General features: G+C 69.6%; 65 protein-coding genes and 2 pseudogenes (1 of these 67 running past the window's edge). 34 read left to right on the top strand and 33 right to left on the bottom strand.

Translation table 11 applies throughout. The features are described 5' to 3' along the window. The 4 genes from uvrC to R6V09_RS01265 all read right to left on the bottom strand — a co-directional run. Nucleotides 1–1271, bottom strand: partial view of an excinuclease ABC subunit UvrC gene (uvrC, locus tag R6V09_RS01280; protein ID WP_317879435.1) — the 5' portion only. 772 nt of this gene lie to the left of the window's left edge; only the first 1271 of its 2043 coding nucleotides appear in the window; it begins with the start codon at nt 1269–1271; the stop codon falls past the left edge of the window. 109 nt (nt 1272–1380) lie between these two features. After that, nucleotides 1381–2052 carry a response regulator transcription factor gene (locus tag R6V09_RS01275; protein ID WP_317879434.1) on the bottom strand — a complete coding sequence of 224 codons (672 nt, stop codon included), beginning with the start codon at nt 2050–2052 and terminating at the stop codon, nt 1381–1383. 466 nt (nt 2053–2518) lie between these two features. Then, on the bottom strand, nt 2519–5224 hold the full coding sequence (locus R6V09_RS01270; protein ID WP_317879433.1) for a PAS domain S-box protein: 2706 nt from the start codon (nt 5222–5224) through the stop codon (nt 2519–2521). A gap of 171 nt (nt 5225–5395) precedes the next feature. Next, nucleotides 5396–6796 (bottom strand): ABC transporter substrate-binding protein, encoded by a 1401-nt coding sequence (locus tag R6V09_RS01265; RefSeq protein ID WP_317879432.1) that lies wholly within the window; start codon nt 6794–6796, stop codon nt 5396–5398. Nucleotides 6797–6969: 173 nt separating this feature from the next. Here R6V09_RS01265 and R6V09_RS01260 point away from each other — a divergent pair, with 173 nt between their 5' ends. The 4 genes from R6V09_RS01260 (at nt 6970) to R6V09_RS01245 (ending at nt 10635) form a co-directional block, all read left to right on the top strand. Beyond that, a complete protein-coding gene (locus R6V09_RS01260; protein WP_317879431.1) occupies nt 6970–7341 on the top strand; it encodes a response regulator in 372 nt (123 codons plus the stop codon). A gap of 213 nt (nt 7342–7554) precedes the next feature. Beyond that, nucleotides 7555–8499, top strand: a complete 945-nt coding sequence (locus R6V09_RS01255; protein ID WP_317879430.1) for a hypothetical protein — start codon at nt 7555–7557, stop codon at nt 8497–8499. A gap of 160 nt (nt 8500–8659) precedes the next feature. Next, on the top strand, nt 8660–9727 hold the full coding sequence (locus R6V09_RS01250; RefSeq protein ID WP_317879429.1) for a LacI family DNA-binding transcriptional regulator: 1068 nt from the start codon (nt 8660–8662) through the stop codon (nt 9725–9727). Further along, on the top strand, nt 9724–10635 hold the full coding sequence (locus tag R6V09_RS01245) for a carbohydrate kinase family protein (protein WP_317879428.1): 912 nt from the start codon (nt 9724–9726) through the stop codon (nt 10633–10635). The genes R6V09_RS01250 and R6V09_RS01245 overlap by 4 nt, the downstream gene beginning before the upstream one ends. 71 nt (nt 10636–10706) lie before the next feature. Here R6V09_RS01245 and uvrA read toward each other — a convergent pair whose 3' ends face one another. Further along, nucleotides 10707–13685, bottom strand: a complete 2979-nt coding sequence (gene uvrA, locus R6V09_RS01240) for an excinuclease ABC subunit UvrA (protein WP_317879427.1) — start codon at nt 13683–13685, stop codon at nt 10707–10709. Between the two features lie 225 nt (nt 13686–13910). Between uvrA and R6V09_RS01235 the strand changes: the two genes are divergently transcribed. After that, entirely contained in the window at nt 13911–14597 is a 687-nt protein-coding gene (locus R6V09_RS01235) for a maleylpyruvate isomerase family mycothiol-dependent enzyme (RefSeq protein WP_317879426.1), read from the top strand. Here R6V09_RS01235 and R6V09_RS01230 read toward each other — a convergent pair. Continuing rightward, the gene (locus tag R6V09_RS01230; RefSeq protein ID WP_317879425.1) at nt 14592–14882 is read right to left on the bottom strand and encodes a hypothetical protein; all 291 of its coding nucleotides are present in this window, start codon (nt 14880–14882) and stop codon (nt 14592–14594) included. The two genes, R6V09_RS01235 and R6V09_RS01230, sit on opposite strands and share 6 nt — an antisense overlap. Nucleotides 14883–15000: 118 nt before the next feature. Here R6V09_RS01230 and R6V09_RS01225 point away from each other — a divergent pair, with 118 nt between their 5' ends. Beyond that, nucleotides 15001–15651, top strand: coding sequence for an MBL fold metallo-hydrolase (locus R6V09_RS01225; RefSeq protein ID WP_317879424.1), 651 nt, complete (start codon nt 15001–15003; stop codon nt 15649–15651). Nucleotides 15652–15818: 167 nt separating this feature from the next. On the opposite strand, the gene R6V09_RS01220 is transcribed toward R6V09_RS01225, so the two are convergent. Next, the gene (locus tag R6V09_RS01220; RefSeq protein WP_317879423.1) at nt 15819–16040 is read right to left on the bottom strand and encodes a hypothetical protein; all 222 of its coding nucleotides are present in this window, start codon (nt 16038–16040) and stop codon (nt 15819–15821) included. Nucleotides 16041–16252: 212 nt separating this feature from the next. Here R6V09_RS01220 and R6V09_RS01215 point away from each other — a divergent pair, with 212 nt between their 5' ends. From R6V09_RS01215 to cutA, 15 genes are all read left to right on the top strand, one after another. After that, the gene (locus R6V09_RS01215) at nt 16253–16732 is read left to right on the top strand and encodes a hypothetical protein (RefSeq protein WP_317879422.1); all 480 of its coding nucleotides are present in this window, start codon (nt 16253–16255) and stop codon (nt 16730–16732) included. After that, nucleotides 16732–17193 carry a DUF6907 domain-containing protein gene (locus R6V09_RS01210; protein ID WP_317879421.1) on the top strand — a complete coding sequence of 154 codons (462 nt, stop codon included), beginning with the start codon at nt 16732–16734 and terminating at the stop codon, nt 17191–17193. Before R6V09_RS01215 ends, R6V09_RS01210 begins: the two co-directional genes overlap by 1 nt. Beyond that, on the top strand, nt 17190–17573 hold the full coding sequence (locus tag R6V09_RS01205) for a hypothetical protein (RefSeq protein ID WP_317879420.1): 384 nt from the start codon (nt 17190–17192) through the stop codon (nt 17571–17573). The genes R6V09_RS01210 and R6V09_RS01205 overlap by 4 nt, the downstream gene beginning before the upstream one ends. Further along, nucleotides 17570–17935, top strand: a complete 366-nt coding sequence (locus tag R6V09_RS01200; RefSeq protein WP_317879419.1) for a hypothetical protein — start codon at nt 17570–17572, stop codon at nt 17933–17935. The genes R6V09_RS01205 and R6V09_RS01200 overlap by 4 nt, the downstream gene beginning before the upstream one ends. Continuing rightward, nucleotides 17932–18258 (top strand): hypothetical protein, encoded by a 327-nt coding sequence (locus R6V09_RS01195; protein ID WP_317879418.1) that lies wholly within the window; start codon nt 17932–17934, stop codon nt 18256–18258. Before R6V09_RS01200 ends, R6V09_RS01195 begins: the two co-directional genes overlap by 4 nt. After that, nucleotides 18251–18622 (top strand): DUF6907 domain-containing protein, encoded by a 372-nt coding sequence (locus R6V09_RS01190; protein WP_317879417.1) that lies wholly within the window; start codon nt 18251–18253, stop codon nt 18620–18622. Before R6V09_RS01195 ends, R6V09_RS01190 begins: the two co-directional genes overlap by 8 nt. Then, entirely contained in the window at nt 18619–18978 is a 360-nt protein-coding gene (locus R6V09_RS01185) for a hypothetical protein (protein WP_317879416.1), read from the top strand. Before R6V09_RS01190 ends, R6V09_RS01185 begins: the two co-directional genes overlap by 4 nt. Then, nucleotides 18975–19148, top strand: coding sequence for a hypothetical protein (locus tag R6V09_RS01180; protein WP_317879415.1), 174 nt, complete (start codon nt 18975–18977; stop codon nt 19146–19148). The genes R6V09_RS01185 and R6V09_RS01180 overlap by 4 nt, the downstream gene beginning before the upstream one ends. Then, a complete protein-coding gene (locus tag R6V09_RS01175) occupies nt 19145–19549 on the top strand; it encodes a hypothetical protein (protein ID WP_317879414.1) in 405 nt (134 codons plus the stop codon). Before R6V09_RS01180 ends, R6V09_RS01175 begins: the two co-directional genes overlap by 4 nt. A 94-nt stretch (nt 19550–19643) precedes the next feature. Continuing rightward, complete coding sequence (locus tag R6V09_RS01170; protein WP_317879413.1) at nt 19644–19877, top strand: hypothetical protein; 234 nt, start codon at nt 19644–19646, stop codon at nt 19875–19877. Nucleotides 19878–19880: 3 nt separating this feature from the next. After that, nucleotides 19881–20060 (top strand): DUF6257 family protein, encoded by a 180-nt coding sequence (locus tag R6V09_RS01165; protein WP_317879412.1) that lies wholly within the window; start codon nt 19881–19883, stop codon nt 20058–20060. Between the two features lie 84 nt (nt 20061–20144). Continuing rightward, nucleotides 20145–22271, top strand: a complete 2127-nt coding sequence (locus tag R6V09_RS01160) for a zonular occludens toxin domain-containing protein (protein WP_317879411.1) — start codon at nt 20145–20147, stop codon at nt 22269–22271. Between the two features lie 188 nt (nt 22272–22459). Further along, complete coding sequence (locus R6V09_RS01155; protein WP_317879410.1) at nt 22460–22660, top strand: hypothetical protein; 201 nt, start codon at nt 22460–22462, stop codon at nt 22658–22660. Nucleotides 22661–22765: 105 nt separating this feature from the next. Then, nucleotides 22766–22933 carry a hypothetical protein gene (locus R6V09_RS01150; protein ID WP_317879409.1) on the top strand — a complete coding sequence of 56 codons (168 nt, stop codon included), beginning with the start codon at nt 22766–22768 and terminating at the stop codon, nt 22931–22933. An 81-nt stretch (nt 22934–23014) separates the two neighbouring features. Next, nucleotides 23015–23335, top strand: a complete 321-nt coding sequence (gene cutA, locus R6V09_RS01145) for a divalent-cation tolerance protein CutA (RefSeq protein WP_317879408.1) — start codon at nt 23015–23017, stop codon at nt 23333–23335. On the opposite strand, the gene R6V09_RS01140 is transcribed toward cutA, so the two are convergent. Further along, nucleotides 23332–24609, bottom strand: a complete 1278-nt coding sequence (locus R6V09_RS01140; protein ID WP_317879407.1) for a helix-turn-helix transcriptional regulator — start codon at nt 24607–24609, stop codon at nt 23332–23334. The genes cutA and R6V09_RS01140 overlap by 4 nt on opposite strands. A gap of 166 nt (nt 24610–24775) precedes the next feature. On the opposite strand from R6V09_RS01140, the gene R6V09_RS01135 reads away from it, so the two are divergent. The 3 genes from R6V09_RS01135 to R6V09_RS01125 are packed head-to-tail and all read left to right on the top strand — an operon-like array spanning nt 24776 to nt 25343. Then, nucleotides 24776–24997 carry a hypothetical protein gene (locus tag R6V09_RS01135; protein WP_317879406.1) on the top strand — a complete coding sequence of 74 codons (222 nt, stop codon included), beginning with the start codon at nt 24776–24778 and terminating at the stop codon, nt 24995–24997. Beyond that, nucleotides 24994–25185: a hypothetical protein gene (locus R6V09_RS01130; protein WP_317879405.1), complete on the top strand. Its 192-nt coding sequence runs from the start codon at nt 24994–24996 to the stop codon at nt 25183–25185. Before R6V09_RS01135 ends, R6V09_RS01130 begins: the two co-directional genes overlap by 4 nt. Then, entirely contained in the window at nt 25182–25343 is a 162-nt protein-coding gene (locus R6V09_RS01125; RefSeq protein WP_317879404.1) for a hypothetical protein, read from the top strand. The genes R6V09_RS01130 and R6V09_RS01125 overlap by 4 nt, the downstream gene beginning before the upstream one ends. 105 nt (nt 25344–25448) lie before the next feature. Here the strand turns inward: R6V09_RS01125 and R6V09_RS01120 are convergent, their stop codons facing one another. From R6V09_RS01120 to R6V09_RS01110, 3 genes are read right to left on the bottom strand one after another with little or no spacing between them, the layout of a single operon-like run. Beyond that, nucleotides 25449–25769 carry a hypothetical protein gene (locus tag R6V09_RS01120; protein WP_317879403.1) on the bottom strand — a complete coding sequence of 107 codons (321 nt, stop codon included), beginning with the start codon at nt 25767–25769 and terminating at the stop codon, nt 25449–25451. Further along, nucleotides 25769–30130, bottom strand: a complete 4362-nt coding sequence (locus R6V09_RS01115; protein ID WP_317879402.1) for a hypothetical protein — start codon at nt 30128–30130, stop codon at nt 25769–25771. Before R6V09_RS01115 ends, R6V09_RS01120 begins: the two co-directional genes overlap by 1 nt. Next, nucleotides 30130–30354, bottom strand: coding sequence for a helix-turn-helix domain-containing protein (locus tag R6V09_RS01110; RefSeq protein ID WP_317879401.1), 225 nt, complete (start codon nt 30352–30354; stop codon nt 30130–30132). Before R6V09_RS01110 ends, R6V09_RS01115 begins: the two co-directional genes overlap by 1 nt. Nucleotides 30355–30586: 232 nt before the next feature. On the opposite strand from R6V09_RS01110, the gene R6V09_RS01105 reads away from it, so the two are divergent. Together R6V09_RS01105 and R6V09_RS01100 are read left to right on the top strand one after the other, a co-directional pair. Next, a complete protein-coding gene (locus tag R6V09_RS01105; protein WP_317879400.1) occupies nt 30587–30907 on the top strand; it encodes a helix-turn-helix domain-containing protein in 321 nt (106 codons plus the stop codon). A 44-nt stretch (nt 30908–30951) separates the two neighbouring features. After that, nucleotides 30952–31989: a tyrosine-type recombinase/integrase gene (locus R6V09_RS01100; RefSeq protein ID WP_317879399.1), complete on the top strand. Its 1038-nt coding sequence runs from the start codon at nt 30952–30954 to the stop codon at nt 31987–31989. A gap of 538 nt (nt 31990–32527) precedes the next feature. Here the strand turns inward: R6V09_RS01100 and R6V09_RS01095 are convergent. From R6V09_RS01095 to R6V09_RS01020, 16 genes are all read right to left on the bottom strand, one after another. Next, a complete protein-coding gene (locus R6V09_RS01095) occupies nt 32528–33175 on the bottom strand; it encodes a hypothetical protein (protein ID WP_317879398.1) in 648 nt (215 codons plus the stop codon). Between the two features lie 274 nt (nt 33176–33449). Further along, nucleotides 33450–33803: a hypothetical protein gene (locus R6V09_RS01090; protein ID WP_317879397.1), complete on the bottom strand. Its 354-nt coding sequence runs from the start codon at nt 33801–33803 to the stop codon at nt 33450–33452. Nucleotides 33804–33858: 55 nt separating this feature from the next. Beyond that, a complete protein-coding gene (locus R6V09_RS01085) occupies nt 33859–34179 on the bottom strand; it encodes a hypothetical protein (protein ID WP_317879396.1) in 321 nt (106 codons plus the stop codon). A gap of 59 nt (nt 34180–34238) precedes the next feature. Next, on the bottom strand, nt 34239–34760 hold the full coding sequence (locus R6V09_RS01080; protein ID WP_317879395.1) for a hypothetical protein: 522 nt from the start codon (nt 34758–34760) through the stop codon (nt 34239–34241). A 16-nt stretch (nt 34761–34776) separates the two neighbouring features. Beyond that, nucleotides 34777–34989: a hypothetical protein gene (locus tag R6V09_RS01075; protein WP_317879394.1), complete on the bottom strand. Its 213-nt coding sequence runs from the start codon at nt 34987–34989 to the stop codon at nt 34777–34779. Further along, nucleotides 34986–35351, bottom strand: a complete 366-nt coding sequence (locus tag R6V09_RS01070) for a hypothetical protein (RefSeq protein ID WP_317879393.1) — start codon at nt 35349–35351, stop codon at nt 34986–34988. Before R6V09_RS01070 ends, R6V09_RS01075 begins: the two co-directional genes overlap by 4 nt. After that, complete coding sequence (locus tag R6V09_RS01065; RefSeq protein WP_317879392.1) at nt 35348–35662, bottom strand: hypothetical protein; 315 nt, start codon at nt 35660–35662, stop codon at nt 35348–35350. Before R6V09_RS01065 ends, R6V09_RS01070 begins: the two co-directional genes overlap by 4 nt. Nucleotides 35663–35788: 126 nt before the next feature. Beyond that, nucleotides 35789–36574 (bottom strand): DUF5131 family protein, encoded by a 786-nt coding sequence (locus R6V09_RS01060; RefSeq protein WP_317879391.1) that lies wholly within the window; start codon nt 36572–36574, stop codon nt 35789–35791. A gap of 306 nt (nt 36575–36880) precedes the next feature. Continuing rightward, entirely contained in the window at nt 36881–37975 is a 1095-nt protein-coding gene (locus tag R6V09_RS01055) for an AAA family ATPase (RefSeq protein WP_317879390.1), read from the bottom strand. A 197-nt stretch (nt 37976–38172) separates the two neighbouring features. Then, nucleotides 38173–38589: a DUF2742 domain-containing protein gene (locus tag R6V09_RS01050; RefSeq protein WP_317879389.1), complete on the bottom strand. Its 417-nt coding sequence runs from the start codon at nt 38587–38589 to the stop codon at nt 38173–38175. Further along, nucleotides 38586–38813: a hypothetical protein gene (locus tag R6V09_RS01045; protein ID WP_317879388.1), complete on the bottom strand. Its 228-nt coding sequence runs from the start codon at nt 38811–38813 to the stop codon at nt 38586–38588. Before R6V09_RS01045 ends, R6V09_RS01050 begins: the two co-directional genes overlap by 4 nt. A gap of 154 nt (nt 38814–38967) precedes the next feature. Next, entirely contained in the window at nt 38968–39519 is a 552-nt protein-coding gene (locus tag R6V09_RS01040) for a hypothetical protein (protein ID WP_317879387.1), read from the bottom strand. Then, a complete protein-coding gene (locus tag R6V09_RS01035) occupies nt 39516–40154 on the bottom strand; it encodes a hypothetical protein (protein ID WP_317879386.1) in 639 nt (212 codons plus the stop codon). The genes R6V09_RS01040 and R6V09_RS01035 overlap by 4 nt, the downstream gene beginning before the upstream one ends. A 2-nt stretch (nt 40155–40156) precedes the next feature. After that, complete coding sequence (locus R6V09_RS01030; RefSeq protein ID WP_317879385.1) at nt 40157–40396, bottom strand: hypothetical protein; 240 nt, start codon at nt 40394–40396, stop codon at nt 40157–40159. A 127-nt stretch (nt 40397–40523) separates the two neighbouring features. Beyond that, nucleotides 40524–40691 (bottom strand): hypothetical protein, encoded by a 168-nt coding sequence (locus tag R6V09_RS01025; protein ID WP_317879384.1) that lies wholly within the window; start codon nt 40689–40691, stop codon nt 40524–40526. Further along, nucleotides 40688–40924 carry a helix-turn-helix domain-containing protein gene (locus tag R6V09_RS01020; RefSeq protein ID WP_317879383.1) on the bottom strand — a complete coding sequence of 79 codons (237 nt, stop codon included), beginning with the start codon at nt 40922–40924 and terminating at the stop codon, nt 40688–40690. The genes R6V09_RS01025 and R6V09_RS01020 overlap by 4 nt, the downstream gene beginning before the upstream one ends. Nucleotides 40925–41063: 139 nt before the next feature. Between R6V09_RS01020 and R6V09_RS01015 the strand changes: the two genes are divergently transcribed. Then, entirely contained in the window at nt 41064–41690 is a 627-nt protein-coding gene (locus R6V09_RS01015; RefSeq protein WP_317879382.1) for a hypothetical protein, read from the top strand. A gap of 7 nt (nt 41691–41697) precedes the next feature. On the opposite strand, the gene R6V09_RS01010 is transcribed toward R6V09_RS01015, so the two are convergent. Continuing rightward, a complete protein-coding gene (locus R6V09_RS01010) occupies nt 41698–43218 on the bottom strand; it encodes a recombinase family protein (RefSeq protein WP_317879437.1) in 1521 nt (506 codons plus the stop codon). Between the two features lie 18 nt (nt 43219–43236). On the opposite strand from R6V09_RS01010, the pseudogene R6V09_RS01005 reads away from it, so the two are divergent. From R6V09_RS01005 to R6V09_RS00980, 6 genes and pseudogenes are all read left to right on the top strand, one after another. Next, nucleotides 43237–43422 (top strand): annotated as a pseudogene (locus tag R6V09_RS01005) (MBL fold metallo-hydrolase); the annotation flags it as partial. Nucleotides 43423–43623: 201 nt separating this feature from the next. After that, on the top strand, nt 43624–44184 hold the full coding sequence (locus R6V09_RS01000; RefSeq protein ID WP_317879381.1) for a hypothetical protein: 561 nt from the start codon (nt 43624–43626) through the stop codon (nt 44182–44184). A gap of 128 nt (nt 44185–44312) precedes the next feature. Further along, a complete protein-coding gene (locus R6V09_RS00995) occupies nt 44313–44840 on the top strand; it encodes a hypothetical protein (protein WP_317879380.1) in 528 nt (175 codons plus the stop codon). Between the two features lie 350 nt (nt 44841–45190). After that, complete coding sequence (locus R6V09_RS00990; protein ID WP_317879379.1) at nt 45191–46075, top strand: ABC transporter substrate-binding protein; 885 nt, start codon at nt 45191–45193, stop codon at nt 46073–46075. Beyond that, on the top strand, nt 46072–46989 hold the full coding sequence (locus R6V09_RS00985) for an amino acid ABC transporter permease (RefSeq protein ID WP_317879378.1): 918 nt from the start codon (nt 46072–46074) through the stop codon (nt 46987–46989). The genes R6V09_RS00990 and R6V09_RS00985 overlap by 4 nt, the downstream gene beginning before the upstream one ends. Next, nucleotides 46986–47756, top strand: a complete 771-nt coding sequence (locus R6V09_RS00980; RefSeq protein ID WP_317879377.1) for an amino acid ABC transporter ATP-binding protein — start codon at nt 46986–46988, stop codon at nt 47754–47756. The genes R6V09_RS00985 and R6V09_RS00980 overlap by 4 nt, the downstream gene beginning before the upstream one ends. Before the next feature lie 68 nt (nt 47757–47824). On the opposite strand, the gene aroQ is transcribed toward R6V09_RS00980, so the two are convergent. Beyond that, complete coding sequence (gene aroQ, locus R6V09_RS00975; protein ID WP_317879376.1) at nt 47825–48298, bottom strand: type II 3-dehydroquinate dehydratase; 474 nt, start codon at nt 48296–48298, stop codon at nt 47825–47827. 172 nt (nt 48299–48470) lie between these two features. Between aroQ and R6V09_RS00970 the strand changes: the two genes are divergently transcribed. Further along, nucleotides 48471–49742 carry an MFS transporter gene (locus R6V09_RS00970; RefSeq protein WP_317879375.1) on the top strand — a complete coding sequence of 424 codons (1272 nt, stop codon included), beginning with the start codon at nt 48471–48473 and terminating at the stop codon, nt 49740–49742. A 4-nt stretch (nt 49743–49746) separates the two neighbouring features. Here the strand turns inward: R6V09_RS00970 and R6V09_RS00965 are convergent, their stop codons facing one another. From R6V09_RS00965 to R6V09_RS00950, 4 genes and pseudogenes are all read right to left on the bottom strand, one after another. Continuing rightward, entirely contained in the window at nt 49747–50850 is a 1104-nt protein-coding gene (locus R6V09_RS00965; RefSeq protein WP_317879374.1) for a calcium:proton antiporter, read from the bottom strand. A gap of 61 nt (nt 50851–50911) precedes the next feature. Beyond that, nucleotides 50912–51226 carry a hypothetical protein gene (locus tag R6V09_RS00960; protein ID WP_317879373.1) on the bottom strand — a complete coding sequence of 105 codons (315 nt, stop codon included), beginning with the start codon at nt 51224–51226 and terminating at the stop codon, nt 50912–50914. A gap of 128 nt (nt 51227–51354) precedes the next feature. Next, nucleotides 51355–52356 carry a TerC family protein gene (locus tag R6V09_RS00955; RefSeq protein WP_317879372.1) on the bottom strand — a complete coding sequence of 334 codons (1002 nt, stop codon included), beginning with the start codon at nt 52354–52356 and terminating at the stop codon, nt 51355–51357. A 234-nt stretch (nt 52357–52590) separates the two neighbouring features. Continuing rightward, nucleotides 52591–53864 (bottom strand): annotated as a pseudogene (locus R6V09_RS00950) (TerD family protein); the annotation flags it as partial.

The raw sequence follows: 53864 nt of genomic DNA, 5'->3' as shown, positions 1-53864 counted from the left end.
AAGACGACCATGGAGGCCACGACGTCGTCGCCCTGGAGGTGCGAGATGTCGTAGCACTCGATCCTGAGGGGGGCGCTGTCCAGGTCGAGGGCCTCGGAGATCTCCTCCAGGGCGCGCGAGCGGGTGGTGAGGTCGGAGGCGCGCTTGGTCTTGTGGAGGATCAGCGACTGCTGGGCGTTGCGTGCGACGGTCTCCATGAGGGACTTCTTGTCGCCGCGCTGCGGGATGCGCAGTGACACGTTCGACCCGCGCCGGTCCGTCAGCCACTGCTGGACCGGTTCCACCGGGTCGGGCAGGGCCGGGACGAGGACCTCCTTGGGGACGGAGTCCCCGGTCTCCTCGCCGTAGAGCTGCTGGAGGGCGTGCTCGACGAGGGCCGCGGTGGTGACGTCCTCGACCTTGTCGGTGACCCAGCCGCGCTGGCCGCGCACGCGTCCGCCGCGGACGTGGAAGATCTGGACGGCCGCCTCCAGCTCGTCCTCGGCGACCGCGATCAGGTCGGCGTCGGTCGCGTCGGCGAGGACGACCGCGCTCTTCTCCATGGCCTTGCGCAGGGCCTCGATGTCGTCGCGCAGGCGGGCCGCCCGCTCGTACTCCATCTCCTCGGCCGCCTCCGTCATCCGCTGCTCCAGGCGGCGGATGTAGGTGCCGGTGCGGCCGGCCATGAAGTCGCTGAACTCCTCGGCCAGTTCGCGGTGTTCTTCCTCGGAGACGCGGCCGACGCAGGGCGCGGAGCACTTGCCGATGTAGCCGAGCAGGCAGGGGCGGCCGGTGCGGGTGGCGTTCTTGAAGACGCCGGCAGAGCAGGTGCGGACGGGGAACACGCGTAGCAGCAGGTCCACGGTGTCGCGGATCGCCCACGCGTGTCCGTACGGCCCGAAGTAGCGGACGCCCTTCTTCTTGTGACCGCGCATCACCTGCACGCGCGGGTACTCCTCGTTCATCGTCACCGCGAGGTACGGGTAGCTCTTGTCGTCGCGGTACTTGACGTTGAACCGGGGGTCGTACTCCTTGATCCAGGAGTACTCCAGCTGAAGTGCCTCGACCTCCGTGGACACCACCGTCCACTCCACCGACGCGGCCGTGGTGACCATCGTGCGCGTGCGCGGGTGGAGTCCGGCCAGGTCCTGGAAGTAGTTCGCCAGACGCTGGCGCAGGCTCTTCGCCTTTCCGACGTAGATCACCCGGCGGTGCTCGTCGCGGAACTTGTAGACCCCGGGCGAGTCCGGGATCTCTCCCGGCCTGGGGCGGTAGCTGGAGGGATCGGCCATGTTTCACACCCTACTGGCGCGGAGTGACAGCGCGGCGGGGCTGTGGACAACGCCGGGCATGCCCGGCGGGACTCCTGCCGGAACGCCTGTCGGAGTCCTGTAGGCACTTCTACCGGGACTCCAGGAAGGTGAGGACCGCCAGGACCCGGCGGTGGTCGTCGGCGGCCTCCGGAAGGCGGAGTTTGCCCAGGATGCTGCGGACGTGCTTCTCGACGGTGCCCTCGGTGACCCACAGTCTGCGGCCGATGCCGGCGTTGGAGCGGCCCTCCGCCATCAGTGCCAGGACCTCGCGCTCGCGGTTGCTGAGCACGGACAGCGGATCGTCGCGGCGCTGCGCCGAGAACAACTCGTGCACCAGGGAGGGGTCGACGACCGAACCGCCCTTGTGGATGCGGTCGAGGGCCTCGATGAAGTCGTCGACGACCGTGACCCGGCTCTTGAGGAGATACCCGACCTTGTGCCCGCCGGCCAGCAGCTCCAGGGCCTCTTCGACCTCGACGTACGCCGAGAGGACGAGGATTCCGGTGTCGGGGTGGCGCTCCCGGATCGTACGGGCCGCCTTGAGGCCCTCGGTGGAGTGGTCCGGGGGCATCCTGATGTCGACGATCGCGAGGTCGGGCCGCTCGGTGTCGACCAGTTCCAGGAGCCGTACGGCGTCGCCCGCCTGGCCCGCCACCTCGTAGCCCAGGCGTTCGCACAGGCTAGCCAGACCCTCCCTGAGCAGGACGTCGTCGTCCGCGAGTACGACCCGTCCCCGCGCGGTCCGCTGCAATGCGTCCATCGTCTCGGCTCCCCCTGCCCGACCGGTGCCGTGCGCCAGGCACAGCCTGCCGGACCCGGTGGGGTACGGCTAGCGGGTAGGGGGATTGGGGGGTGACCGTGACGACAAGGGGACGTGTTCGGGCGATTCTCGTAGCAGTGCAGAGGCAAGCGGACCGGTCGCCCCCGGCGAGGAGTGAGGGGCCGCGGGTCGGAAGGGCTGCGGGAGATGCGGCGGACACGGGCGGACGGACGACGGCGGTCGGTCCGTGTTCGCCGGTACGAGGACGACACCCGGTCCCCGAAGGACTTCCTGGACCCCCGGGACCCGGACATAGTGCGCGCCAAGCAGCTGCGCGCCGGCCCCGCGGCACCCCTAGAGCCGGACGGTCGCCTCTCCGTCCGAGAAGACCGCCCGACGCGTACGCAACGTCACCGAGTCCACGGCTCCCCCCGGCCTGGACCCCCATCGCGTACGCCTCGGGCGGTCACGACTCCGTCCGGGGCAGCGGCAGCCTTACGGTGAGCGTCGTGCCCTCCCCCGGTGGGCTCTCGACGCGCAGCTTGCCGCCGATCGCCTCGACCCTGTCGACGAGTCCGATGAGCCCGGAGCCGTGCCCGAGGTCGGCGCCGCCCACTCCGTCGTCGGCGATCGTCACCTCCAGGACGTCGTCCCCGGCCCGCGCCGTCACCTGCACGAAGCTCGCGCGCGCGTGCTTGGCGGCGTTGGTGAAGGACTCGGAGGTCACGTAGTAGACGGCGACCTCCGTCTGTTCCGGGAGCCGGCCCGGGGGCAGGCGCAGGTCGAGTTCCACCGGGACGGCCGAGCGGCGGGCGAGCGCGCGCAGGGCGGGGCCCAGGCCGCCCTTGGAGAGGATCGCGGGATGGATGCCGCGCGCGACCTGCAGCAGGTCGGTGAAGGCGTCGTCCAGGCCCTTGGCGATGTGGTCCAGTTGCTCGGCGAGTTCCTCCGGCTGTTCGTCCAGCATCGACTGGGCCGTTCTGAGGTCGAGTTGGAGCGAGACGATCCGCTGTTGGACACCGTCGTGCAGATCGTGTTCGATACGGCGCCTGGAAGCGTCCCCGGCCGCCACCACGCGCGCGCGTGACGCCGAGAGCTGGTCGCGGCTGTCTGCGTTGGCGAGGGCGGTGGCGACGAGTTCGGTGAAGTCGGCGAGCCGGGACTCGGTGCCCGGGGGCAGCGGTTCGGGTCCGGCGGCGGTCGCGACGACGGCACCCCACAGCCGGTCGTCCACGACGATGGGGGCGCCCACCGAGCGGCCCACGCGCGCGGGGCGGGTGGTGAGAGCCACCTCCTGTGCCGTCGCGGCCGTGTCGGTCTCGGCGGTGGGCCCACGGGCGGAACCGAGGACGGTGGCCGTTCCGTCGGCGCCGTAGCGCAGGACCGCGGCCGAGCCGCTGCTCAGGACCTTTCCCACCTGGTCGGCGACTTCGGAGAACACCTCGCGCGGCGGCACCCCGCGCGCGACGAGGGTGGCGACCCGGCGCAGGGCGGTCTGTTCCCGGGCGGCGCGGCGGCTCTCGGTGACATCGCGCGCGGCGGCGTAGATCAGGCCTTCTCCGGCGACCGGGCGGGCGCTCCACTGGAGCCAGCGTTCGGTGCCGTCGTCCCGGAGGAGGCGGTTCTCGAACTCGCCCAGTTCGACCCCGCTCGCCAGCCGGTCGAGGACGGCACGCGTGCGTGCCCGGTCCTCCGGGTGCACGAACTCCAGCCACGGTCTGCCGAGCAGCGTCTCGGCGGAGTGGCCGAGGGTCCGCTCGAAGGCGGGGTTCACCCGCTTGAAGTAGCCGTCGAGTCCCGCGATGCACAACAGGTCGAGGGAGAGGTGGAAGATGCTCGCCAGTTCCTGCTCGGCCTTGTCGCGTCGCCCGTGGGCCGCGGCGAAGGACGCCATGGTGCCGTTCATGCCGCCCAGCAGCTGTGCCCACGTCCCCTGGAAAGCGACGACGTCCGCGCGGTGGCCGAGCCGGTTGTCGTCGATCGCCGCGTTCATGGTGCTGATCTCGGCGGCGAGCCGTTCGGTGGTGATCCGCAGCTCGCGGAACGTGTCGGCGACGGCGCCGAGTTCGTCCCGGCCGGCGTACCGGATGTCGTACGACAGATCGCCCTCGGAGAGCGCCCGGGCGCCCGCGGAGACCTCGCTGAGCGGCCGGGTGATCGACAGGCGCAGGGCCAGCGCGAGAACGGTGACGGCGGCCAGGACGGCCAGCGACACGCTGAGGTCGCGGGTCTCACGCGAGCGTGCGGTGTCCAGGTCGCGCGTGGCGTCACGGCCCAGCTCCGCGGCGGCGCGGTGCTGGATGACGCGCAGCGCGTCGATGCGCCGGGAGGAGGCGGTCAGCCAACCGGCGTACGTGGGCCAGGCGTTCCGCTCGGCGTGCGGGTCGGCAAGGGTCTCGCGGGTCTTGCGGACGACGAGGCCGGGGTGCTGGAGGAGGACGACGTACAGCCTGCCCCTGAGGCCGGCGGGCGCGGTCTGGCCGAAGTCGTCCAGGAGCGCCTTCTCCAGGGCTGACCAGCGGTCCGTGGCGGTGGGGTGCGGGGCTCCCGGGGCGGCGAACAGGACGGCCAGCTCGGTGCGTTCGCGTTCGGCGGCCTCGATGGCGTTCAGGAGCGCGATGTGGGCGTCTGCGGCCTGGCCCGACGTGCGGGTCGGGCGGCCGGACTCCAGGGTGGCGGCCAGCTCCAGGAGGTCGTGCTCGATCGTGTCGTACTGGGCGGCGAGTTGGGGCGCGGTGAGGGATCCGGTCCCGGTCTGCAGCCGCAGGGCACGCAGTTGACGGCTGCGGGCGTCGAACCTGCCCTGCACGTCGGGCGGTCCGGTCCAGCCGGCGGTGTCGAGGAGGGCCGCGTGCAGGGCTCCGTCGGTGGCGTGCTGCGCCCCGGTGCGTTCCCCCAGTGTCGCCGGTCCGGGACGCAGCCGGGCCTTCACGGCGGCGATGCGTTCCCTGGCGAGCGCGTCGGTCAGCGCGGTGGTCCGGAACGACAGCTCGGTCGCCGTTCGGAAGTCCCGCAGGGTCTGCGCGTCGTGCCACTGCGAGACGGCGCCGAACGCGGTGAACGCCATCATGCCGGTCACCGGGAGCAGCACCAGGAGCATCAGCTTGCGCCCGACGCGCAGCCGCGCGAGGAAGGGGACGCGGAGGGCGGCGGGGGGCCGGGGGCGGCACATGGCAGGCTCTCAGCAGCGGCCGGTGGGTGGGGAGTGAGGATGGTGGTCGGTCACGTGCTCAGCCTGCCCCGAACCGGCCTCGATCGTCAGGGTCTTGGAGAGGACGGGTACCGCGAAGTCGGGCACACGCGCGTGTCGCTCGGGGCGGGCACACACGCGTGGCACCCGTTTTCACGATGTGTTCGTCGGATACCCGTCGTGCGCCGCGAGGTCCTTGTCGATCTTCTTGGCGGCCTCGTCCAGGGTGGCCCTGACCGGCGCGCGATCGAAGATGATCTTCGCGAAGGCCCGGGAGAAGGCGTCGGTGATCGCCGGGTAGGCCGGAGTCTGCGGCCGGGGGCGGGCCACGCCGTCCCGGAGCTGCTCGATGAACAGGTGCTCGGGGCCGCCGGGGGCGTACTGCGGCGAGATCCTGACCGCGCTCTCGGTGGCCGGGATCGCCCCGTTGGCCACGGTCATCCGGTGCACCTGGGCGGGCTGGAGCAGGAAGGACAGAAAGCGCCATGCGGCGTCCCCGTCGGCGTTGCCCGCCGGGACGCCCCACTGGTAGGAGCCCATGCCGGTGACGGTGCCCCGGCCGAAGTCGGGCAGCGGGACGATCGTGACGTCCCCGGGGAACGCCTTGTTGAATTCCGGATAGGTCCAGTGGCCGCACCAGGAGATCGCGCTGCGGCCGCTGACGAACGCCTTGTCGTCCTTGACCATGTCGATGAGCCCCGCCTTGGCCCAGTTCTGCAGGGTGGTGAGCGCCTTGACCGAACCGGGGCCGTTCACATAGCCGTCGGCGGTGCGGTGGTTCCCGGGCTCGATGAGGTCGCCGCCCGCCGACCACACGGCGGGCGCGAAGCCGTAGGTGTTCCACTCCTGGCCCGCCTGCGAGTAGACGAGCCGCAGGTCGAGCGGCGCCTGATAGCCCTGCGCGCGGAGCCTGCGCAGGATGCCGGTCAGTTCGGTGGCCGTCCAGGCGTCCTTCGGGCCGGTCGGGACACGTATTCCGGCCTTCTTCATGGCGGACCTGCGCACATACAGACCCATGCCCGAGTCGAAGGTGCCGACGCCCCACAACCTGCCCGCGTAGGTGCCCTGTTGGCGGATCGTCGGCAGCAGGTCGGCGCGGACGCCCGCGGGCACGCAGGAGTCGATCGGCCGGAGCTTGCCCGACCAGGCGTAGCTGTAGAGGTTGGGCCCGTCGAAGTCGAGGAGGTCGGGCAGGTCCCCGCTGGCCGCGGCGGAGAGCACGAGGTCGGTGTAGGTGCGGTCCTTCGGGAGGGTGACCAGCTCGACCCGCACCTGCTTCTGCCGCTTGTTGAACTCCTTCACCTGGCTCTGCAGCGTGGTGAACTCGCCGCTCGGGCCCGCGTGGAACCACACGGTGATGTGCGCGGTGCCGTTGATCTTCCCGTCGCAGGTGGTGTCCTTCGGGGACGCGCTCGCTCCCTTGGCGTCGCTCCCGCCGCCGTCGCACGCGGCCAGCAGCAGGGCCGCGCACAGCACCCAGGGGACCAGGGTGCCCCGGATCCGGCGAACCCGACGGACCGCGGGCCACGCGCGCGTGGCGCTCGTACCGCTCATGGCACACCCCCACTCGACCAGACGACTCGGCCTCCCCCAGGGTCCCGACATGCTACCGCCCGTCGCGTCGCCATCGCCCTGTGTGCACGAGAACCTCCGTTCATGGCACGGGACTTCAGCACTTTCCGGCTAGCTGGAAGGCGCGACCGACCACTGGTTGGCAAGCTGTGGACATGTCGCTGCGCTGTCTCCTCGTCGATGACAGCGCCCGGTTCCTGGAGGCGGCTCGCGCCGTGCTGGAACGTGGCGGAGTCGAGGTCGTCGGCTTCGCCTCGACGGGCGCGGACGCCGTCTCCCGGGCCCGGGAGACGGCCCCCGACGTCGTCCTGGTCGATCTCGACCTCGACGGCGAGAACGGCTTCGACGTCGCGCGCCGCCTGGTGGGCGACGTACCGGCGGTGATCCTCATCTCGACCCACTCCCGGGAGGACTTCCAGGAACTGATCGCCGCCAGCCCCGCGCACGGATTCCTGCACAAGTCGTCCCTGTCCGCGCGGGCCATCAGGGACGTCCTGAGCGACGACGGGCCGACCGCACCGCCCTGAACCCACCCACCACGACTCGGCCAGGTCACACCGGGCTGTTGGGCGACAGGTGTTGTCGGGACTTGGTCAACACGCTTCAATGCGGGGGAACTCTGGGCGTGAACGACGGCGTACGGATGTGAAGACCCTTCTCCGATGCCGACGGGGGCCCCGAAGCAAGCCGCGTGAACGGCCTGACCAGCCGTTGTGAACATTCACAGAAAGGGCCCCTGCATGCCGCACGCCACACAGCAGGCGGATGTCGCCACCGCGGAACTCGACTCGGCCCTGCGCGGCGGCCCCTTCCATGTCGCACTGCGCGCCGCCATCGCCGCCCGCGGACTGCCACTGCAGCGCGTCCAGCACCATCTGACGCGCTACGGGGTCAAGGTCGGCGTCACCAGCCTGAGTTACTGGCAGCAGGGCGCCCGCCGCCCGCAGCGCCCCGAGTCGCTGCGGGCCGTACGGGCGCTGGAGGAGATCCTCCAGCTCCCGGAGGAGTCGCTGATCCGGCTGCTCGCCGAGGCCGAGGAACGCGCGGTCGCCGCCCGCCCCGCGGCCCGTTCCTACCGCTCCTTCGTCGAGGCCTCGGGCGTACTGGAACAGCTGCTGGCCGAGCTGGAGTGCACGCCCGACAGCGGGCTGCACACCTTCGGGCACCACGAGCGGGTGCGCGTCGGCCCGCGCCGCGAGCTGGCGAGCCGCGAGTCGCACCACATCGTCCGCGCCCACCGGGACGGCATCGACCGCTTCATCGCCGTCCACTACGGCGACCCCGGCTGCACCCCGGAGCACATGACCGTGCACGCCCTGGAGAACTGCCGGACGGGCCGCGTCCGCCGCCACCACGAGACCGGCGTGCTGGTCGCCGAGCTCCTCTTCGGCACCCGGTTGCGCTCCGGAGATACGTTCCTCTTCCGCTACGGCGTCGAGGACGGCACCGCCGGCGTCTCCCGCGAGTACGTCCGTGACTTCGGTTCCGCGGGCGGCCAGTACGCGCTTCAGGTGAGCTTCGACGAGAACGCGCTGCCGACGCGCTGCCACCGCTTCACCCAGCACTCGGCGGCGGCCCCGCGCAGCGGCCGTCAGGAGCTGCGCCTGACCGGACACCACTCGGTGCACCTCGTGGAGCCGCGGATGCGGTCGGGGATCGTGGGGATCGGCTGGGACTGGGACTGAGCCGCCTCGGCCGTCACCTTCAGTTTTTGCAGCGGCTCGACGTTGTGATCCCGGAGGAGCTCACGGTACGTAAACGTTTGCGCAAGCGTTTACGTCGGACACCGGATGGGATAAGTTCCCGGCCGGAAGACCTGCCGTGCTTCAGAGAGGGGGACTCACGGTGGCCACCATGGTGGACGTCGCCCGCAGCGCCGGTGTGTCCGTCGCGACCGTCTCGCACGTCCTGAACGACACCCGCCCGGTGCTGCCCAGCACCCGGCAGGCCGTGCTGAGCGCGATCGAGGAACTGGGCTACATCCCCAACACCCTCGCCCGCTCCCTGGTGACATCCCGCACCCGCTCCATCGGCCTCGCGGTGTCGGCGATCAGCAACCCGTACTTCACGGAGATCCTCCAGGGCGTCGAGGCCGGTGCCCTGGAGCACGGCTACAGCCTGCTCATCGCCGACCCGCACGACGACCCGGAGCACGAGCTCAAGGTCGTCCAACTCCTGCACGAGCGCCGGGTGGACGGCATGATCGTCGCGCCGTCGGCGGACCCGGGCGCCCTCGTCGCCCACCTCGGGCGGCACTCCGTACCGACGGTTTTCCTGGACCGGGTGGTCGAGGCGCCCCCGGACGACCCGTCCCCCTCCGACCAGGCGTGCGCCTTCGACCAGGTGTGCGCCGAGAACATCGAACCGACGGCACAGCTGGTCACCCACCTCGCCGGACTCGGCCACCGCCGTATCGGCCTCGTCGCGGGCCTGCCCGGGCTCAGCACCACCGGCGAGCGGATCGCCGGATACCGGTACGGCCTCGCCGCCGCCGGACTCCCTTACGACGAGCGGCTGTTGGCGCACGGCGACTCCGAGTCGGCCGGCGGGGAGCGGGCCACCTCGACCCTGCTGTCCCTCGCCGCCCCGCCCACGGCCCTGGTCACCGCCAACAACGCGATGACCATCGGCGCCCTGCGCGCCCTGCGCGAACACGGGCTGTCCGTCCCCGGCGACCTCGCGCTGTGCTGCTTCGACGACTTCGCCTGGGCGGACCTGTTCGAGCCCCGGCTCACCGCGATCGCCCAGCCCAGCAAGGAGATCGGCGCCGAAGCCGTACGGCTGCTGCTGGACCGGCTCGCCGCGCCGGACCGGCCCGCCCGTGTCCTGCGGCTCCCCTGCGCGTTCGTCCACCGCACGTCGTGCGGCTGCCCCGAGCAGCCCGAGAAGTCCACGAAGGGAAACGTCTCGTGATCGTCGTCGCCGGTGAGGCCCTGATCGATCTGGTACCGCAGGGCCCGGGCGCCCTCGCGGTCCTCAAGCCGGCGCTCGGCGGCGGCCCCTACAACACCGCCGTCGCCCTCGGCCGCCTCGGCTCCGCCACCGCCTTCTGCTCGCGCGTCTCCCACGACGCGTTCGGCGAGGCCCTGCTCGCCGGGCTGCTCCAGGCCGACGTGGACGTACTGGACGTACAGCGCGGCCCGGAGCCGACCACGCTCGCGGCGGCCACGCTCGACGCGAACGGCTCGGCCACCTACTCCTTCTACGTCGACGGCACCGCCGACCGGCTCTTCGCGATGCCCTACGCGCTTCCCGCCGAGACCCGGGCGGTGTCCTTCGGCACCTGTTCGCTCGTCCTGGAGCCGGGCGCGAGCGCCTACGAGGAGCTGATGCGGACCGCTGCCGCACAGGGCGTCTTCACCGCGCTCGACCCGAACATCCGGGCCGGTCTGATCCCCGACGCGGACGCCTACCGGGCACGCTTCAAGAGCTGGCTGCCGCACGTGTCGCTGCTGAAGCTCTCCGAGGAGGACGCGCTGTGGCTGGGGGGCAATCCCCGTGAGTGGCTGGACGCCGGTCCCTCGGCCGTCGTGATCACCCAGGGCGGGGAGGGCCTCACCGCGTTCACCCGGGACGGCACGGTGTATCCGGTGCCGGGCGAGAAGGTCGACGTCGTGGACACGATCGGGGCCGGCGACACCGTCAACGCGGCGCTGCTGCACGGCCTGTCCGCCCAGGACGCGTTGTCTCCGGAGGGGCTGGCCCGCCTCGGCCGCGACGGCTGGACCCGGTTGCTGCGGTTCGCGGCGCGGGCGGCGGCGATCACATGTTCACGGGCGGGGGCGGAGCCGCCGTACGCCTCCGAACTGGGCGATCTGTAGGGGACGTTGAGTGAATGCGGCGCCTCTCGGGGAGTCCCCCGCGAGGCGCCGCATCGGTGTCCTTGCTCCGGTCAGGCCTTGCGGGCTCGCGTCGTCTTCTTCGCGGGCGCGGCCTTCTTGGCAGGCGCCGCGGTCTTCTTCGCGACCGCCGCGGTCTTCTTGGCAGCCACCTTGCGCGGGGCCTTCACCGGCGCCCCGTCGCTGATCCGGTCGGAGTCGAGGATCTCGCGCAGGAACTTGCCGGTGTGGCTGGCCCCCACCGCGGCGACCTGCTCGGGCGTGCCCTCGGCGATGACGAGACCGCCGCCCGCGCCACCCTCCGGACCCATGTCGACGACCCAGTCGGCCACCTTGATCACGTCGAGGTTGTGCTCGATGACGATGACCGTGTTGCCCTTGTCGACCAGGCCGCCCAGCACCGTGAGGAGCTTGCTGATGTCCTCGAAGTGCAGGCCGGTGGTCGGCTCGTCCAGGACGTAGACCGTACGGCCGGTGGAGCGCCGTTGCAGCTCGCTGGCGAGCTTGACGCGCTGGGCCTCACCGCCGGACAGGGTGGTCGCGGACTGGCCGAGCCGGACGTAGCCGAGGCCGACGTCCTTGAGGGTGTTGAGGTGCCGGGCGATCCCGGGGACCGCCTCGAAGAACTCCGTGGCCTCCTCGATCGGCATGTTCAGGACGTCGGCGATGGACTTGCCCTTGTAGTGGACGTCCAGGGTCTCCCGGTTGTACCGGGCGCCGTGGCACACCTCGCACGGGACGTACACGTCCGGCAGGAAGTTCATCTCGATCTTGATGGTGCCGTCGCCCGCGCAGTTCTCGCAGCGACCGCCCTTGACGTTGAAGGAGAAGCGGCCGGGCAGATAGCCCCGCACCTTCGCCTCGGTCGTCTCCGCGAACAGCTTGCGGACGTGGTCGAAGACACCGGTGTACGTCGCCGGGTTGGACCGGGGGGTGCGGCCGATGGGCGACTGGTCGACGTGCACGACCTTGTCGACGAGGTCGTCGCCGTCCACGCGCGTGTGCCGCCCCGGCACACTCCTCGCGCCGTTCAGTTCGCGGGCCAGGTGCGTGTACAGGATGTCGTTGACCAGGGTCGACTTGCCGGATCCGGAGACTCCGGTGACCGCGGTGAACACACCCAGGGGGAACGAGACGTCAATGTCCTGGAGGTTGTTCTCCCGGGCGCCGTGCACCGTGAGCTGCCGGGACAGGTCGCGCGGGCGCCGGATCTCGGGCAGCGGGATGGCCTTCTTGCCGGACAGGTACTGACCGGTCATCGATTCGTCGTTGGCCAGCAGCTCCTTCAGGGAGCCGCTGTGCACGACCCTGCCGCCGTGCTCGCCCGCCCCGGGGCCGATGTCGACGATCCAGTCGGCGACCTTGATGGTGTCCTCGTCGTGCTCGACGACGATGAGCGTGTTGCCCATGTCGCGCAGCCGGACCAGGGTCTCGATCAGCCGGTGGTTGTCGCGCTGGTGCAGACCGATGGACGGCTCGTCCAGGACGTACAGGACGCCGACGAGTCCGGAGCCGATCTGGGTGGCCAGGCGGATGCGCTGGGCCTCGCCGCCGGAGAGGGTGCCGGCCGCGCGGTTCAGCGAGAGGTAGTCGAGGCCTACGTCGACCAGGAACCGCAGCCTCTCGTTGCACTCCTTCAGCACCCGCTCGGCGATCTTCTTGTCGCGGGCGTCCAGCTTCATCCCGCCCAGGAACTCCGCGCAGTCGCTGATGGACATCCCGGAGATCTCGGCGATCGACTTGTCCATGATCGTGACCGCGAGGACGACGGGCTTCAGCCGCGTGCCGTGACAGGTGGGACAGGGCACCTCGCGCATATAGCCCTCGAAGCGCTCCCGGCTGGCGTCGCTCTCCGCCTCGCCGTGCCTGCGCTTCACGAACGGGACGGCGCCTTCGAAGGGCGTCGTGTAGACCCGCTCGCGTCCGTACCTGTTCCGGTACCGCACCTCGATCTGCGTCTTGTGGCCGTACAGCAGGGCCTTCTTGGCGCGCTGCGGGAGGCCCGCGAAGGGGATGTCCGTGCGGAAGCCCAGCGCGTCCGCGAGGGCGCCGATGAGGCGGCTGAAGTAGTCCTTGGTGTGGCCGTGCGACCAGGGGTGGATGGCGCCCTCGTCCAGGGACTTGTCCTCGTCCGGGACGATCAGCTCGGCGTCGACCTCCATGCGCGTGCCGATGCCGGAGCACTCGGGGCAGGCGCCGAAGGGCGAGTTGAAGGAGAAGGAGCGGGGCTCCAGCTCCTCGAAGGACAGGTCGTCGTACGGGCAGTACAGGTGCTCCGAGAACATGCGCTCGCGCTCGGGGTCGTCCTCGGGGAGGTCGACGAAGTCGAGCACGACCATGCCGCCGGAGAGGCCGAGGGCGGTCTCCACGGAGTCGGTGAGGCGGCGCTTGGCGGAGTCCTTCACCGTGAGACGGTCGATGACCACCTCGATGGTGTGCTTCTCCTGCTTCTTCAGGACGGGCGGCTCGGAGAGCTGGATGGTCTCGCCGTCCACGCGCGCGCGGCTGTAGCCCTTGGTCTGGAGGTCCGCGAAGAGGTCGACGAACTCGCCCTTGCGCTCACGCACCAGCGGCGACAGGACCTGGAAGCGGCTCCCCTCCGGCAGCGCGAGGACCTTGTCGACGACGGCCTGCGGCGACTGGCGCGTGATCGGGCGGCCGCACTCCGGGCAGTGCGGCTTGCCGATGCGCGCGAAGAGCAGACGCAGATAGTCGTAGACCTCGGTGATGGTGCCGACCGTCGAGCGCGGGTTGCGCGAGGTCGACTTCTGGTCGATGGAGACCGCCGGGGAGAGACCTTCGATGAAGTCGACGTCCGGCTTGTCCATCTGGCCGAGGAACTGGCGGGCGTACGAGGAGAGCGATTCCACGTAGCGCCGCTGGCCCTCGGCGAAGATCGTGTCGAAGGCCAGGGAGGACTTGCCCGACCCGGACAGGCCCGTGAAAACGATGAGCGAGTCGCGTGGAAGGTCGAGCGAGACATTCTTCAGATTGTGCTCGCGCGCGCCACGGACGATGAGACGGTCGGCCACGCCGGTCCGCACCTTTCTTGAGAGAAGTGACAGGGGCGGGGCCCCCGTCGTTCTCAGACTAGGGGGAGCCACTGACAACGCCGGTCGGAATCCCGGCCGAGGCATAACAACCTCCGGCCTTCCAGCATGCCCGACGCCGCACCCGACGATATAGCACGTGCATTCGATTTACGGCACTGCTTCACCACCTTCACCCAAAGGTGTGGCGGGACTAGGGTCAGCAGCATGATTGATCACGCTCATGACCTGGCCTCTGTACGTGATGCGACCGAGCGGCTGCTCACCGCAGCCGCCGCACTGGACAACGCCTCGGCCGCCGAGCCGTCACGGCTCCCCGGCTGGAGCCGCAATCACGTCCTCGCCCATGTCGCCCGCAACGCGGACGCCCTCGTGAACGTCCTGGAGGGGCGCCCCATGTACGCCACGGCGAGCATGCGAGACGCCGACATCGAGCGCGACGCCCCGCGCCCTCTCGACGTCCAGCTCGCCGACGTGCGCGAGAGCGCGGCCGGCTTCCAGGCGGTGGGCGCCGCTCCGGCGGACTGGTCGCGCCGGGTGGAGCTGCGCAACGGGGTCGTCGACAGCGCGTCGCGCGTGCCGTTCCGGCGGTGGGTCGAGGTCGAGCTGCATCACGTGGACATGGGGATCGGGTACGAACTGGAGGATCTTCCCGAGGAGTTCACGCGGCGGGAGATCGACTTCCTGGTCGAGCGGTTCGACGGGCACCCCGAGGTGCCGTCGACACGGCTCACCGACGGCACGCACGCGTGGAGCACGGGCCGGTCCGCCGAGAAGCCCGAAGTCACCGTCACCGGAAGCCTCGTGGAGCTGCTCGGCTGGCTCTGCGGACGCCGTGACGGGGCCGGCCTGACGGTCGACGGCGGCCCCTTGCCGACGCTTCCGCCGCTATAGGCCCCCGGCCCGGTCGTAGAGCCGCTGGTGCCACTCGTTGGCGTCGGGTGCGGGCCGGTGGGTGAGCACCGGATTCGGGCCGGTCTCGATGAGGTGGAGAAGCGTCCAGGCGACGCCGTAGCAGTCGTCCGGGCCGAAGCAGGAGACGAGCGCCCGGGCCTCCTCTCCCGTGACCGGCTTCGAGATCGCGTCGAGTTGGCGGGCCCGCCTGTCGATATCCTCTTCGCTCGCGTCCCAGTCGGGAAGCGGGCCGTCGGCGAGGAACGTGCGCACTTCGGCTCTCATGGGGTAATGATCGGCCTCCGTCGCCACCGCGTTCAAGGCATCAAGGTTCCACACCCGAACGTCCGGGAGACGTCGGCCACTTCGGAACGTCCTCCGGAAACGGATTAGGCTGACCGTCATGACGTACAGCGGCGAGGTCACGGTCGGCGGACCGGCGGATGTGCACGAACTCACGGACCTGATGATCACCAAGATCGCGGTCGGGCCCATGAACAACAACGCCTATCTATTGCGCTGCCGGGCCACGGACGAGCAGTTGTTGATCGACGCGGCCAACGACGCGGAGACCCTGCTCGGCACGATCGGCGACGACGGCATCGCGTCCGTCGTCACCACCCACCAGCACGGCGACCACTGGCAGGCGCTCGCCGAGGTCGTAACGGGCACGCGCGCGCGTACGTACGCGGGCCGCGAGGACGCCGACGGCATCCCGGTGCCGACCGACGTCCTGGTCGACGACGGCGACACGATCCGGGTGGGACAGGTGGAGCTCACCGCCCGCCACCTGGTGGGTCATACGCCGGGCTCGATCGCGCTCGTCTACGACGACCCGCACGGGCATCCTCATGTGTTCACCGGAGACTGTCTGTTCCCGGGAGGCCCTGGCCGGACAACACAACCGGATCACTTCCAGAGCTTGATGAGCGGGCTCGAAGCCAAGGTGTTCACCCTGCCTGACGAGACGTGGATCTACCCGGGCCACGGCAACGACACGACGCTCGGCGACGAGCGCCCACACCTCGCGGAGTGGCGAGCTCGCGGCTGGTGATCCCCTGAACGTGCTGGGGCCGACCTGAAATGGGTCGGCCCCTTTTTGATGTTGCGACGCCACAGCGGGCCGACCGGTCCACGCGCCAGCGAACGAAGTAGGGGTCGACCCAGGGCGCTTCAGCGCGTCCGGAACTTTGGCCGCTCGACGCCGCCAGGGCGCGCGCCTCAGCCAGCCACGAGCGGAGCGTCGGTGTCGTCCTCGCCGGCCAGCACGATGCGGCGGACCTGTTGGCGGGTGTAGCCGGTGGCCTCGCAGATGTCTTTCTGCGGGACGTCGTCGACCGAGGCCTGCCTGATCGCTGCCGCCAGCTCTTGTCGCAGGATCTCGGTTCGCGCCTCTGAGTCTCGGAACCGTTGCGCCAGCTGCGTCAGTGATCGCTTATCCATGACACATAGTGTTCCATCTGAAGTCATGGAACCTGATGTTACGCACGGCATGCCGAATGTCCAGTGCGTGAACCACTTGACGAGGGAACACGATGTTCCCTAGAGTGGAGATGTCGGAAGGGAAACCAGCCGACAACGCAAGCGGCCCCCGTCGGTGTTAGCGCACCGAACGAGGGCCTACGGAATCCACCTGATCCACCAGGGAGACCCGCGTGTTTCACCTTCTCACGTCACCCCGTACGGCCCGTACGGTCCGCGCCATGATCGGCAGCCTCGTCGAGTCGGCCGCCGACACCCTCCGCTCCCTCGCCCCCGCCGAGCAGGCGGACGCCGAGGTCGTCGAGGCCCCGGACCCCGCCGACGTCCTGGACGCCGACGAACTCCCCGAGGTCGACACCATCGAGGCCGCCGCCCGCGAGTACGAGCGCGCCGCCGACCAGGCCCGCCGCGCCGACCGCGGCAAGCGCGCCGCGAAGAAGATCCTCGACAAGCTGCCCGCCGGCCTCTACGGCACGTGGCGCGTCTTCCGCACCCCGTCGTCCCGGCAGACCCCGGACCTCGCCGCCATCACCGCCACCTACAAGAAGCTCGGCCTCGGCCCCGTCCCCATGAAGGACTGCGCCCCGTCCCTCAAGGTCGAGCGCGTCGAGATCCTGGCCGACATCGAGACCCTGACGGCGGTGGCTGCCTGATGCGTACCAACCACGCCCCGGCCGCCGGCCTCGCCGCGGTCCCGCAGGTCTCCCCCGGTCACCGCCTGGTGCCCGCCACGATCCAGTTCTTCGACCAGATCGCCCGGACCGTGTGGATCGAGTGCCCCGACTGGTGCACCGACGACCACGTCGAGAACCCGCAGTTGGCCGTCGAGGACATCGTCCACACGTCGGACTCCCAGGACTTCGGCATTCACACCCTGGGGAGCCCGCGCCTGGTGTTCGAGCTGTACGCCCGGATCACGTCCGACGCGTACGACCGGAACCCGCAGCTTCGGCAGGCGACGGTCGCGGTCGACGACGGCGACGGCGAGTACGCGTTCCTCAGCCCCGACATGGCGGACGACCTCGCCGACCGCCTGGTCGCGTTCGCCTCCCGGATCCGGCAGTTGTCCCGCACCGCCCGCGCACACCAGCAGCAGGCGGGGGTGTCGGCATGACGACCGCCCTCGACTTCGACGAGGTCATCACCGCCGCCGTCCACCAGGCGATGCAGAAGACCCTCCCTCACTGGTACACGCCCGCCCTGGCCGACGAGATCGCGGTGGACACGATCGCCGCACTCGGAAAGGGCCGCACCAACACCACGCACTCGGGAGAGCCGACCGCCCACATCCGGGCCGAGGCCAAGCAGATCCTTGCCCAGTGCTGCCAGCGTCGCCCCGACCGTGACCCGGCCACGGGAGACCTGCTGTCGGGCGTGGAGGACACCGACGAGACGTTCCGCGACCGTCTCCTCTGTGTCGAGCGCCACGGCCACGACGGCGATCACCGCGACGCCATGAGCCGCACCTGGCCGCGCCAGGGAGTCACGGTATGAACAACCGGCCCACACCGGCCGAGCAGGCGCCCACCACTCCGGTGGGCGCCCTGCCCGGGCCCCGTATCAACCCGTCCTCCGAAGCCCGCGACCTCCGTCATCTGCTCGCCGTCGTCCTCGACGCCCTGACTCTCGACTTCGCCGTCGACAACTACAGCGAGCGGCTCAAGGAACGCGCCTGTCTCGCCAGGGTCGTCATCCGTGACGGCCTCGACGAGCCCGCGTGGAACGCCGACTGGCTCCACTCCAAGCTGCGCGCCGAGGAAGCCGACGTCGAAGCCAAGGCCGTCCGCGCCTCCGTCGACCGCGCCTTCCCCACCGTCGCCGCCTTCCTCGCCGACGAGCGAGGTGAGGGCAAGTGAGCACCGCGCCCCACGCCAGCAGCGGATCCACCTTCACCCGCTGGGACTTCCTGACCATGCCGTACGACGACCTGCTGTACACCCTCGGCGTGACGGTCGTGACCCGGCCGGCGCCCGACGACTGGCCTGTGGGCCGCGAGTTCATGGCGGGGGTCATGGTCACCCCCTCCGGCCAGCTCTCCCACGTCATCGCCGCCCCCTACATCGTCGGTCTGGAGCGGGAGTACACCATCCGAGGGCTGCTCGCGAAATGGCACGGCGCCGACGCCACGAACTGGCCCGTCGCCATGGCGTGGAGCACGAAGGGCGTGCCCCATGCCTGAGCCCCGCATGGTCGACGTGACCATCATCGAGACCCGCGTCGTTCCCATCCCCGAACCCGACTGGTGCACCGACCCGCACGACGGCGCCCAGCACTTCACCGACCTCACCCACCGCGGCCGCGAGACGTCGGCGAGCGTCGACACCCCTCTCGGCACCGCCCGCTTCCTCGTCGCCCAGATCTCCCACGCCCCGTATCTGGTGTCGGTGCCGGAGCCGCATCCGGTGGTGTCGGTGTCCCTCGACCTGGAGGCCGACTTCACCGCCGAGGCGATCCCGGGCGTAGCGGCCCGGCTGCGGGAGGCCGCCGACCTCCTCGACGAGGCCGCGGCCGAGGCGATCCGGCTACGAGGTGATGCGTCATGACTGCCATGTCCCGTGCGACCCGTCGCATCGTCGTCGCGCACCTCACCGAGCACGGCATGAACCCGGTAGACATCGCGGCTGAGCTGGAGGTTTCCGCCGACACCGTACGCAGGGACATCCGCGAGACACCCCCGGCAGTTGTGACCGAGACGGTCACGGTTGCGGCACCGCCTGCGCCCGGTCTGCTCCTGCCGGAGAGCACGCAACTCCGGCAGGACTTGAACCTCCTCGCCGCCTCATACCGGGCGCAGCGGGAGGACGTCGCGCGGTTCGCGATCCACGTTGCTGCGGAGGCAATCCGCCGGCGTATGCAGGCCCGGTTCGCCTCCAACGACCGGCAGGAGGTCGGCTCATGAAGTGGTTGATGCTCGGCGTCGCCCTCGGTTTCCTGGTCGTGTTCCCCAGCCTGCTCGCGGTCGTCGGCGCGATCGTTGCGGCGATCCTCGGCAAGCCCGTCCTCGTCGCGTTCGCGGCCGGCCTGGCCGTACGCCCCCACCTTCCTCGCGTACGGCGGTGGGCGCCGTGACCGAGCCCGATCCGTCCAACCTGCCCGAGGCCTACCGCCAGTACGTCGAGCAGGCCGCCCACCACCGGACGCCGAACGTCCTGTACGACCAGTACGGCCGACCCGTCCACTTCACGATCGGCCAGCCTCCGCCGCCGGTCATCGTGCAGGCTCCTATCCAGCAGGGCATGGACCCGGCCCTGCAACGGCTGATCATCGTCACGTTCCTGATCCTGGCCGTGGTCGTCGTCTGCACCGCCGCGGTGTGTGCGGTCGTCGTCCTGGTCGGCGGAACCCTGATCGGGATCATCGGCACCGTCTCCGCGAACCTGCCCATGATCGGCCTGTCCCTGGTGGGTGTGATCCTCGCCGCCGGGTGGGCCGCCTCCAAGATCCGGCCGCACGGCAAGAAAGGCCGCTGACCTGCCCTTCCGTCCTCCGTGGACTGGCACATTTGTGCCAGTCGCGGGGGTGCGGTGGGGCCGGACAGCCCGGCCCACGACCAGGGAGAACCCCGTGAACAGGTCCGCCCGAGAGAAGTTCATCCAGCTGGCATGGAACGCCGTCACCAAGGCCGAAGACCTGGCCCAGGAAGCCACGCGGCACGCCCGCAACGGCGAGCGGGACAAGGCCGAGCCACTCGCCGCCGCCGGCGCGCTGTGGGCGGACGTCGCTCGCTCGTACGCCGCGATCACCACCGTGCTACCCGAGCCGCTGCCCGAACTCCCCACCGCCGCAACGGAGTACTGACCCATGGCTGACGACCTCAGGTTCTCGGACTTCACAGCGGGCGAGAAGGTGCGCATCGCCTTCCACGTCGCCCGGATGGCGAAGCGCGGCATGGCCGGCCCCACGGTCGACACCAGTGACCTGAAGCGGCGCATCGAACGCATCGAGAAGCGGGCCGAACGCCGCAAGAAGAACGGCAAGTAGTCACCCCGGGGGCGGCGTCCAACCGCCAAGAAGAGCGCCGTCCCCGGGCCCCGGACCACCTGTGAAGCGACCGGAGAAACCAGGATGACCGTCGATCTGATCAAAACGCCAGAGGACGCACGCGACACCCCACCCGGGCCGGCCGCACCCGCGGCTTCTCCCGCCGCCAAGACGCCCGCCCTGGCCCGCCGCCGGCTATGCCTCGCCCCGCTCGGCCGTGTCCTCGTGGGCGCCCGCCAGCACCCCGCCTACAAGGTCGCCGTCCGCCACGGCGCCTACGCATGGGGCGGTACCCGCGTCCTGTCCCGCCGCGCCTGGGAAGCCCGTACGACCGCGATGCACGCGCGGATGATGCGCATCGCCGAGGCCGCAGGCAATGAGGAAATGGTCACCAAGTGGGAACAAAGGGCGTATGCCTACCGGTTCGCCCGTCATAAGAGGCGGATGGACCTGCTGCAGCTCGTCCTCAACCTGCCCAAGGCGATCGTCTCCGCACTCGCCGGCACCGCGGGCGTCCTCCTCGTGCTCGGCATCATGCTGGCCTGGTACCGGCACGACGTCCGCGACGTGGCGACCCCGCTGAATGCGGTCATCGAGGCCGTCGGCTGGCTCGCGTTCCTCGCCTCCGTCATCTTCAAGCCGCTGCTCTACTCGCTGCCCCTGCTGGCCCTGCTCGGCGTGTGGTCCGTCGGCCGCGCCCAGCGCACCGCCCCCTCCTGGGCGCTGCCCGTGGACGGCGACGAGCGGGACGTCGTGCCTGATGAGAACGCCATCATGCGAGCCCTGGAGAACCTGGGCATCCCCGCGCTGAACAAGGCCGTGAAGGAGGGCTGGAAGCCGCGCTGGATCCAGCCGACCGTACGGCTCGGCAACGGCTACCACACGCAGGTTCAGCTACCGCTCGGCGTCACCGTCGAGATGATCAACGGGAAGAAGAACATCCTCGCCCACAACCTCATGAGGAAGCCCGTCGAGACGTGGCCGACCGAGCCCCCGAAGCAGCCTGGCGTCCTCGACCTGTGGGTAGCCGATCAGGGCTCACTGAACGGTCCCGTGCCGCCGTGGCCTCTGCTGCACGAGGGCACCACCGACTATTTCAAGGGCGTTCCGGTTGCGGTCTCGCAGCGCGGCGAACCCATCATCGGGCAGCTCATGGCCGCGAACTGGATCGTCGGCGGCATCATGGGCTCGGGGAAGACCTCGATCGTCGTCGCCCTGCTCCTCGGCGCGATCCTCGACCCGCTCGTCGAGGCCGAGGTGTACGTGATGGCCACGAACATCGACTATGACCCGCTCAAGCCCCGGCTGAAGACCCTGGTCAAGGGCGACGACCCGGAGCAACTGCGGGCGGCCCTTGACCGGTTGCGGTCCCTGACGAGCGAGGTGACCGAGCGCGGCAAGCTGCTGGAGGAACTCGGCGGCGCTTCACCCAAGCTCACGCGTGAACTGGCGATGAAGGACCCGCGGATGCGGCCCCGGGTGGTCGTCTTCGACGAGTGCCACGAGCTGTTCATGAGTAAGGAGTACGGCAAGGAGGCCGCTGAGCTGGCCATTCGCGTGATGAAGAAGGCGAGGAAAGTCGGGATCACTCTGGTCTGGGTCACCGTCTCCCCGACCGCCGACAGCATCCCGCGCGACGTCACCCGCAACACCTCCCACCGTGTGGCGTTCGCGGTCGGCGACCAGGTCGCCAACGACGGACTCCTCGGCTCCGGCAAGTACAAGGCCGGCATCCGCGCGACGGAGCTGGTGCCCGGCCAGGACGTCGGCACGGCGGTCACCTACGGGTTCACGGCCAAGCCGTTCGAGGTGATCCGCGCCCACTACGTGCAGCGGGACCCGGAGAAGGGTGTCGACGAGGTGACTCCGGTCGTCGAGCGCGCCATGGGGTTGTACGACGGAACCGGCCCGGCTGATGTTCCGGTGTTCGAGGTGGCCGACCCGCTCGCCGACACCGCGGCCGTCCTCGGCGACGAGACGCGCGTCCTCGCTCAGGAGGTGCTGCACCGGCTCGCCGCCCGCAACCCGGAGGCCTACGGCAGTTGGGGGCCCACGGACCTGAAGCGCGCGCTGGAGCCGTACGGCGCCGAGCAGTACAAGTCGAAGGGCGTGATGGTCGTGGCCCGCGACCGCGTCCAGGACGCCATCCTGGAGCGCCTCGCCGAGGACATCGACGACCTCGACAACGAGGAGGGAGGCTCCGACATCTGAGGGAGTTCTCCCCCAAGCCTCCCCCTCATGCCTCTCTCGTGCTGACCTGCATGTATGCCGGTTGAGGGAGGCGAGGGAGGTCAGGGAGGCGCACCCCAGGGAAACGGGAAACAGGCACTTCAGCCTCCCCCGCCGCGCCTCCCTCCCTGATCTATTCACAGAGACCCGAGCAGAGAGAAGATGCCGCCATGACGCACCCGATGCACGAGCACTGTTCCCGCTGCCGCCGACCGGCGCCCCCGCAGGACTCCAAGGAGTTCATGGACTGGGAGGCGACCGAGGACGGTCTACCTGTCTGCCCCGGCTGCCTCACGCTGCTCGACGAGCAGTACATGGACGAGGCTGTGATGGACCTCGCCGACGAAGCCACCGGCGACGAACCGCGCTGATAGCGTAGGCAGCCGACGCCGGGTCTTCCGGCTAGCCACCGCGCACCGCACCACCCCGGTCCTTTCCGAACCTCCGGTGAATCCGTCGAGGTATGGAGGAAGACCATGTACTCAGCTCAGTTGCCGCCCAACGCGGTCAAGTTGCTGGCGCTCTACCTGAAGCCGAAGTCCCAGTGGACCGACGTTGACAGGCACCGCGCCTACGACCTCGTCGTGGACTGGACGGGCGAGGACCACGAGAGCTTCGCCGCGTTCCTGCAAGAACGGCTGTAGCTACTCGAAGAACGTTCGGCCCCCTCCACGGTCATCACGACCGAGCAGGGGGCCTTTCGCGTTGCGGCTAGGCTCGCGCGCATGACTGACTTCGTGCAGGTGTCCACAGCCACGGAAACTCGTGATCAGGCCCTCGAACTGGCCCGATCGGTCGTGCAGGCGCGGCTCGCCGCGGGAGCACAGATCATCGGCCCCGTCACCTCCGTGTTCTGGCACAACGGCGAGTTCGGCACGGGCGAGGAATGGCAACTGCTGCTCAAGACGACCGCATCCCGCTACGCCGAGCTGGAGACCCACCTGATCGAGCACCATCCGTGGACGAACCCCGAGGTGACCGCCACCTCCATAGTCCAGGGCTCCGCTTCTTATCTGGAGTGGATCGACCGGACGGTTGCCAACTAGGCGGTCCGCTCGACCAGTTCGGCGACTGCCGGCACTGCACCGTGCTGGAGGGCGAGCGCGGACACGACCTGCTCGATACGTTGGCGGGGCCGGGCCGAGGCCACCCCGTCAGCGAGCTCCAGCGCCCGCCCGGCCACCCGCGCAGCCTCCTCCACCTCGCCGGCCGTCGTGTACGCCTCAGCCAGCCACGTCGAATACAGGGACGCGTCCCGGGCGTGCGCGTCGTCGAACCTCCCGAGCCCACGCACCAGCAGGGGCACCGCGCGCAAAGGCCGCCGTAGCTGCGTCCAACAGCGGCCCGCCATGATGTCCAGCTCCACCTGGTCCACCCACGCCGACCATGCCGGCTGCGGTCCGCCAGCGTCGTCCGCACCGAGAGCGGCACGCGCCTCGGCGAGGGCCGCCTCCGTACCGTTCGCATCCCCGGCGACAGCTCGCGCCCACGCGCACCGCTCCCACAGCAGTGCGCGCACCGTGGCCGGGGTCTCCTCGGTGACCGCATCGCACGAGTGCGCCGCTATCGCCGCGGCGGCGCGCGGGTCGGCGGCTACGGCCTGGTAGGCGAGGTAGGCCAGGGCATTGCGGGCGAGGTCCTCGGCGCCCGCGTCTTCGGCGGCCGACCGGCTCTCCCGGTACAAGCCGACGGCCTCCCGTTCCCGGCCACCGTCGAACGCCGCCCAACCGGCCTGCTGCGCCTGCTCAGCCGCCAGCGCCAGCAGCTGGCGGCCGGTGCTCTCGTTGTAGGTGCTGTCTCGCAAGATGCGCCGCGTCCGCTGATACTCGGCCGCGTACAGGCGGTAGGTGTCGCCGCCGCCGAGGACGTCATCGAGACGGCGCAGCCGGGCCGTGCGCTCCCTCAGCCGCGCCACGGTGCCGGCGCCCACCCGCTGCGGCACGGACGGCGGCAGCACATCGGGCAGAGTCGCAGCCAGGCCCACGGCGCCGACGGCGAGGACGTCACGCCGGCGAAGTGCCGCCATGTCGGAAGTCGTCTCCCACGGGCGGGGAGCGAGCCCGACCATGCGCCCGGGCACCCTGAGGGCGTCCGCGATCACGGCAATCTTGTCGTAGCTCTCGACACGTCCGCAGCCTCGCGCGAGCGCGCCGACACGCTCCGGCTTGATGCCGCACTCGGCGGCCAGCTTCTGGTAGCTGATACCGGCCTGTTCGCGAGCCAGCCGGAAGACGGTCCCGAAGTCGTGAGCGCGGAGCGCCTCGCACATCTGGGGGAGTTCGAGGACGCCTACCGGCAGAGCTGTGGGCGGATGGGTCACCGTCACAGCATCCCCCAATTGCGGCGCGCCCGCCCCGTTCTCGGGCCTACCCATGATGGGGATACCCCTCGATGGGATGGCAATCGTGGTGCGGGAGCGAAGGGTGGTCGAAAGACCCGGCAGCCGCGCGAACGGCCCCGGGCGTGGCCGACTAGATGGAGTCGACATGCCGGAGAATACGCAGACCGAGGGCACGACGAACACCCCGACCGCCGTCGGGTGGTGCGCCTGGCACCAGAACTACGCACGAGGCGTGCGCCTCATCCAGGTGATCGAGCAGAGCAGCGGACCGGGAACGATGGGGAACCACTTCGCCTGCCACCCGTGCCGCCAGGCCTACGACCTCGTGCCGCTCGCCGACCAGCCGCTACCGGCCTCCGCATCATGACCGGGCCTGCACCCGCACCGACCCCGGTGAACGAGGCACTCAACGCGCTCTTCGAACACTGCGTCCACTGTCCCGGCTGCAAGGTCAACGTGGACAGTGGGGAGCCGCCACCCAAGTGCCCGGAGGCGGAGGCTCTGTACCGGGCCTGGTTCATCCTCTGGCGCAGGCGCAGGGAGGTCGGACAGTGAAGATCTGCATCAACTGCGACCAGTCCATCAGAACCGGCGAGGGCTACACGGAGATCGACAAGATGTCTCCCTCCGCCGCCGGTACGACGCTCTACCGGCACGACCGCGAGTGCAAGCCCGTGCCGGTCCAGACGACGCAGGTATCCCTGCATCATTGAACTCCCGCCTGTCCTCTGTACCCCGGTCTCAACGAGAGGGCAGGCGGGACCAGGCAGGCCCCGGCCGTAGGTGCATCCTGGCCGGGGCCGCTTCATGCCTGGCTGCTATCGCCGTGGCCGCCGCCGCCGTGTACGCCGCCGCTCCCGACGCGGCAGGCCCTCGCTGAGTGGCTCACCGTCTGCCCGCACGACCGTCTCCGGACTGTTCCGCACCTTGGCCGCGAGCAGCTCGGCACCGAGGCGGCGTGGCACCCGAGGTTCCAGCCACTCGTGCCGGTCGTCGCAGAACATGGTGGATGGGTCCTCGGAGAAGTCGTCGCTGTGCATCACCAACGTGAGGTCGTCGAACTGGCCGCACACCGGGCACTCCACGACCTGCTTGTCCTTTACCAGGACGGGAACCTGCATCTCGCCAGTCATGGCCATCAGAGGTGGCTCCTGTCATTTTTGCGGATGGCTTCCTTTACCGGAACGGCGATCGCCTCAGCGAACCGCTTGGCCTCGGCAGGGGTGGGCATCGTCATCGACTTGACCTCGACCGACACCTGCACCGTGGTGCCACCGCCGAAGCCGCTGCTGGACAGCCCCGTGACGATGCTGCGGAACGCATCGTGCTCCTCGGCGGTGAGGACGGCTTCGGGCTTGCGGGTGTTGTTGATCGCCATGGTGGCGCCGGGCTGGAGGAGGCCGCCGCTGTCGTACTTCGCGGCCGGGGCGAAGCCCCAGTGTGAGGTGAAGAGGCTGTTGTTGTAGCCGCGGGCGCTCTTGCCCATGTGGACGCCGGCGCCACCGGACGATTCGACGTTCATGCCGGCGAGCGTTCCTGCGGTGTGGCCGACGCCCGCGTTGGTGACCCCGATCATGAACGGCGAGTTCAGGTTCCGGACCCAGCCCGCGGGCCCGTTGTTGCCGACGAACGAGCCGGTAGCCCACCGGCGGTGCGGCTTCTCCCCACGAATGACGGACTCGATCGCGCTCATCAGGCCGCTGCAGTCCCAGCTGGGGTTGCCGTTGCCGGCCCACTGATACGGCAGGCCGTTCTGGGTCTTCACCCATGACAGGGCCTTCTGCACGGCCGGCCCGCCTACGGCCTTCTTGTCCTCGTTGCCGAACCAGCCGAGCATGCCGTCGACGGCCTTGTTGGCGGTGTCCTTCATCAACCCGCCGATGCCTGCGTTGCCGCCGGGGATGCGGCTGATGAGTGGCCGTACGAGCGCGGACAGCGCCTTCTGGGCTGCGCTCTTCAGTCCGCCGATGACGAGATCTTTGGCCCATGAGGTGGCGGAGCTGATGGCCCCTCCGATGGCGGAGGTGACGTTGCCGACGATGCCGCCGCCCGCGTAGTGCTGGGTGCCGCCCTGGTAGCGGCGCTTCTCTTCCTGCCTGCTCGGGTTGCCGCCGGTCTTGACTGGGTGGTCCTGGCCGAGCATGGCGTCGATGGCCCGGTGGCCGCCCAGCTTTTTGACCTGGGGAACGGACAGAATCCGCTCTTGGGGCGTAGCCATGATCGGAACGGTGTCGCTGTTGCCGGTGCCGGGGACAACACCGCCTCGGTTGAAGCCGAGCGCGATCGCGGGCAGCGTGATTTTGGAGCTGACCTTGCCCGCGATGGAGTTCCACATCTTGCGGATGCCGTTGTTGTAGACGGTGCCCACGACGAACTTGATCGGTGCGGCGATCTTCGACTTCACGCCGTCCCAGATCGTCCCCAACGCGTTTTTCAGGTTGGTGAACGCGTTCCTCATGCCGGACGCAAACCCACTGATCTTCGAGTTGATCGTGGAGAACACCGATGTCACAGCGTTTTTCGCACCCGTCCACAGCGTCGACCAGGTGTTGGAAATGGACGCCTTCAGACTGCCGAAGCTGTTCTTCACCCACGTCCACGCCCCGGTCAGCGCAGTCTTCAACCCGCCGTAGAAGGTGTCCCACTTCGTTTTGAGATCACCCCACAGTGCACGCCAGAGGGCGACGACCCACGTCTTCAGCTCAGTGAAGATCTGCTTCGTCTTCGTCCACAACGACGTGAACCAACCGGTGATTGCATTCACGAGGTCGGGGATGATGCTGTGGCCGACGAGAATGTCGTACAAATCCTTGAACGGCTGGACGATGTACTTATTGATCCAGTCCCAGGTCGCCGAGAAGGCCGCCTTGATGGCGTCCCAGACGCCGATGACCACGTCTCGGAACGTCTGAGAGTGCTGCCACGCGTAGGCGAGGCCAGCCGCCAGGCCGGCCACAGCGAGGACGACCAGGCCGATCGGGTTGGCGTCCATGACCGTGGTCAAGATGGCCTGCACCGTCGTGACCGCGATCGTGGCCAGCTCCCACAACTTCATCGCCGTGACGATGGCGAGGATCCCGGCCGCGATCGATCCGACCAGCGTCTGATGGTCGCCGAGGAACTCGAAGAACGACTTGAGCGGGCCCGCTGCCTTGTCTGCGATGCCCGCGATCATCGAGACGAACGGGGCCGCGATCGGCACCAGGTTCTCCAGGGCCACGCCCACCACGTCGATGAGGACCGAAGCAATCTTGTGCAGGGACCCGAAGATCGAGCCCAGGGCCTTCTGCATCTCCGGCAGGCCCGTGACACGGCGCAGTTCCTTGAACGCATCGCCGAGCGTCGTGAGCGCGTTGGCGCCCCCCAACTGCGCCGCGTCCATGACGTTCCCGAGCGTCCCGAAGACGTCCCCGACCAACTTGCCGAACTGCTTCGCCAGGTCGATGGCGTGGTTGATGGCCTTCTCCATCGCCCCGGACTTGAACGCGTCGCTGATCTTCTTCGAGATCCGGTCGGAGGCGCCGGCCGCGCCGTCAGACAGCCGCTTGAACGCGGGCGAGGCTGCGACGGATATCTGCGTAAGCCCGGTGATGAACTGGCCGGGGATCCGCGTGAGCGGGCGCATGCCGTCGTTGAGGCCGTCGAACAGCTTCCGCAGCATGCCCGTCTTGCCGAGCTCCGTCACCGCGCCGGCCGCGTTCTTCGCCGTCGTGTTGAGGATCCCGGCCGTACCCACCAGGCCGTCATGCACCGACGGCAGGGTCGCCCGCGCCATCGTCGTGAACGTGTCCCCGAGGCCCTTGAACAGCCGCTCCTGAATGTCCAGCTTCAGGGCCCGCCAGGCGCCGGCCTGCGCGACCACCGCCTTGACGAACTCCCGCGCGGAAGGGGCGAGCTTCGCCATGGCGTCGGCGACCTTGGACGTTGCCGCGGCCCCGGCGGTCTGCGCGTCCGCCACGTTCCGGGCCGCGTCGGCTACCTGCTGCTGGGCATCGGCGATACTCCGGGCGCCGTCGACCGCGGCCTTCGCTGCAGCAGCCCGCGCGTCGGCAACGTCCCGCTCCGCCTTGGCGACCTTCTGCGCGCCGTCCACCGCAGTGCGGGACTGTTCGATCTCGGCGTCCTTCAACGCTTGCGTCTTGTCCGTGACGGTCTGGTTGGCGTCCGCAATCCCCTGCTTGGCCTTCGTGACCGTCGCGCTGCCCTCGACGCCGGCCTTGTTCGCGGCGTCCGCTTGGTCCTGGAGGCGCTTGGTCTCGGTCTGCTGCTCCTCCAGGGCCTGCACGGCCCTGTCGTAGGCCAGTTGGTCCTTCGCCAACTGCTCCGCGGATACCTTCGACCCCGCGGCCTTATCCGTCGCGAGCTGCTTCTCGGCGTCCGACAGGTCCAGCACCTTCTGCCGCTGGTCCAACTGGGCGTCTTCGAGCCGGTTGTTGAGATCCTGGAGTTCCTCGACCGCATCCTTACGGGCCTGAGTCAGGTCCAATTGGGCTTGCTTCGCCGCCCGCTGCGCATCGGCGAGATCCCGCTCCGCGCCCGCGACGGACTCAGCAGCCCGCCGGTTGGAGTCGGCAACGTCCTGGACGGTCGACTTCAGGTTCTGCTGCGCATCCTGAATATCGCGGGCGGCCTTCACCCGCGCGGCCGCCGCGTTGACTTCGGCATCCTTGACTGCCTGCTGGGCCTTTGCTAGCGAGCGCTGCGCGTTCTCCACCTGCCGGGTCGCCGTCGCCGCAGCGTTGGCACTCTTGGTGGCCGGCGCGAATGCGGCTTTGAAGGCGTCGCCGATCCCGCTGGTGCCGAGCTTGATCGCGGCGAACGCGCTTCCCAGCGACAGCACGGCGGGCGCAGCGATGGCGGCGGCGGGGCCGAGTTGGATGAGCGAGGCACCCAGCGACGCGATCGTCGGCAGCGCTGAAAGGGCAGCCGCTGCGAGGCCAACGAAGCGGGAAGACAGCGCGCCGACGCCACCGGCCGAGCCGCCGAGACCTGCCAGGATGCCGAGCGCCGACCGGTCGACGTCAACTCTGACGTTGACGGTGCGGGAGCGCGTCAGCAGGGCGAGGTCGTCGGCCGCCGAGCGGGTGTCGGCATCCGCGGTGATGCGCGCCGTACGGGCCCGGGTGAGGATCGCCAGGTCGTCGGCGGCTGCACGGGTGTCGAGGTCCGCGGTGATCCGGACCGTGCGGTCCCGGGTGAGGGTGACGAGCTGTTCCTCGGCCAGCCGTCGGGCGGTGTCCGAGAGTTCCGGCAGGAGGTTGACGGTGAGGTCGCGGAAACGGGCGCTGGACAGTGCGGTCTGGTCGAGGTTGACCTTCACCTTGAGGGCGCGGTCGCGTACGAAACGGTCGAGCTGGGTCTTGGCGTCGCGGTCGTCGAGGTTGAGGCGGACACCGACCTCGTTGCGCTTCGACTTCAGGCGGTCCATCGCCCGGTCGTAGCCGGATTCGTCGGCTGTGACCTCGACGTATCCCTCGGCGATGCGAAACGAGCCAGCCACTACGCCACCGCCAGTTCGGCGCGCGTGAGCAGCTGGTCGAGGCGGAGGTCGAGGGCATCGGCCAGCCCGGCGGCGACGTCGACGGGTGGTGTGGTGCGGCCTGTCTCGTAGTCCCAGATCGTCCACGGCGTTCGGCCTACGGCGGTGGCGAGTTGGGCGACGGACAGTCCGGCGAGGCGGCGCTGATCGCGCAGCGCAGGCCCGTTGAAGGCGCGGGCGGCCATGGGTGCTCCAGGTGAGCGGCACGTGGGATGGGCGGCCCGACCTGGGCGGACTTGAGCGTCCTGCTCTGTACCTGGTGAGCGGCCTGCTCGTCGTGCCCTGGTGCCCATCGCGGGCGGTGCGGTCCCATCGCGGTCGCCGCGGCCTACTACTGGAGTCTAACCCCAGTGGCCTACGATCCGAAGGCTATAGGTATCAATCACCTTTGAATCGTTCCCCGCGGAGGGTTGCCTCATGGAAGTGCGCCAGCGTCGTACGCCACCCCCGGAGCTTGCCGCCGCACTGCGTGCGGGCCGCCAGCGGGCAGGCCTCACCCTGAAAGCGCTCGGCGAGCAGACGGGCGTCACACCCTCCTACTTGTCGCACCTCGAATCCGGGGAGCGCTGTCCGTCGCGGACGGTGGCGGGCCGGCTGGCCGACGCGCTCGGACTGGAGGGTGACGAGCGGGGCGCAGTGATCGACGGGGCGGTCGACGATGCCGGGCTGGATCACCCGTGGCGCCGCTCGTTCTCACCGAACAGCCCGCTCTGGAAGCCCCGGAATCCGGTGCCCTAGGACAACCTCAAGAGAGAAGGATAATTACTGTTATCCTTCCCTCCATGGATGCTGCGTCAGAACCCGTTCCCGGCGCGGAAGTTGCGCTCCCTGCGACCGAGCTGACGGTCGAACTCCCCGATGCCGCCAAGGTCCGCGGTGAACTCGAAGCGCACTACGACGACGACCTCCCCCGGCTCGTCTCCATGTGGCTCATGTCCAAGCGCTCGGCCCACACGCGTCGCTCGTACGCCCGCGGGTTCCGGCGGTGGGAAGCGTTCTGCCGCTCCGTCGACATCCACCCCATGCAGGCACGCCGGCCGCACGCCGATGCGTGGATGCGCAGCATGGAACAGGCAGGCTCGCCCACGACGACCGTCGCGCACGCCCTGTCGACGGCCAGTTCGTTCTACCGGTACGCGATCAGCGTCGAGGCCACCGACCGCAACCCGCTGCTGCACGTCGACCGCCCGACCGTCGACCCCGACCACTCCGGCACCGAGGGTCTGACCGAGCAGGAGACGGCCCGGCTCATCGCCGCCGCACGGGCCAACTCCCCCAGGGCGTACGCGCTGGTGATCCTGCTCTACACGCTCGGCCTGCGGGTCGACGGCGCCCTCGCCGCCGATGTGTCCTCGCTCGGCTACGACCGCGGGCACCGCACGCTGACGATCGTGAAGAAGGGCGGGGCCACGGCGAAGCTGCCGTTGCCGCCGATCACCGTGGACGCGATCGAGACGTACCTCGACGGCCGTACGGACGGGCCGCTGTTCGTCACCCGGACCGGGGCGCGGCTGCGGGAGCCGGAGGTGTGGAAGCTGCTGCGGCGCCTGGCGAAGCGGGCCGGTCTGCCGCAGGCCGACAGCATCCATCCGCACGTGCTGCGGCACGGGTTCATCACGGACGCGCTCGATCAGGGTGTGCCGCTGCATGTGGTGCAGGACGCTGCCGGGCACAAGGACCCGCGTACAACGCAGCGCTACAACCGGGCCAGGAAGCGGCTGGACGGACACCCGGCGTATGCGGTGGCGGCGGCCATGGCGGAGCGGCTGGAGCACCGCGAGGAGGACCAGGGCGAGGCCGTTGTCAGTGGCGGCAAGTAGCGTCCTCCGTATCACTGTTCGCGTTTGCTGGCTGCACTCGCTGAACGCTTGATGCCCCGCCGGCTGGACAGCGCCAACGGCGGGGCATCGCCGTGCCGGAGCGCGCTACGGTGCCCCGATGGACGCAGGAGACGTAGCAACCTGGGTGGGATCGACGGCGGCGACCGTGGCCGCGATTGCGTCGGTAGCGGTGTGGTGGCAGAGCCGTTCCGGAGTCAGTTGGCATCTTGAGCCGGCCCGCGGGGCAGGCGGTCGGGACAGGGTCGTGAACACTGGCCGCCGTACCGCTCGGAACGTGGTTGTACGCGCTGGCTCCGTCTCGGCACCGCACCCGGGCGATTACGTCGAGCAGGCCGAACACGTTGCCCCGGGCGAGGCGGTCCCCATCCTGGTTGTTCCGGGCGTCGGCCAGGCCGACTTCGCAGTCACAGTCACCTGGCGAAGCCTCCTCGGGGGCGAGAAGCGATGGACTTACCGCACGCACTAAGCACCCGCCCGAAACGCCCGTGCCCGTCCGCCGTTGGAGCAGCCGCGCGGGTCACGGGTCCTGCTTGCCGACCTCCGTGCAGCCCACCCACAGCCGTTTCTGCTGCGCGGGCGTCAGATCCTCCGAGACGTCCACGGGGATCGTCTGCTTCACCGTCTGCCCCGGCTTGAGCTCCACTGTCGTCCCTTCACTACCGCCGCCGGCCTGTTCACCGGTCGCGCTGCCGATCGCCGAGGTCACCTTGTAGGAGAGCACTACCGGCTTGGCGCACGGGTTGCTGAACGAGAACGTGATGTTGAGCGTGCCCGGTCCGCCGTTGCTCGCGCCGAGGAGCTGCACTTCCTCCCCGGAGTTGTCCGCAGGGAGCGTGCACGGGTCGGACGCGGTCTTGAGGATCTTCACGTCGTCGAGGGAGGGGATGCCGGCGTCGGGTTTGTACGGCAGCTTGGCGGCGGGGATGGCGACGACCAGCTTGCCGCTCGGCGTAGGCGCTCCGCCGACGAGGCCTTTCGCCCCGCTACTCGTTGCGGCCGTGGCCGTGGGGCGGCTGGCCGACTGCGGCTTGTCCGCGGCCCCGGTGCTGCATGCGGTGGTGAGTAAGCCGATGGCGGCGATGGCAAGGATGGTGCGGCGCACGGGTTCCCCCTGGGTCGGGTGGTCGGTCGTGCGCATACGGTGCCAGTTGGGCACAAGGGACATGCGGTTGTTTCCGGACCGTGACGACCATGCCCGACCGTCGTCGGGGAGACGGACGTGCGTCTCACACGTCCATCCCTCTGACCAGTGGTTCCTGAGACCCCGGGAAGCTCCCCGCCCCCGGGGAGCTGGACCAGTGTCTTAATGGTCCAGCCCTGTGACCAGTGTTTTTCCCGGATCCCGAAAGAACTCTAGGGGTCGGGACTGACGCGTACCCAGAAACGACCGCGCCCGGTCACCATCGCGGTGACCGGGCACAATTCCTCGTGCGGTGAATTCAGCGGGTCGCGTTGTTCCAGGCGACCCGGGCCGACCGACGTTCCGGCGAGTCCATCGGGTCGCGCGCCTCTTCCGGCTCGGCCTCCTCGCCCTCCTCGTCGGTGTCCTCGTCGTCACCCGGCACCCATTCGCCGCGCGCCAGCCGCTCGCGCTTGAGCGCCTCCTCGCGGAGCATCTGGTCCGCACGCGCACCAGCGATCGCAGGCTCGGCGAGCCGCTCGTGGGTGGGCCGGGTGTCCGGCTCCGTGGACGCCCTACCGGCGGCACGCTCGGCGTCGCGCTCCTGGAGTCGCTGGACGTGCCGGATCGCAGACGACGGCACGGGCTGCATGGGATCGATGATCTCGGTCATGCGTTCCTCACTTCATGGGGGTTGAAGGGGTGGGCGCTTTGCCCACCCCCGGTGGTCACGCTGCGGGCGGCGGTCCGTCCCAGCTGTCCCAGGCTTCGCCGAGGGCCTGGCCGGCCACCTGTCGTTCCCACTCGGTCATCGGTCGGCGGGCCGCGGCGCGCAGCCGTACGCCTTCCTGGACGCGGGCCGCGATCTTCTCCGCACGTTCCTGCTCCGCCTCTGTACGCGCCAGCCGCGCGGCCTCGGCCTTCTCCTCTGGCGTCTGCTCCTTGGCCGCTGCGGCATCGATCTCCGCAGCCTTGGCCTCCGCCGCCTTGGCACGCTCGGCTTGCCGCGTGCGCATGCCGTTCACTGCAAGGTCCACCCAGTCGGACATGTCGTTCTCCTCTGTTCGCTGCAAGGGCCGGGCCGCCGTAACAGCCCGACCAGGGGCCGCTAGTTGATGTCTTGGGGAAGCCCGGCGAGCGTGTCGCGGAGGTAGCCGCGGAGCATGGCGAGCTGCCCCCTGATGGGCGCCTCGGAAGCGGCGTTGGTGTCGAGGCGGACGGGGGCCCGGCCGGACTTCGTGGAGGCGTGCAACGCTGCGGCCTGGCCGGCTTCGGCGAGCCGGTCGAGGGCCTCACGGATGGCGGCGGCGGTGGCTTCCACAGCCTTGTGGAAGGAGCTGGCGGCCGAGTCGTGAATGGCGGTGGTGGACGTGCCGCCGATGTCCCCGTAGGCGGCGAGGGCCGCGTCGACGGCGGTCTGCGCCGTGTCGGCCTCGCCCTGGAGGCGCACCTTGTCGGCGGGGACCGCGGTGTGCAAGGCCTGGTCGGCGCCGGCCTTGTCGGCGGCGGCCTGGGCGAGGGTTTCGAAGGCGTGGCGCACGTCGGCGGGCAGGTGTGCGGGGTTGAGTTCGACCCGCAGCGGCGGGTTGAGGGGGCGGTTGATGCCGATCGTGGTGAGCGTGCTGGTCATTGGTTTCTCCTGGGTGTCAGGCGCCGGATGCGGCGGGGCTGGAGTTGTTGAGGTGGTCACGCGGGACCAGGTCGAGGCCGCGTTCGGCGAGCGCCCGGAGCTTCGCGGCGTGCCGGGCGGCGAGGCCGCGACGGCGGGCTGCGGCGAGTTCGGCTCGGCGCAGCTTCTCCGCCTCCGCCTTCAGGCGGGCCCGCTCTATCCGCTCGCGTACGACGTCGTCGACGTTCACGGCAGCTCCCCCTTCACGGCAGCTAGGCCGACCTCGACAACCTGGTCCAGGAACTGCCGACGACGGCCCGGCGACGCCCCGGCCGGAAGGGTCAGCCGAACCGGGCGAGCCGGCGGCCGGGCTGGGGTGAGCCGGGCTTCGGCCTCGGCAAGCTGCGCCATGATCGCTCTGCCGTCCATCGGCCGCCGGTCGACGACTTCTTTGAGTGCGGCCAGCTCGTCGGCGAACGCGGGTTCCTGGCGCCACCGGACGATCGTGGACGGGTCGACCTTGGCGGCGGTCGCGGCCTGGCTGGCGGTCTTGCTGGACGCGAGGGCGAGGAGGGCGGCGACCCTGCGGCGGGCGGGTGTTGCTGCGGTCATCGGAGTTCTCCTTTCCGGGCGGGTGCGGGGCCGTCGAGGGTGGGCATCCAGGGGCGTCCGCGGGGGCAGCGGGCGGTGCCGCGCTGCGGTGGGTTGGGTCCGAGCGGGCGGCCGAAGTGGTGGGGCAGGTTGAGGTCTCGGATCCACCAAGCGCGACGCCAGGCGGTGGTCGGCGAGAGGCCAGTTGCGGCGGCGGCTTGGCGGAAGGTGGCGCCGGCGGCGACGAGTTCGAGGACGGCGATGCCTTGGCTGGTCTTGATGGCGGCGCTGAGTCGGCGGTGTGGGTAGGGCCCTCCGCGACGGTTGATCATTCTGGTTTCACTTTCTCCGGGCGGGTGTTGTCCATGGGTCGGTGGGGTTCGGGGGCTTGCGTGGGGTTGTGGTTGTCTGGGTGGGTGGCCGCCCCGGTTCCCGCGGGGCGGCCTTCTGCGTGCGGGTCAGGCAGTGGTCGGGTACTCGCGCACCCGCAGGTCCGTTGGCCAGTCCTCGGGCTTCCCGCCCTTCTTGTCCGACGCCCCGTTGGCCTTCGCCCAGACCGTGCCGAGCTGCTTCACGAACGGTGCCGCGCCCGTCGTATGGCACTGGCCGATCACGTCCCGGACCCAGTCGAGTTCCAGCGGGCGGGCGCCGAGGCCGGACTCGCCGCCGACGATCACCCAGTCGATACCGTCGAGGTCGAGGGACGGAAGCGGGCCGAGGAGCGGCTCGGCCGACACGAACCGGATCGCGGCAGGGGCCTGGCGGAGTGCGGCGGCTCGGCGGGTGTAGTCGTCGTTCTCGATGCTCGTGCCGAGCCAGACGTTCGGCAGCGGGCCGTCGAGGCTGAGCGTGCCGTGGACCTGGTCGAGGACGCGGGCGAGGCGCTCCGGCCGCTTGGTGAGGATCTGGTACGTGTGCTGCGGTGTCGCAGCCATGGTCCGCCACACGTCGGTGACGAAGTCGACCGACACCCGGGCGTGGAACAGGTCGGACATCGAGTTGACGAACACCCGCCGCGGGGCATGCCAGGACAGCGGCGTGTCGAGGGTGTCGGTGTGGACGGTGAGGCCGAAGCCCGGCCCGGAGGTACGGGGGTCGCCGTCGTTCTGGTACTTCGCGGAGCCCATGCCCTTCAGCCTCTTGGCCATGGGTTGGGCGTAGCAGTTGTCACAGCCGGGTGAGACGCGGTCGCATCCCGTCGTGGGATTCCACGTCTTCTCGGTCCATTCGATGGTGGTGGTCACGGTGTGCCTTTCGGTTGGCCGGCGGTCGGGTGACGGCCGGAAGTCTGTGGTCAGGGTTCGGGGTGGGGTACCGGTCGCCCTGTACGTAAAGGGGGATGAATGACATACATGGCAAACATGGGGATGACCTGCGGTTTTGAGGTGACATTTATGGGTGACACGGGGTGACACGAATGGCATGAATGGCCGTCCATGCGTGTCACCATGCGTGCCATGTGTGTCACCTGACCCGTACGGCATCAGTGCAGGTCACGGCCATGTCTGCCATGCGTGCCATGTGTGTCGTGGGGGTAGTGGGACGGACGCTCACGACTCGTCTCCGTCCTCGCCGACGGCTTCCGGCAGGCTCCATGTGGAGCGCCGGTCCTTGCCGAATCCGGCCTGATGCATCGACACCCCGAGCTTCCGACGGGCGCGTTGCAGACTGGACTCGCTGATGCCGTCCTTCTTGGCCGCGGTCTTGACGTCGGCAGCGAGGTCGGAGCCTCCCTGATCTGTGAGGTAGGCGCGCAGCCATACGACGGTTTCGTTCGTCTCGCCGCGGTTGGAGTCGGGCATGGACTCATCCCGCATGACCTCGCGGACGCTGGTCGTCGTCTCGCCGCCGAGGACGAACCGGGAGACGTGGGACGGCCCTTCGTCGGTGTCGATCGTGACGGGCTGAATCGCGTACTCGTACGAGGGGAGCCCGAGTCGGCCGAGGTTGTTCTTCTCCAGCGACATCACGAATCGGTCGGGCTCGTCGCGCTCGCCCTCTTCCTTAGCGAAGGCGATCAGGCTGCGGATGAGCTGGCCGAAGGCGCCGGATCCTGCGACCCGCGCGAGCGGGTCAGCCGTACCGGACTTGGTGAAGTGGGCCAGTCCCAGGATCGTGAAGCGGTGCCGGTCGGCCGCCTCGACGAGGGGCTCAAGAGCCTGCCGGACTTCGGCGGCGCGATAGTCGTTGACGCCCTTGTCGATGTACGAGAGGAGCGGGTCCATGACGAGCAGCGCGACACTGTACCGCTCGGCTTCCTTCGCCAGCAGGGACGTGTCGACCGGGAGGGTGAGCCGGGCGTATACCCGTTCCTCGTCCCTTACGGAGACGTGGAACACCATGTCCATGTCTGCTCCGGCGGCGAGCAGGCGGGGCGCGATGGTGAAGGCCCACGAGTCCTCGGCGGCGGCGTAGATGACGGGGCGCGGCTTTCCGTACAGCTCGCCGGGCAGTGTGCCCGTGGTGATGCGCGCGGTCATCCAGACGGCGAACTGCGACTTCCCGAGTCCCGGTCCGCCGGCTGCGATCGCGAGGGAGTGGAGCGGGATCCGGCCGTGGCTGGTAGGTGGTGCGTCGGCGGGAGTGGTGTCCCACAACCAGCGGACCGGCCGGATCTTGATACCCGAGGCAGGCCGCAGCAGCAACGACCGGGGCGCCGCCTCTTCCGTATCCTGCGCTCCGTCGTCCGAGAGCCACGCAGGAGCCCTAGTGTCTACCGTGGTAGACACGGCTTCGGCGGCGGCCTGGCACTGGATGTGCTGGCAGGGAAGCGCCTGGCCGTGCCGATCGCACCTGCCAGGCATGGCGCCCATGAGGTTCGTGGCGAGGTCGAAGGTGTCGGTCACGCGGCCACCCCCGCGCGCGGCCGGTCGACCTGCTGACCGTCGACGAGGTGCCGGTACCAACCAGGCCGACCAGGTATGGCAACCGGAGGCCATCCGGGCGTTGCGTTCACGGGGACCGCAGGCTTTGGGCGAGCGAAGGCATCGAGCTCCGCCATGGTCCTCCGGCTGGCCAGGGAGTCCCGGTTGCGGTAGGCGTCGTGCAGCCAAGCCACGAGTTCGTCCTCGTCTCCGTACCTGCGCCACATCTCCGCGGCGGTGATCATCGAGGCGGCTTTGCGAGGGTCGCCGTTGGCCAGTTCGCGCCACTCACGAGTGCCGTACCGGGGCGCCTCGTCGTGGTCGGCAAGGAGTTCGGTGACCCGGGCGGAAGCCCACAGGCTTACGGGGTCGTCGTCGTACGAGACCTGAGTCACCGCTCGGCCTCCCGTCCCCTCAGGACCGCGTCCGCGGTGAGCTGTACCTCGGCGGAGATCCGGCGGGCGGTGGTCCGTACGAGGTGCGGCGTGGGCTGGTCGTCGAGGATCTGCCGCAGCGCGTCGCGGAATTGGATCCACGGGGCGCGGGCTTCCGCGAGGGTGGTGACCTTGGTTCCCGCAGCGCTGCCGGCGGCGGTGTCCGTCGGCTGGTGGTTCGTCACTAGTGCGTCCTGTCGAACGGCGATACCGAGAGTGCGGGTTGGGGGAAAGGGCTCGGCGTCGCGGTGGATGCGGTGGTGCGGGTTGTCGAGGTCCGGCCGCCGACCCTTCCGCCTTGCTCGGGGACGGAAGGGTGCGCGACGGCCGGACGGGAGGTCACTGGCGTGCCGGGATGATCTGGAGTCCGCGGGTGTCGACGACGACTTCGTCTTCGTCCCGCTCGGTGTTGGCCGCGAGCATGTGCTCGGGCGGCACCTTGCACACCCACAGACGACCCGGATCCCGGCCGCGTACACCGGCCGCGAACTTCAGCGCGACCTTGATGTCTCGGGTCCAGGACCAGTCCGTACGACGCTCCGGAACCGAGCCGCGATACAGACGCATCGGCTCCGTCGGCCGCGGTGCGGGCTTGCCGTCGACCGTGAACCCGGCGACGTTGAACAGCCACCGCCATGTGTCATGGTCGAGTTGCCGGTCCGGGTACTCCGTGGAGGACCAGACGGGGCCGACGAGTGCGGTCACCGTCTCGGCCGTGACCTTGGCCTCGCTGACCGCCTCTTCGAGGAACTCCGGACCGTAGATGCGGCCAGCGCGGCTGATGAGATTCTCCAACTCTGCCGTGGTCAGTTGGTCAGCGGCGAGCAGCTGCTCGTACGCCTCGTCGGCGAGGTTGGACCAGACGGTTGCGGAAGTGCGGAGGGCGATCACCCGAGTCCCTCCCCACAGTCCTCGGCCCGCTGCTGACGGGTCAGTTCGACATACGCGAGCAGCAGTTCGGGTAGGTGCTGGGCCTGCTGCTCTGCGTCGAGGAGCTTCCACGCCCGGATCCCGGTGGTGATGGGGAGTTCGTCCGGGTGACGCTGCTCGGCCTGGAGAACGGCGGCGTACATGTCGCTGCCGTAGAAGCCGTCAACGACCTCGTCGAAGCGGGCCTCGCCCACGGCGGGAAGCGACTGTGCGACGGCGGTGTCGCCGTAGACGCGGCGCCCGTCTGGGGTGTCGGGGACGGTGGTGGCCGCACCCGAGATCCGCAGGAGGTTGCGGGTGATCGCCTTGATCTCGGCCGTGCAGAACTTCGACGGGGCGCGCTCCAACTGGTGGGCGAGGGCGAGCCATGCCTCGTCGGCGGCCGTGCTGCGCAGGTATGCGGCACCGCACGTGGCGTGCCACCAGACATAGAAGATCTTGGTGATCTTCTGCCCCTTCGTGGGGACCTTGCCGCAGCCGGGGCAGGTGCTCGCCCAGCTGGTCGTCTGGAAGACGGTGCCGCTGGTGGAGGTGACCGGGCCGCCGGGGATGGGCCCCTTGGACTCGGAGAGGCTGATGCGGATCGGCTCGCTCATGGTCACGCCCCGGCCTTGGTCAGTCGGGCGAGCATGTCCACGCTGATCTCCTCAGCCAGCTCGGGCGTGTAGAGGTCGGGGAAGACCTTCCGCAGGGCCTCGTCTACGGCGTTGGGGATGGCGGCGAGGCGGTGCTCGGGGCCGTCCGTGGCTACCGCGTACGGGACTCGGCCTGTCGGCTTGAGGCTGATGGCGGGTACGGGCCCGCTGGTACTGCGATGAGCGATCGTCGTACGCTTCATCTGAAGCTCCTCTCGACGGCGGCGCAATGGGTTCTCGGCCCGCGCCGCCGTTGTGCTGTCTCGGATTGGATGGCGGTGCTTCCGGCCCTCAGCGATCGGTGTTGGTAGCACCCGCTGGGGGCCGCTTCTACGCCGCCTTGGTGCTCGGCCTGGAGGAGGCAATCGCCGGGCGGAAGATTGTGCGGAGCGCGGCCTTCTCCTCGTCGGTGAGCGGCGGCCGGGCGGCGACGATGCGGGCGATGAACTCGCTGGTCGACTCCCCCGGCGCCTTGCGGAGGGTGATGTCTCCGCTCACGCCGACTCGTCCATGACGTTGAGGGCCAGCAGGTAGCGGTTGAGCAGGTCCCCGCGGGGTTCCCGGGAGCCCTGCTCCCAGTGCCACACCGCGCCCCGCGTCACTCCGACCGCACTGGCGACTTCCTGGAGAGTCAGTCCCGCCCCCTTGCGGAGGGCTGCCCGCTGCTCCGGGGGCGGCAGCGCATGCCGCGCCCGGATGCGAGAACGAAGCCTTTCGGCTGTCTTCGACATGTCTACAAGACTAGGTCCACTCCCACTGTTTTACAAGCGACAGGGCCCACTCCACTGGTTCAAGGGTGGGAGGGGGCGCACTTCCGAAACACGACGGGTCCGCGTTGACCAGCGGCTACCGGAATGCGACCCTGCCCGGGTGACCCGCACCCACGACGCTCCGTCAGACGCCGAGCCCGGCTCGCCTATCGAGCTGAACCTGGAAATTCCCCAGCCCCACGAACGAGCAGCGGGCGCGGTCGCGCACTTCATGCACGCCTCCCCCGAGGGGTGGCTCGTAAAGGGCACGGTGGCTCAGGGGCCACGAGGGCTCGTCATCTCACGAGTGGAAGTGCTGCCCGAAGCGGAATCCGCCACGGCCACGCAGAGCGTGACATCCCGGATGCTTCGAGCGGTCCCGCTCGGCGAGATCCTGACGCAGACACAGCACTGGACGAAGGCCTTCACCATCGTGTCAGTGCCCGTGATCCAGACAGCGGACGAGATTCTCGCCGCTCACGCGCCGACCAATCCCGGGCCCGGGCGGGCCCCGCTTCCGGACGAACTGCTCCGGCAGGTCGCCGAGGGGTATCTGATGGAGCTCGGCCAAGGGCTTCGGGGCGCCGTGCAACGGCTGGCCGAGCAGCTCGACAGGCCGGAGGGGACCGTCTCCAACTGGGTGGCCAAGGCCCGCAAAGACGGGTGGCTCGGTCCTGCATCCCAAGGGCGAGCGGGCGCAACACCCGGGCCTCGCCTCATGGAATCTCGCCGCACACGCCGCCCCTGACCTGGAGTCAGTCGGTCTGCGGCTGCCCCTTCCAGGTCACTTCGATCGTGCTGTCGTCGAAGCCAGGGCCACGCCGCGCCACCGGGTACACCTTCAACCGCAGTCCCAAGCCGTCCAGGACCCGCCGCTTCTGTGGCACCGTGAGGGCCTCCCACGCATCCCCGGCCTTCGGCCCCACGAGGCCGTCGAACACATCCAGGTCGAACGCCGGACGCAGCCTGCGCGCCTCGTTCTGGGCCTCCGTGATCTGCTTCGCCAGCTTCGCCGTGATGCGCCGTAGCTGCTCACGGGTGATAGCCCCGTCCGCGTAGTCGTCCGCCGCCGCCTCCTGCCGCGACTTCAGCCCTTCAGCCCGGTCGAGCGCCGCCAGGGCCGCCGAGTCGTCGCCACGGAAGATGTCGGCCGCCTCGGGCCGCGACAGCACCCCCACGATGATGCGCCCCACGTACCGGTCGAGGGCTTCCTCATTCCGGCCGACGCAGCCGCTCGCGTCGCAGACGTACGTCGGCTGCTTCCGACCCCGCTTCGCGTTCCCCCTCGGCGCGACCCGGAACACCGCCCCGCACGGCCCGCACGTTGCAACCTCACCCCACGTCAGCAGGTGTTTCCGTGCACCAGGTAGTTCCCGCACGACGGCCCGCTCCGCGAACAGGTTCCGCAGTTGCGCGTACTGCTCGTCCGTGATGAGCACTGGCCACGCCGCCTTGTACTCCACGCCCTGGTGGACGCGGATCCCCACGTTCGCCGGCCGCAGCGCGAGCTTCTTGACGCTGGTCTTATTCCACAGCGACCCGTCCGCGTTCTGCCCGACAGCCCGCCGCTTGAGCTGCATCCCGGCACCGGGCGCCGGCACACCGCGTTCGTTCAGGTCGGCCGTGATGCCGAGGAGGCTGCCCCCAGCCAGCAGGCGGGTGACGATGTCACGGACGATGGCCGCCTGCACCGGGTCTTCGACGTCTTCGAAGCCACAGACCAGGCCGCGGGCGTCGTACTCGTACTGGCGCCGCCACCCGTACGCCACGGCCCCGTTCGCCCGGCCTTCCTGAGCGCGCTCCAGGGCGGCCCGCGCCACGCGCTCACTCTTCACCTCGGATTCGGCGGTGTCGGACTCACCGAGGTTCGCGAGCTGCGAACGGTCGGACGCCTTCGCCATGTTGAACAGGCCGCCCGACTCGAAGGCAACCCAGCACCCCGCGTGACGCAGGTCCTCGATGGCCTGGGCGCGCTCGACACGGCGCCGCCAGACACGCGACGGGTGATAGCCCACGACGATGACACGGACACCGGGGTCGCCAGCGGCCTCGATGGCGCCTGCCATCATCCGGTCGTACTCGGGGCGCTCCTCGCCCGAATGGGCGGAGACGTCGTTCTCGACGTACTCGCCGCCGACCTCCCAGCCGTTCTCTTCGGTGAACGTCCTCAGGTCGCTCATCTGCCGGTTGACACCCCGTCGGCGATCACGCGGGTCTTCGGAGATCCGCGCGTACAGGAAGGCGACCGTACGGCGCGGGAGCGTCTTTGTGTTCACAGGAGAGGACCCTAGGGCTTCCCCGGCGGCGTGGGCAACACCTGGAAGAACCCCGAGGCGTTCGCCAGCCTGATCCACGACGTCGAGACGAAGATCTTCGACGCGCTCCCGGACGAGACGTGGGTCTACCCCGGCCACGGAAACGACACGACGCTCGGCGACGAGCGCCCGCACCTCCCGGAGTGGAGAGCTCGCGGCTGGTGATCTGTTGAACCTCGTCGGGGCCGCCCTGAAATGGGTTGGCCCCGCTTTGGTGTGGGAGCAGCTCGACAGGGCCTGACCGAAGGTCTTCCGCTCTTGCGCCTTCAACACGTCCGGGTGAATCCCCCCGATAGGCGGCAACCACGCGCCTCCCCGACAAGTCACACATCTCGCATCCATTGAGCGAGGACCTCGGGGGGACCCATGAGCAATCAACCGCCCTACCCGCCACAACAGCCCTACGGACAGCCCCCGTTCCAGCCGCAGCCCCCGAAGAAGCGCTCCGTCGGGAAGGTCGTCGGCCTCGGCTGCCTGGGCATCGTCGGCTTGTTCGTCGTTATCGCCATCGCCGCCGCCGTCATCGGAGGCGGCACCAGCAACTCGAAGAGCACGGCGCCCGCAGGCAAGAGCCCCGACAAGGCCGCCGCCGACACCAAGAAGGCCGCCACGAAGGACGCCACCGACGGCAAGGTCGTCTTCAAGGTGTGGGGCACCGCCCCCGCCGGCGCCCTCGGCGGTCTCGACATCGGCTACGGCTCCGACTCGGACACCCGTAAGGGCACGTTCAAGGACGGCAGGTTCGAGGCAACGCTGACCCTCGACAAGGACGCCATGTACTACAACGTGAACGCGCAGCTCCAGGGCTCCGGGGACATCAACTGCTCGGTCACCGTGGACGGGAAGACGAAGCAGGGCCACGCGTCCGGCGGCTACAACATCTGCAACGCGCAGCTGAGCAGCAACTTCACCGGGGGCTGGTCGTAGCCGGTTCTGCGGGCGCGGGGCAAGGGACGCCGCAGGCCATTCCCCGGGCGCCCGAACACGAACGGAACGACTATCCCTGGGGGACCATGACCGACGCCAGCGTGCCGCCGATGCCACCGATGCCACCGATGCCACCACCGAATGATCCGTCGCCACCGGCGAAGAAGCCCCGCACCAATCTCGTCGTCATCGCCTCGGCCGTCGCCGTCATCGCCGCCGTCGTGGCCACCGGCGCCGTGGTCGTGCGGTCCGGCAACGACGACGGCAAACCGGCCGCCGCCACCACGTCGACCGCCCATGACGCGAACGCCGTCTCCACGGAGACGCCGGATCCGGAGCCGACCTACGCCGAGGTCGACGCCGACAGTTTCACGATCGGGCTGAAGACCACCAGCCGGCAGTGCTTCGGGTCGGCGGGCTGCAACGTGACGGTCGAGCCGAACCTGACGTTCCTGGGCGACAGTGAGGGCATCGACCCCGACGCCGTGTACGAGATCACCTACGAGGTCCACGGCGACGAGTCAGGCCCGGTCATCGCGACGGCTGAACTGTCGGGTCGGACGAGCCTGAATTACACGCCGTCCATGATCAGCACTGCCTCGGCAAGCACGGAAGTGTCTGTGGACATCACGGACGTCTCGGTTCAGGGGAGATGAGACGCCACAGGTGCGGAGCACGCTCCCGGCGTGAACCACTTCCCGTGCGCCCCGCACAGCCTCCGCGCACGCGCCCCGTGTGAATCCTTCGCACGCGCCGGTGCCGTACGCGCGCTCCCGGCACACATGGTTGCGCGGTCAACTGGAAGCAGCCCCGCTCAGGATGACGGCTCCTGTGCGGATGGGCCGCCGGTCCATCGATCCCCGCCCTCGACCGGCGGCCCCGGCAAGCGTGTCGCGGGCGGGATCGCACAGGAGCTGTTCACGAGAACGCAACACCCGTTCCCAATATGCGGACATTGAGGGCTGTGACCTCGACAAACAGGATGTTTGGCTGTCACTCTCCCGCCATGCACCTTGCCCCTCGCGTACCGAGTCGCGCGATAGCCGCCGTCACCATAGCCCTCCTCGCCACCGCTGTCGGCTGTGCTCCGCAACCAGAGGACAAAGCCTCCGACCAGGCCTCCACGTCGACCGGAACCACGTGCGCCAAGGGCAAGCTGGCCACCCAGACCTCCGGCAAGCTGACGATCGCGACGGACGAGCCGGCGTACGAGCCGTGGTTCGAGGACGACAAACCGGCCAACGGCAAGGGCTTCGAGTCGGCGGTCGCCTACGCCGTGGCGAAGCAGCTCGGCTACGACAAGAGCGCCGTCGTCTGGCAGAGCGTCCCCTTCAACAAGGCCTTCGCGCCCGGCGTGAAGACCTTCGACTTCGACATCAACCAGGTGTCGATCAGCACCGAGCGCAAGAAGGCCGTCGACTTCTCGTCCGGCTACTACGACGTGCGTCAGGCCGTCATCGCGCTCAAGGGCAGCAAGGCCGCCAAGGCGACGAGCATCGCGGGCCTCAAGAGCCTCAAGCTGGGCGCCCAGGTCGGCACCACGAGCCTGAACTACATCAGTGACGTGGTGAAGCCGACGCAGCAGGAGGCCGCGTTCTCCAAGAACGACCAGGCCGTCTCCGCGCTCAAGAACGGCCAGGTCGACGCGATCGTCGTCGACCTGCCGACCGCCTTCTACATCACCTCGGCCGAGGTCACCAACGCCAAGATCGTCGGCCAGTTCGAGAACCAGGGCGGCACGCCCGAGCAGTTCGGACTCGTCCTCGACAAGGGCAGCGACCTCACGTCGTGCGTGACGTCGGCCGTGGACGCCCTCCGCAAGGACGGCACGCTGGCCGCCCTGGAAAAGCAGTGGCTGTCCGACGCCGTCGACGCCCCGGTCCTCAAGTGACCGTGGTGAAGGACGAGTCGGGCCGGGAGGGCGCGGACGACAAGGGCGACATGCCCGGCGGGGGCGACGCGTACGTCCCCTCCCAGCGCCGCCTGGACCGCGAAGGGTACAAACGCGCGCGTGCCCGTCGCGCGACCGCGATCGCGGCGGTGTCGACCCTGGTCACGGCCGTCGTCCTGTATGTGGTCGTGGTCAGCGCGCCGGGCTGGGAGCGCACCAAGGAGACGTTCTTCGACGGGCACTACGCGCGCGAGGCGTTCCCCAAGGTCCTCGAAGGGCTGTGGCTGAACATCCGGCTGCTGCTGATCTGCGGTGTCCTGGTGCTCGTCCTGGGGATGCTGATCGCCATCGCGCGCACCCTGCGCGGGCCGGTGTTCTTCCCCCTGCGGGTGCTGGCGGCGGCGTACACGGACTTCTTCCGCGGGCTGCCGCTGATCATCAACCTGATGATCGTGGTCTTCGGAGTGCCCGCTCTGCGCCTCCAGGGCGTGACCGTCGACCCCGTATGGCTGGGCGGTGCGGCGCTGACGCTCACGTACTCGGCGTACGTCGCCGAGGTGTTCCGCGCGGGCATCGAGTCCGTGCACCCCTCGCAGCGTGCGGCGGCCCGCTCGCTGGGCCTGAGCAACCGGCAGGCGCTGCGGCACGTGGTGCTCCCCCAGGCCGTACGCCGGCAGGTGCCGCCCTTGTTGAACGACCTGGTGTCCCTCCAGAAGGACACCGGGCTCGTGTCGATCGGCGGCGCGATCGACGCCGTGCGAGCGTCCGACATCATCGCGCAGCGCGCCCTCAACTACACGCCGTACATCGTCGCGGGGCTCGTCTTCGTAGCGCTGACCATCCCGATGACCCGCTTCACGGACTGGGTGACGGCCAGGATGGACCGGCAGCGCGCCCAGGGAGGCACGACATGAGCACCGACGACATCTCCGCCGCCTCTCCCGTGCTGCGCATGGAGTCCGTCCGCAAGACCTTCGGCACGTCCGTCGTCCTGCGGGACGTCGACCTGGAGGTTCCGCAGCACACCGTGACCGCGCTGATCGGCGCGTCCGGCTCCGGCAAGTCGACATTGCTGCGGTGCGCGAACCTCCTGGAGGACATCGACGACGGCGCGATCTGGCTGGACGGCGAGGAGATCACCGACCCGCGCGTCGACCAGGACGCGATACGGCGCCGTATCGGCGTGGTGTTCCAGGCGTACAACCTGTTCCCGCACATGACGGTCCTGGAGAACATCACCCTCGCCCCGCGCCGGGTGCACGGCGCGTCCCGCGCGGAGGCCGAGGCACACGCGCGTGAGCTGCTGGAGCGGCTCGGGCTCGGGGACAAGGCGGGTGCCTACCCGGACCGGCTGAGCGGCGGTCAGCAGCAGCGGGTCGCGATCGTGCGCGCCCTGGCCGTACGGCCCCGGCTGCTGCTCTTCGACGAGATCACCGCCGCGCTCGACCCCGAGCTGGTGGGTGAAGTGCTCGCCGTGGTCCGGGACTTGAAGGACGAGGGCATGACCATGGTGCTGGCCACGCACGAGATGGGCTTCGCCCGGGACGTCGCCGACCAGGTGTGCTTCCTGGACGGAGGCGTGGTCCTGGAGCGCGGCACCGCCCAGCAGATCTTCGGCGACCCGCAGCAGGAGCGCACACAGCGCTTCCTGCGACGGATCGTGGAGGCAGGCCGGCTGTGACAGGGCGTCTGTAACTGGTGGTCTGTAAGGGGCGTGCGCCTGGAGGCCGGTGCTTACTGCCCTACGTCCTACGCGTCGGCCTTCCCCGCGCCCGCCAGCGCGGCGACGCGCTCCACGCCGAACACGTACCCCTGCACACCGCACCCCGCGATGACACCGTCGGCGCGCAGCGAGACGTAGGAGTGGTGCCGGAACGACTCGCGCTGGTGGATGTTGGAGATGTGGACCTCCAACACCGGTAGCCCGTCACAGGTGTTGAGGGCATCCAGGATCGCGATGGACGTGTGCGAGTAGGCCCCCGGGTTGATCACGATGCCGCAGTGGTTGAGCCGCGCCTCGTGGATCCAGTCGACCAGTTCGCCCTCGTGGTTGGACTGCCGGAAGTCCACCGTGCCGCCGTGCCCGGCCGCGGCCTTGGCGCACAGGGCCTCGACGTCGGCGAGCGTGTCGGAACCGTAGATCTCCGGCTGGCGCTGGCCGAGGAGGTTCAGGTTGGGGCCGTTGAGGATCATGATCGGGGCGTTGGCCAGGGTGCGGGGCACGGTTCCTCCGGTCCGTTCGGACATGTCGTTCGAGATGGGCCGCCGATTGACGACCGCTGCTCGGACCCGGTCTATCACGACCCCTCCGCACCTCCGCACGCCCCCGTAACCGTTGTTCACTGTGGGTAGTTGACGCGGCATGCGCGATGCACGCTCCGTAAGTCCACCTTCCATGCTGCGGCTCGCCGCCGCCTCACTCGCCGGAACCGCCATCGAGTTCTACGACTTCTTCGTCTACGGCACGGCGGCGGCCCTGGTCCTCGGGCCCCTGTTCTTCCCGACGTTCTCGCCGGTGGCGGGGACGCTGGCCGCCTTCGGGACGTTCGGTGTGGGGTTCGTGGCGCGACCGCTGGGCTCGATCCTGTTCGGGCACTTCGGGGACCGGCGCGGACGGCGGCCGGTGCTCGTCGCCTCGCTGCTGCTGACCGGTGCCTCGACGGTCGCGGTCGGCTGCGTACCGTCGTACGGCTCGATCGGGGTGGCCGCTCCCGTGCTCCTCCTGGTGCTGCGTTTTCTCCAGGGGCTGGGGCTCGGCGGGGAGTGGGGCGGGGCGGTGCTGCTGACCGCCGAGCACGCGCCCGCCGGACGGCGCGGGCTGTGGTCGAGCTTCCCCCAGGTCGGGCCCGCGGTGGGGTTCCTGCTCGCCAACGGCGTGATGCTGGCGCTGTCGGCGACCCTTACCGACGCGCAGTTCGCGCAGTGGGGCTGGCGGGTGCCGTTCTGGGTGGCCGGGGCACTGGCACTGGGCGGGCTGTGGCTGCGTTCGTCGCTCGTCGAGAGCCCCCGGTTCCTCGAAATCGACGACCACGCGCGCGTGCCGCTCGCCGAAGTCGTGCGCGATCACTGGCGGTTGGTCCTGCTGACCGCCGGGGCGCTGTCGGTCGGGTACGCCATCTTCTACGCGGTGACGACCTGGTCCCTCGCCTACGGCACGGAGCGGCTCGGGGTCGGCCGTACCGAGATGCTGGCCTGCATCATGGCCGCCGTGGTGGTGAAGGGCTCGCTGACCCCGCTGGTGGCGCTGCTGAGCGACCGCTACGGGCGCCGGCCGCTGTGCCTGCTCGGGTGCACGGCCGCCGCGCTCTGGATGTTCCCGATGGTCGCACTGCTCGCCACGGGTGCGCCGCTGCTGATGTTCCTCGGATTCCTGGGGGCGCTGCTGGCGTTCGTGACGATGTTCGCCGTGCTCGGCGCGTATCTGCCGGAGCTGTACGAGCCGCGGGTGCGCTGCACGGGCGCCGCCGTGGGCTACAACCTCGGCGGGGTTCTCGGCGGCGCGCTCACCCCTATCGTGGCGACGGCGCTCGCCGAGCACAGCGGGCGGGTTCCCTGGGGTGTGGGCGCCTATCTGACAGGGATCGCGCTGTTCAGCCTGGCGTGCTTCGCGCTGCTGCCGGAGACGCGGCCGGTGGCGGTGGCAGTCCCCGAGGCCGCCGTCGGGTGACACGCTACGGATTGATCGCCAGCTCCAAGTACGCCGCGAACAGCACCAGATGGACGCCGCCCTGGAGCGGTGTCGCCCGTCCCGGCACCACTGTCAGGGAGCTGACCACCACGGTCAGGGCGAGCAGCACCATGTGCGTGGAGCCGAGGCCCAGGACGAGCGGTCCGGAGAGCCAGATGGATGCCAGGGCGACGGCGGGGATGGTGAGGCCGATGCTGGCCATGGCCGAGCCGAGCGCGAGGTTGAGGCTGGTCTGTACGCGGTCGCGGCGGGCGGAGCGCAGGGCGGCGATGGTCTCGGGGAGCAGCACGAGCAGCGCGATGATCACGCCGACGACGGCGTGGTGCAGCCCGGCGGCCTCGACGCCGGACTCGATGGTCGGCGACACGCCCTTGGCCAGTCCGACGACGCCGATCAGGGCGAGGCCCAGCAGGCCCAGGCTGATCGCGGCGGTGCGGGCGGTCGGCGCGTCCGCGTGGCGGTCCTTGGTGATCGCCTCGCCCTGCCGGGAGACCGGCAGGAAGTAGTCGCGGTGCCGCACGGTCTGCGTGGCCACGAAGAGGCCGTACAGGGCGAGTGAGGACAGTGCGGCGAAGGTGAGCTGGGCGCCGGAGAACTCCGGGCCCGGCTTGCTGGTGGTGAAGGTCGGCAGGACCAGGCTGAGCGTGGCCAGCGTCGCCACGGTGGCGAGGGCGGCGCCGGTGCCCTCGGGGTTGAAGACCGCCGTGCCGTGCCTCAGCGAGGCGACGATGAGGACCAGGCCGACGATGCCGTTGCAGGTGATCATGACGGCCGCGAAGACGGTGTCTCTGGCGAGGGTCGAGCTCTTGTCGCCGCCGTCGGCCATCAGGGTGACGATCAGGGCGACCTCGATGATCGTGACGGCGACGGCGAGGACCAGGGAGCCGAAGGGTTCGCCGACGCGGTGGGCGATGACCTCGGCGTGATGCACCGCGGCCAGGACGGCCCCGGCGAGGACCAGGGTCACCAGGGCGACGACCACGCCGGGCAGGTCCTTGCGCCCCCAGGTGAAGATCAGCAGGACGGCTGCGAGCACCGGTACGAAGGTCGTCCACCGGGTGGTGAGCGACCTGAGCCGAGTGATCATGAAGAGATCCTCGCAGAGGCGTACGGGCCCCGCACTCCGGCGTCGCGGAGCCCGTCGCGCGCTACTTGAACTCGGTCATGTCCAGTACGTCGCAGTCGGTGAAGGACGGCGGCCTGGTACACAACGCGGCCATCTGCTCGGCCATTTTGCCGGTCTCGGGATCCTGGCTGTTGCGCATGGCGTCCTCGTACGAGTCGAACTCGATCACGACGAGGACATGGCCGGGATTGCTCCGGTCCCGCAGCACGAGGCGGTGCGTCGGTCCGCCGGCACGGCCTGCGAAGCGCTTGTCCGCCTCCTCGGCCACCGCCCGCATCTCGTCGAAGCGGTCGGTCTCGAAGTCGACGATCTGCACGAATTTCATCGATGCGTCCATGGATGCCTCCACCCGGCCGTGACACCCCCGGGGCGGGGGCGCTCGGTATCCAACGAAGCACCGGGAGCGGTGGGCGGCAATTCATCGTGCGGTGCTCCCGGTGATCGTTGTTCCTACGTCCGGTGTGGTCAGGCGTCGATGCTGTCCTTCGGAGCGCCTTCGGTCCCTGTCTGCGCCGCCTCGGCCGCCGCCTGCTTCTTGTTGGCCATCAGGCTGGTGATCGTGGTGACGATCAGGACCCCGCAGATCACGCCGAGGGAGACCGGGATGGAGATCTCCGGGACATGGACGCCGGACTCGTGCAGTGCGTGCAGTACCAGCTTGACGCCGATGAAGCCGAGGATGACCGACAGGCCGTAGCTGAGGTGGACCAGCTTCCTGAGCAGGCCGCCGATGAGGAAGTACAGCTGCCTCAGGCCCATCAGGGCGAACGCGTTGGCCGTGAACACAATGTACGGGTCCTGCGTCAGGCCGAAGATCGCGGGGATGGAGTCGAGGGCGAACAGCACGTCCGTCGTACCGATGGCGAGCATCACGACCAGCATCGGGGTCATGACCCGCTTGCCGTTCTCCTGGATCCACAGCTTGGTGCCGTGGTACCGGTCGGCCACGCCGAAGCGGCGCTCGGCGGCCTTGAGCAGCTTGTTCTCCTCGAACTCCTCGTCCTCCTCGTCGGCCCGGGCCTCCTGGATGAGCTTCCAGGCGGTCCAGATGAGGAAGGCGCCGAAGATGTAGAAGACCCACGCGAAGTTGGCGAGGACGGCCGCGCCCGCGGCGATGAAGATGGCCCGCAGGACCAGGGCTATGAGGACGCCGACGAGCAGCACCCGCTGTTGGTACTGCGAGGGCACGGCGAACTTCGCCATGATCAGGACGAAGACGAAGAGGTTGTCGACGCTCAGGGACTTCTCGGTGATGAAGCCGGCGAAGAACTCACCGCCGGCCTGGCCGCCGCCGAAGACGAGCAGGCCGAGTCCGAAGAGTCCGGCGAGGGCGATCCAGACGATCGTCCAGATTCCGGCTTCCTTGATCGACACGTCATGCGGCTTGCGGCCGATGAAGAAGTCGACCGCGATGAGGGCGGCCAGCCCCACGATGGTCAGGACCCACAGGGTCACGGAAACATCCACTACTGCTCCTCCGGCGGTATTAACGGCAAATGGTCAGCGTCGTCGCTACCGGAGGTCTCTTCCACCTTGGACGGGTGCCCAGGGCCGACGCCCCGGGATCTGGCCTGATCCGTATTGACGGGTACGCCGCAGCAGATAGGGAGTACTCCCCTCCGTACGGAAGAGCTTACCCCAATCACCAAGGAAAGGTAAAGAGATGGGCAAAAGAAAGGCAAACCAGCAGGTGGAGGCGCTTTACCTGTACTTGGTGCGTGCCGTCGCGACCTCGGTCAGCACCCGCTGGAGCACCTGGCTGCCGGGCGGCACGAGCGAGGGCTCGTACGTCCAGGCATGACCTACCCACGGGTCGGCGAGATGGTCGTCGGGCAGCGGGGTGAGTCGCATCAGCGAACGCCAGAGCGGGTCGAGCAACGGGCCGTAGCCCGCCGCGTCCTCGCGGTCCGCGACCATCATCAGATGGACGCCGACGGCCGGTCCCTCGTCCGCGAGATAGCGCAGTTGGGTCACGGCACGGTCGTCGAAGCCGTGCGGGAAGTCGTTGACGATCAGCAGCTGTTCGGCCGTGTCGAGGCCGGGCGGCAGCGAGTCGGCGGCTCCGCCACGCACCGCCATCTGCACCAGATCCACCCGCTGGGTCAGCCGGGCCAGTACGTCCGCGACCCCGGCGGCCCCCACGGCGGGCGGCGCCGCGAGTACGCCGGTGTGCACCAGGGGAACCAGCGCCTGCGCCGCCGAACCGGCCGGGTCGATGACGTGCACGGCGAACTCGCCCGCCGGATAGACGGCCAGCAGCCGGGCCGCGTGCGCCACGGCTGTGTCGAGCGCGAGGCGCCGCAGCTCGTGGGAGTCGGCGAACGAGCCGTCGAGGGACTCCCCGCCACCGCTGTCGATCCACAGACCGCGCTCCAGCGGCAGCCTGACCAGCATCGGGATGCGCAGGTCGGGGCTTTCCGGGAGATGGAGGTCGCCCAGGCGCAGGGCCATGGGGATCTCCATCGGGACGCGGTAGCCGTGCCAGACGGGGTTGTCCCAGCCGGCGAACGCCGGCGGAAGCGCGGGTTCGACCACCTCGGACTCGGCGTCCAGCTGGGCGAGGTCCCGGTCGAGGGCCGCCCGCGCCTGGTCGACGAGTTGGGCATGCTTGGCCTGGGCCGCCTCACGGGCAGCGTCCCCCTGGCCGCCGATCCGGCTGCGCGGGTCGGACAGCGCCTGGTCGAGCTCCTTGTCCATGCGCGAGTCGGCGAAGTCGACCGCGCTGCGGTACGCGGCCATGGTGCGGGCCAGGTCCTCGAACATGCCCCACACCTGGTTGTAGAGCCGCTCCTCCAACGACCACCCGGTCGCGTCACCGGCGACGGGCTGTGCGGCCTGTCCGGGCGGAGCCGGGGGCGCGGTCGGCGCAGGCGACGGGGGCGCCCCGGTCTGCCGACGCGGGTGGCTGTAATCGATCGGCCCACCGGTGGCAGGCCCAGCGGCCTGAGCGGCGGGATAGATCGGAAGAGCGTCGT

This window comes from Streptomyces sp. W16, from assembly GCF_033194735.1.
GTDB lineage: Bacteria > Actinomycetota > Actinomycetes > Streptomycetales > Streptomycetaceae > Streptomyces.
The sequence above is the reverse complement of the archived record's forward strand: the minus strand, read 5'-3'. Positions and strand labels throughout refer to the sequence as shown.

What these genes read in the sequence shown, in the direction of transcription:
- R6V09_RS01275 (WP_317879434.1), bottom strand. Translation starts at nt 2,052, where the DNA reads ATGGACGCATTGCAGCGGACCGCGCGGGGACGGGTCGTACTCGCGGAC.
- R6V09_RS01270 (WP_317879433.1), bottom strand. Translation starts at nt 5,224, where the DNA reads ATGTGCCGCCCCCGGCCCCCCGCCGCCCTCCGCGTCCCCTTCCTCGCG.
- R6V09_RS01265 (WP_317879432.1), bottom strand. Translation starts at nt 6,796, where the DNA reads ATGAGCGGTACGAGCGCCACGCGCGCGTGGCCCGCGGTCCGTCGGGTT.
- R6V09_RS01260 (WP_317879431.1), top strand. Translation starts at nt 6,970, where the DNA reads ATGTCGCTGCGCTGTCTCCTCGTCGATGACAGCGCCCGGTTCCTGGAG.
- R6V09_RS01255 (WP_317879430.1), top strand. Translation starts at nt 7,555, where the DNA reads ATGCCGCACGCCACACAGCAGGCGGATGTCGCCACCGCGGAACTCGAC.
- R6V09_RS01235 (WP_317879426.1), top strand. Translation starts at nt 13,911, where the DNA reads ATGATTGATCACGCTCATGACCTGGCCTCTGTACGTGATGCGACCGAG.
- R6V09_RS01230 (WP_317879425.1), bottom strand. Translation starts at nt 14,882, where the DNA reads ATGAGAGCCGAAGTGCGCACGTTCCTCGCCGACGGCCCGCTTCCCGAC.
- R6V09_RS01225 (WP_317879424.1), top strand. Translation starts at nt 15,001, where the DNA reads ATGACGTACAGCGGCGAGGTCACGGTCGGCGGACCGGCGGATGTGCAC.
- R6V09_RS01220 (WP_317879423.1), bottom strand. Translation starts at nt 16,040, where the DNA reads ATGGATAAGCGATCACTGACGCAGCTGGCGCAACGGTTCCGAGACTCA.
- R6V09_RS01210 (WP_317879421.1), top strand. Translation starts at nt 16,732, where the DNA reads ATGCGTACCAACCACGCCCCGGCCGCCGGCCTCGCCGCGGTCCCGCAG.
- R6V09_RS01205 (WP_317879420.1), top strand. Translation starts at nt 17,190, where the DNA reads ATGACGACCGCCCTCGACTTCGACGAGGTCATCACCGCCGCCGTCCAC.
- R6V09_RS01200 (WP_317879419.1), top strand. Translation starts at nt 17,570, where the DNA reads ATGAACAACCGGCCCACACCGGCCGAGCAGGCGCCCACCACTCCGGTG.
- R6V09_RS01190 (WP_317879417.1), top strand. Translation starts at nt 18,251, where the DNA reads ATGCCTGAGCCCCGCATGGTCGACGTGACCATCATCGAGACCCGCGTC.
- R6V09_RS01185 (WP_317879416.1), top strand. Translation starts at nt 18,619, where the DNA reads ATGACTGCCATGTCCCGTGCGACCCGTCGCATCGTCGTCGCGCACCTC.
- R6V09_RS01180 (WP_317879415.1), top strand. Translation starts at nt 18,975, where the DNA reads ATGAAGTGGTTGATGCTCGGCGTCGCCCTCGGTTTCCTGGTCGTGTTC.
- R6V09_RS01165 (WP_317879412.1), top strand. Translation starts at nt 19,881, where the DNA reads ATGGCTGACGACCTCAGGTTCTCGGACTTCACAGCGGGCGAGAAGGTG.
- R6V09_RS01160 (WP_317879411.1), top strand. Translation starts at nt 20,145, where the DNA reads ATGACCGTCGATCTGATCAAAACGCCAGAGGACGCACGCGACACCCCA.
- R6V09_RS01155 (WP_317879410.1), top strand. Translation starts at nt 22,460, where the DNA reads ATGACGCACCCGATGCACGAGCACTGTTCCCGCTGCCGCCGACCGGCG.
- R6V09_RS01150 (WP_317879409.1), top strand. Translation starts at nt 22,766, where the DNA reads ATGTACTCAGCTCAGTTGCCGCCCAACGCGGTCAAGTTGCTGGCGCTC.
- cutA (WP_317879408.1), top strand. Translation starts at nt 23,015, where the DNA reads ATGACTGACTTCGTGCAGGTGTCCACAGCCACGGAAACTCGTGATCAG.
- R6V09_RS01135 (WP_317879406.1), top strand. Translation starts at nt 24,776, where the DNA reads ATGCCGGAGAATACGCAGACCGAGGGCACGACGAACACCCCGACCGCC.
- R6V09_RS01130 (WP_317879405.1), top strand. Translation starts at nt 24,994, where the DNA reads ATGACCGGGCCTGCACCCGCACCGACCCCGGTGAACGAGGCACTCAAC.
- R6V09_RS01120 (WP_317879403.1), bottom strand. Translation starts at nt 25,769, where the DNA reads ATGGCCATGACTGGCGAGATGCAGGTTCCCGTCCTGGTAAAGGACAAG.
- R6V09_RS01110 (WP_317879401.1), bottom strand. Translation starts at nt 30,354, where the DNA reads ATGGCCGCCCGCGCCTTCAACGGGCCTGCGCTGCGCGATCAGCGCCGC.
- R6V09_RS01105 (WP_317879400.1), top strand. Translation starts at nt 30,587, where the DNA reads ATGGAAGTGCGCCAGCGTCGTACGCCACCCCCGGAGCTTGCCGCCGCA.
- R6V09_RS01100 (WP_317879399.1), top strand. Translation starts at nt 30,952, where the DNA reads ATGGATGCTGCGTCAGAACCCGTTCCCGGCGCGGAAGTTGCGCTCCCT.
- R6V09_RS01095 (WP_317879398.1), bottom strand. Translation starts at nt 33,175, where the DNA reads ATGTCCCTTGTGCCCAACTGGCACCGTATGCGCACGACCGACCACCCG.
- R6V09_RS01090 (WP_317879397.1), bottom strand. Translation starts at nt 33,803, where the DNA reads ATGACCGAGATCATCGATCCCATGCAGCCCGTGCCGTCGTCTGCGATC.
- R6V09_RS01085 (WP_317879396.1), bottom strand. Translation starts at nt 34,179, where the DNA reads ATGTCCGACTGGGTGGACCTTGCAGTGAACGGCATGCGCACGCGGCAA.
- R6V09_RS01080 (WP_317879395.1), bottom strand. Translation starts at nt 34,760, where the DNA reads ATGACCAGCACGCTCACCACGATCGGCATCAACCGCCCCCTCAACCCG.
- R6V09_RS01070 (WP_317879393.1), bottom strand. Translation starts at nt 35,351, where the DNA reads ATGACCGCAGCAACACCCGCCCGCCGCAGGGTCGCCGCCCTCCTCGCC.
- R6V09_RS01065 (WP_317879392.1), bottom strand. Translation starts at nt 35,662, where the DNA reads ATGATCAACCGTCGCGGAGGGCCCTACCCACACCGCCGACTCAGCGCC.
- R6V09_RS01035 (WP_317879386.1), bottom strand. Translation starts at nt 40,154, where the DNA reads ATGAGCGAGCCGATCCGCATCAGCCTCTCCGAGTCCAAGGGGCCCATC.
- R6V09_RS01030 (WP_317879385.1), bottom strand. Translation starts at nt 40,396, where the DNA reads ATGAAGCGTACGACGATCGCTCATCGCAGTACCAGCGGGCCCGTACCC.
- R6V09_RS01020 (WP_317879383.1), bottom strand. Translation starts at nt 40,924, where the DNA reads ATGTCGAAGACAGCCGAAAGGCTTCGTTCTCGCATCCGGGCGCGGCAT.
- R6V09_RS01000 (WP_317879381.1), top strand. Translation starts at nt 43,624, where the DNA reads ATGAGCAATCAACCGCCCTACCCGCCACAACAGCCCTACGGACAGCCC.
- R6V09_RS00995 (WP_317879380.1), top strand. Translation starts at nt 44,313, where the DNA reads ATGCCACCACCGAATGATCCGTCGCCACCGGCGAAGAAGCCCCGCACC.
- R6V09_RS00990 (WP_317879379.1), top strand. Translation starts at nt 45,191, where the DNA reads ATGCACCTTGCCCCTCGCGTACCGAGTCGCGCGATAGCCGCCGTCACC.
- R6V09_RS00980 (WP_317879377.1), top strand. Translation starts at nt 46,986, where the DNA reads ATGAGCACCGACGACATCTCCGCCGCCTCTCCCGTGCTGCGCATGGAG.
- R6V09_RS00970 (WP_317879375.1), top strand. Translation starts at nt 48,471, where the DNA reads ATGCTGCGGCTCGCCGCCGCCTCACTCGCCGGAACCGCCATCGAGTTC.
- R6V09_RS00965 (WP_317879374.1), bottom strand. Translation starts at nt 50,850, where the DNA reads ATGATCACTCGGCTCAGGTCGCTCACCACCCGGTGGACGACCTTCGTA.
- R6V09_RS00960 (WP_317879373.1), bottom strand. Translation starts at nt 51,226, where the DNA reads ATGGACGCATCGATGAAATTCGTGCAGATCGTCGACTTCGAGACCGAC.